Origin of the sequence: Amycolatopsis pretoriensis (assembly GCF_900107925.1) — a bacterium.
GTDB classification, from domain to species: Bacteria; Actinomycetota; Actinomycetes; order Mycobacteriales; family Pseudonocardiaceae; genus Amycolatopsis; species Amycolatopsis pretoriensis.
Map to the genome: position 1 here is coordinate 337,541 of NZ_FNUJ01000004.1, position 55,201 is coordinate 392,741.

59 protein-coding genes and 1 pseudogene (2 of these 60 cut by a window edge) are annotated in these 55,201 nt (G+C 71.1%); 27 read left to right on the forward strand and 33 right to left on the reverse strand.

Annotated features, from left to right (window positions below; genetic code table 11):
- The 3 genes from BLV96_RS19095 to BLV96_RS19105 form a co-directional block, all read left to right on the forward strand.
- Positions 1-980, forward strand: partial view of a phosphoribosylaminoimidazolesuccinocarboxamide synthase gene (locus tag BLV96_RS19095; protein ID WP_086675953.1) — the 3' portion only. 25 nt of this gene lie to the left of the window's left edge; the window shows 980 of its 1,005 coding nt (coding positions 26-1,005); the start codon falls outside the window, past its left edge; it ends in the stop codon at positions 978-980.
- Positions 901-1,365, forward strand: coding sequence for an NADPH-dependent FMN reductase (locus BLV96_RS19100; RefSeq protein ID WP_086675952.1), 465 nt, complete (start codon positions 901-903; stop codon positions 1,363-1,365). Before BLV96_RS19095 ends, BLV96_RS19100 begins: the two co-directional genes overlap by 80 nt.
- Positions 1,366-1,453: 88 nt before the next feature.
- The gene (locus BLV96_RS19105) at positions 1,454-2,149 is read left to right on the forward strand and encodes a DUF2334 domain-containing protein (RefSeq protein ID WP_208608267.1); all 696 of its coding nucleotides are present in this window, start codon (positions 1,454-1,456) and stop codon (positions 2,147-2,149) included.
- On the opposite strand, the gene BLV96_RS19110 is transcribed toward BLV96_RS19105, so the two are convergent.
- Genes BLV96_RS19110 through BLV96_RS19120 form a run of 3 tightly spaced genes read right to left on the reverse strand, consistent with a single transcriptional unit; the run spans position 2,146 to position 4,520 of the window.
- The gene (locus tag BLV96_RS19110) at positions 2,146-2,781 is read right to left on the reverse strand and encodes an MBL fold metallo-hydrolase (RefSeq protein WP_086675950.1); all 636 of its coding nucleotides are present in this window, start codon (positions 2,779-2,781) and stop codon (positions 2,146-2,148) included. The genes BLV96_RS19105 and BLV96_RS19110 overlap by 4 nt on opposite strands.
- A gap of 35 nt (positions 2,782-2,816) precedes the next feature.
- Entirely contained in the window at positions 2,817-3,584 is a 768-nt protein-coding gene (locus BLV96_RS19115) for a tyrosine-protein phosphatase (RefSeq protein ID WP_244180317.1), read from the reverse strand.
- Positions 3,585-3,587: 3 nt separating this feature from the next.
- A complete protein-coding gene (locus BLV96_RS19120; RefSeq protein ID WP_167379650.1) occupies positions 3,588-4,520 on the reverse strand; it encodes an ArsR/SmtB family transcription factor in 933 nt (310 codons plus the stop codon).
- Between the two features lie 61 nt (positions 4,521-4,581).
- Between BLV96_RS19120 and BLV96_RS19125 the strand changes: the two genes are divergently transcribed.
- Together BLV96_RS19125 and BLV96_RS19130 are read left to right on the forward strand one after the other, a co-directional pair.
- A complete protein-coding gene (locus BLV96_RS19125; RefSeq protein ID WP_086675948.1) occupies positions 4,582-5,721 on the forward strand; it encodes an MFS transporter in 1,140 nt (379 codons plus the stop codon).
- A 34-nt stretch (positions 5,722-5,755) separates the two neighbouring features.
- Positions 5,756-7,252: an aldehyde dehydrogenase family protein gene (locus tag BLV96_RS19130; RefSeq protein WP_086675947.1), complete on the forward strand. Its 1,497-nt coding sequence runs from the start codon at positions 5,756-5,758 to the stop codon at positions 7,250-7,252.
- Between the two features lie 91 nt (positions 7,253-7,343).
- On the opposite strand, the gene BLV96_RS19135 is transcribed toward BLV96_RS19130, so the two are convergent.
- Positions 7,344-8,903, reverse strand: coding sequence for a GMC family oxidoreductase (locus BLV96_RS19135; protein WP_086675946.1), 1,560 nt, complete (start codon positions 8,901-8,903; stop codon positions 7,344-7,346).
- Between the two features lie 149 nt (positions 8,904-9,052).
- On the opposite strand from BLV96_RS19135, the gene purS reads away from it, so the two are divergent.
- Complete coding sequence (gene purS, locus BLV96_RS19140) at positions 9,053-9,292, forward strand: phosphoribosylformylglycinamidine synthase subunit PurS (RefSeq protein WP_086675945.1); 240 nt, start codon at positions 9,053-9,055, stop codon at positions 9,290-9,292.
- On the forward strand, positions 9,289-9,966 hold the full coding sequence (gene purQ / locus BLV96_RS19145) for a phosphoribosylformylglycinamidine synthase subunit PurQ (protein WP_086675944.1): 678 nt from the start codon (positions 9,289-9,291) through the stop codon (positions 9,964-9,966). The genes purS and purQ overlap by 4 nt, the downstream gene beginning before the upstream one ends.
- A gap of 110 nt (positions 9,967-10,076) precedes the next feature.
- Here purQ and BLV96_RS19150 read toward each other — a convergent pair whose 3' ends face one another.
- From BLV96_RS19150 to BLV96_RS19160, 3 genes are all read right to left on the reverse strand, one after another.
- Positions 10,077-10,502 (reverse strand): pyridoxamine 5'-phosphate oxidase family protein, encoded by a 426-nt coding sequence (locus BLV96_RS19150; protein WP_086675943.1) that lies wholly within the window; start codon positions 10,500-10,502, stop codon positions 10,077-10,079.
- A gap of 66 nt (positions 10,503-10,568) precedes the next feature.
- Positions 10,569-12,314, reverse strand: coding sequence for an ABC transporter ATP-binding protein (locus BLV96_RS19155; RefSeq protein WP_086675942.1), 1,746 nt, complete (start codon positions 12,312-12,314; stop codon positions 10,569-10,571).
- Positions 12,311-13,945, reverse strand: coding sequence for an ABC transporter ATP-binding protein (locus BLV96_RS19160; protein WP_086675941.1), 1,635 nt, complete (start codon positions 13,943-13,945; stop codon positions 12,311-12,313). The genes BLV96_RS19155 and BLV96_RS19160 overlap by 4 nt, the downstream gene beginning before the upstream one ends.
- 347 nt (positions 13,946-14,292) lie before the next feature.
- Here BLV96_RS19160 and purL point away from each other — a divergent pair, with 347 nt between their 5' ends.
- Entirely contained in the window at positions 14,293-16,599 is a 2,307-nt protein-coding gene (gene purL / locus BLV96_RS19165; protein ID WP_167379651.1) for a phosphoribosylformylglycinamidine synthase subunit PurL, read from the forward strand.
- 73 nt (positions 16,600-16,672) lie between these two features.
- Here the strand turns inward: purL and BLV96_RS19170 are convergent, their stop codons facing one another.
- The 5 genes from BLV96_RS19170 to BLV96_RS19190 form a co-directional block, all read right to left on the reverse strand.
- Positions 16,673-17,734 (reverse strand): pentapeptide repeat-containing protein, encoded by a 1,062-nt coding sequence (locus BLV96_RS19170; protein WP_086675940.1) that lies wholly within the window; start codon positions 17,732-17,734, stop codon positions 16,673-16,675.
- 3 nt (positions 17,735-17,737) lie between these two features.
- On the reverse strand, positions 17,738-18,667 hold the full coding sequence (locus BLV96_RS19175) for a hypothetical protein (protein WP_086675939.1): 930 nt from the start codon (positions 18,665-18,667) through the stop codon (positions 17,738-17,740).
- A 174-nt stretch (positions 18,668-18,841) separates the two neighbouring features.
- Positions 18,842-19,711, reverse strand: coding sequence for a lysozyme (locus tag BLV96_RS19180; RefSeq protein ID WP_086675938.1), 870 nt, complete (start codon positions 19,709-19,711; stop codon positions 18,842-18,844).
- 191 nt (positions 19,712-19,902) lie between these two features.
- On the reverse strand, positions 19,903-20,697 hold the full coding sequence (locus BLV96_RS19185) for a lysozyme (protein WP_086675937.1): 795 nt from the start codon (positions 20,695-20,697) through the stop codon (positions 19,903-19,905).
- A 105-nt stretch (positions 20,698-20,802) separates the two neighbouring features.
- Complete coding sequence (locus BLV96_RS19190; protein ID WP_086675936.1) at positions 20,803-21,507, reverse strand: type VII secretion system-associated protein; 705 nt, start codon at positions 21,505-21,507, stop codon at positions 20,803-20,805.
- Positions 21,508-21,562: 55 nt separating this feature from the next.
- Here BLV96_RS19190 and BLV96_RS19195 point away from each other — a divergent pair, with 55 nt between their 5' ends.
- Positions 21,563-21,943: a sterol carrier family protein gene (locus BLV96_RS19195; protein ID WP_167379652.1), complete on the forward strand. Its 381-nt coding sequence runs from the start codon at positions 21,563-21,565 to the stop codon at positions 21,941-21,943.
- Positions 21,944-21,953: 10 nt separating this feature from the next.
- On the opposite strand, the gene BLV96_RS19200 is transcribed toward BLV96_RS19195, so the two are convergent.
- On the reverse strand, positions 21,954-22,751 hold the full coding sequence (locus tag BLV96_RS19200; RefSeq protein WP_167379676.1) for an SAM-dependent methyltransferase: 798 nt from the start codon (positions 22,749-22,751) through the stop codon (positions 21,954-21,956).
- A 200-nt stretch (positions 22,752-22,951) separates the two neighbouring features.
- On the opposite strand from BLV96_RS19200, the gene BLV96_RS19205 reads away from it, so the two are divergent.
- The 6 genes from BLV96_RS19205 to arfB all read left to right on the forward strand — a co-directional run bounded on the left by BLV96_RS19205 (position 22,952) and on the right by arfB (position 27,932).
- Entirely contained in the window at positions 22,952-23,830 is an 879-nt protein-coding gene (locus BLV96_RS19205; protein WP_086675933.1) for a helix-turn-helix domain-containing protein, read from the forward strand.
- A gap of 359 nt (positions 23,831-24,189) precedes the next feature.
- Positions 24,190-24,429 (forward strand): DUF397 domain-containing protein, encoded by a 240-nt coding sequence (locus BLV96_RS19210; RefSeq protein ID WP_072475608.1) that lies wholly within the window; start codon positions 24,190-24,192, stop codon positions 24,427-24,429.
- Positions 24,416-24,721, forward strand: coding sequence for a hypothetical protein (locus tag BLV96_RS19215; protein WP_086675932.1), 306 nt, complete (start codon positions 24,416-24,418; stop codon positions 24,719-24,721). The genes BLV96_RS19210 and BLV96_RS19215 overlap by 14 nt, the downstream gene beginning before the upstream one ends.
- 118 nt (positions 24,722-24,839) lie before the next feature.
- Positions 24,840-26,366 (forward strand): amidophosphoribosyltransferase, encoded by a 1,527-nt coding sequence (gene purF, locus BLV96_RS19220; protein ID WP_091389345.1) that lies wholly within the window; start codon positions 24,840-24,842, stop codon positions 26,364-26,366.
- Positions 26,367-26,395: 29 nt separating this feature from the next.
- Positions 26,396-27,466, forward strand: a complete 1,071-nt coding sequence (gene purM / locus BLV96_RS19225) for a phosphoribosylformylglycinamidine cyclo-ligase (protein ID WP_086676524.1) — start codon at positions 26,396-26,398, stop codon at positions 27,464-27,466.
- Between the two features lie 49 nt (positions 27,467-27,515).
- The gene (arfB, locus tag BLV96_RS19230; protein ID WP_086676526.1) at positions 27,516-27,932 is read left to right on the forward strand and encodes an alternative ribosome rescue aminoacyl-tRNA hydrolase ArfB; all 417 of its coding nucleotides are present in this window, start codon (positions 27,516-27,518) and stop codon (positions 27,930-27,932) included.
- On the opposite strand, the gene BLV96_RS19235 is transcribed toward arfB, so the two are convergent.
- From BLV96_RS19235 to BLV96_RS19245, 3 genes are all read right to left on the reverse strand, one after another.
- Positions 27,929-28,666 (reverse strand): GNAT family N-acetyltransferase, encoded by a 738-nt coding sequence (locus tag BLV96_RS19235; RefSeq protein ID WP_086676523.1) that lies wholly within the window; start codon positions 28,664-28,666, stop codon positions 27,929-27,931. The two genes, arfB and BLV96_RS19235, sit on opposite strands and share 4 nt — an antisense overlap.
- Before the next feature lie 176 nt (positions 28,667-28,842).
- Positions 28,843-29,496, reverse strand: a complete 654-nt coding sequence (locus BLV96_RS19240) for a VanZ family protein (protein ID WP_086676522.1) — start codon at positions 29,494-29,496, stop codon at positions 28,843-28,845.
- Between the two features lie 240 nt (positions 29,497-29,736).
- Complete coding sequence (locus tag BLV96_RS19245; protein ID WP_086676521.1) at positions 29,737-30,642, reverse strand: Gfo/Idh/MocA family protein; 906 nt, start codon at positions 30,640-30,642, stop codon at positions 29,737-29,739.
- A gap of 66 nt (positions 30,643-30,708) precedes the next feature.
- Here BLV96_RS19245 and BLV96_RS19250 point away from each other — a divergent pair, with 66 nt between their 5' ends.
- The 4 genes from BLV96_RS19250 (at position 30,709) to BLV96_RS19265 (ending at position 35,264) form a co-directional block, all read left to right on the forward strand.
- Positions 30,709-31,341 (forward strand): hypothetical protein, encoded by a 633-nt coding sequence (locus BLV96_RS19250; protein ID WP_086676520.1) that lies wholly within the window; start codon positions 30,709-30,711, stop codon positions 31,339-31,341.
- The gene (locus BLV96_RS19255; RefSeq protein WP_167379653.1) at positions 31,331-32,392 is read left to right on the forward strand and encodes a CbiQ family ECF transporter T component; all 1,062 of its coding nucleotides are present in this window, start codon (positions 31,331-31,333) and stop codon (positions 32,390-32,392) included. Before BLV96_RS19250 ends, BLV96_RS19255 begins: the two co-directional genes overlap by 11 nt.
- Positions 32,389-33,987: an ABC transporter ATP-binding protein gene (locus BLV96_RS19260; protein ID WP_086676519.1), complete on the forward strand. Its 1,599-nt coding sequence runs from the start codon at positions 32,389-32,391 to the stop codon at positions 33,985-33,987. Before BLV96_RS19255 ends, BLV96_RS19260 begins: the two co-directional genes overlap by 4 nt.
- A gap of 455 nt (positions 33,988-34,442) precedes the next feature.
- Positions 34,443-35,264 (forward strand): ECF transporter S component family protein, encoded by an 822-nt coding sequence (locus BLV96_RS19265; RefSeq protein WP_086684212.1) that lies wholly within the window; start codon positions 34,443-34,445, stop codon positions 35,262-35,264.
- On the opposite strand, the gene BLV96_RS19270 is transcribed toward BLV96_RS19265, so the two are convergent.
- On the reverse strand, positions 35,255-36,109 hold the full coding sequence (locus BLV96_RS19270; protein ID WP_279627543.1) for a 3-hydroxybutyryl-CoA dehydrogenase: 855 nt from the start codon (positions 36,107-36,109) through the stop codon (positions 35,255-35,257). The genes BLV96_RS19265 and BLV96_RS19270 overlap by 10 nt on opposite strands.
- 106 nt (positions 36,110-36,215) lie before the next feature.
- Positions 36,216-36,404 carry a DUF3073 domain-containing protein gene (locus tag BLV96_RS19275; RefSeq protein WP_086684206.1) on the reverse strand — a complete coding sequence of 63 codons (189 nt, stop codon included), beginning with the start codon at positions 36,402-36,404 and terminating at the stop codon, positions 36,216-36,218.
- Between the two features lie 207 nt (positions 36,405-36,611).
- Here BLV96_RS19275 and BLV96_RS19280 point away from each other — a divergent pair, with 207 nt between their 5' ends.
- Positions 36,612-37,508 (forward strand): DUF8083 family protein, encoded by an 897-nt coding sequence (locus BLV96_RS19280; protein ID WP_091389348.1) that lies wholly within the window; start codon positions 36,612-36,614, stop codon positions 37,506-37,508.
- Positions 37,509-37,552: 44 nt separating this feature from the next.
- On the opposite strand, the gene BLV96_RS19285 is transcribed toward BLV96_RS19280, so the two are convergent.
- From BLV96_RS19285 to ygfZ, 3 genes are read right to left on the reverse strand one after another with little or no spacing between them, the layout of a single operon-like run.
- Positions 37,553-38,485, reverse strand: a complete 933-nt coding sequence (locus tag BLV96_RS19285; RefSeq protein ID WP_086681248.1) for an asparaginase — start codon at positions 38,483-38,485, stop codon at positions 37,553-37,555.
- Positions 38,482-39,045: an RsiG family protein gene (locus BLV96_RS19290; RefSeq protein WP_086681249.1), complete on the reverse strand. Its 564-nt coding sequence runs from the start codon at positions 39,043-39,045 to the stop codon at positions 38,482-38,484. The genes BLV96_RS19285 and BLV96_RS19290 overlap by 4 nt, the downstream gene beginning before the upstream one ends.
- Before the next feature lie 49 nt (positions 39,046-39,094).
- Entirely contained in the window at positions 39,095-40,225 is a 1,131-nt protein-coding gene (gene ygfZ / locus BLV96_RS19295; protein WP_086681251.1) for a CAF17-like 4Fe-4S cluster assembly/insertion protein YgfZ, read from the reverse strand.
- A gap of 31 nt (positions 40,226-40,256) precedes the next feature.
- On the opposite strand from ygfZ, the gene BLV96_RS19300 reads away from it, so the two are divergent.
- Positions 40,257-41,105 carry an aminodeoxychorismate lyase gene (locus BLV96_RS19300; RefSeq protein WP_086681253.1) on the forward strand — a complete coding sequence of 283 codons (849 nt, stop codon included), beginning with the start codon at positions 40,257-40,259 and terminating at the stop codon, positions 41,103-41,105.
- On the opposite strand, the gene BLV96_RS19305 is transcribed toward BLV96_RS19300, so the two are convergent.
- The 10 genes and pseudogenes from BLV96_RS19305 to BLV96_RS19350 form a co-directional block, all read right to left on the reverse strand.
- Positions 41,084-41,509 (reverse strand): ParB N-terminal domain-containing protein, encoded by a 426-nt coding sequence (locus tag BLV96_RS19305; RefSeq protein WP_208608268.1) that lies wholly within the window; start codon positions 41,507-41,509, stop codon positions 41,084-41,086. The genes BLV96_RS19300 and BLV96_RS19305 overlap by 22 nt on opposite strands.
- 98 nt (positions 41,510-41,607) lie before the next feature.
- Positions 41,608-42,453, reverse strand: a complete 846-nt coding sequence (locus BLV96_RS19310; RefSeq protein ID WP_244180319.1) for a 5-oxoprolinase subunit C family protein — start codon at positions 42,451-42,453, stop codon at positions 41,608-41,610.
- On the reverse strand, positions 42,450-43,046 hold the full coding sequence (gene pxpB / locus BLV96_RS19315) for a 5-oxoprolinase subunit PxpB (RefSeq protein ID WP_086681257.1): 597 nt from the start codon (positions 43,044-43,046) through the stop codon (positions 42,450-42,452). The genes BLV96_RS19310 and pxpB overlap by 4 nt, the downstream gene beginning before the upstream one ends.
- 4 nt (positions 43,047-43,050) lie before the next feature.
- On the reverse strand, positions 43,051-43,665 hold the full coding sequence (locus BLV96_RS19320) for a heme-binding beta-barrel domain-containing protein (RefSeq protein ID WP_086681259.1): 615 nt from the start codon (positions 43,663-43,665) through the stop codon (positions 43,051-43,053).
- 353 nt (positions 43,666-44,018) lie between these two features.
- A pseudogene (locus tag BLV96_RS51440) lies at positions 44,019-44,639 on the reverse strand (MFS transporter); the annotation flags it as partial.
- Between the two features lie 116 nt (positions 44,640-44,755).
- Positions 44,756-45,067, reverse strand: a complete 312-nt coding sequence (locus BLV96_RS19330; RefSeq protein ID WP_167379654.1) for a DUF1416 domain-containing protein — start codon at positions 45,065-45,067, stop codon at positions 44,756-44,758.
- A complete protein-coding gene (locus BLV96_RS19335; protein WP_086681262.1) occupies positions 45,067-45,903 on the reverse strand; it encodes a sulfurtransferase in 837 nt (278 codons plus the stop codon). Before BLV96_RS19335 ends, BLV96_RS19330 begins: the two co-directional genes overlap by 1 nt.
- A 30-nt stretch (positions 45,904-45,933) precedes the next feature.
- Positions 45,934-46,368, reverse strand: a complete 435-nt coding sequence (locus BLV96_RS19340; protein ID WP_086681264.1) for a DUF4395 domain-containing protein — start codon at positions 46,366-46,368, stop codon at positions 45,934-45,936.
- 262 nt (positions 46,369-46,630) lie between these two features.
- The gene (locus tag BLV96_RS19345; RefSeq protein ID WP_086681266.1) at positions 46,631-47,062 is read right to left on the reverse strand and encodes a TlpA family protein disulfide reductase; all 432 of its coding nucleotides are present in this window, start codon (positions 47,060-47,062) and stop codon (positions 46,631-46,633) included.
- Between the two features lie 11 nt (positions 47,063-47,073).
- Positions 47,074-47,970: an LmeA family phospholipid-binding protein gene (locus BLV96_RS19350; RefSeq protein WP_086681269.1), complete on the reverse strand. Its 897-nt coding sequence runs from the start codon at positions 47,968-47,970 to the stop codon at positions 47,074-47,076.
- A gap of 152 nt (positions 47,971-48,122) precedes the next feature.
- On the opposite strand from BLV96_RS19350, the gene BLV96_RS19355 reads away from it, so the two are divergent.
- The 6 genes from BLV96_RS19355 (at position 48,123) to pstB (ending at position 54,022) form a co-directional block, all read left to right on the forward strand.
- Complete coding sequence (locus tag BLV96_RS19355; protein ID WP_167379655.1) at positions 48,123-48,869, forward strand: winged helix-turn-helix transcriptional regulator; 747 nt, start codon at positions 48,123-48,125, stop codon at positions 48,867-48,869.
- Positions 48,870-48,936: 67 nt separating this feature from the next.
- Positions 48,937-49,842 (forward strand): mycothiol synthase, encoded by a 906-nt coding sequence (mshD, locus tag BLV96_RS19360; protein WP_086681271.1) that lies wholly within the window; start codon positions 48,937-48,939, stop codon positions 49,840-49,842.
- A 225-nt stretch (positions 49,843-50,067) separates the two neighbouring features.
- The gene (gene pstS, locus BLV96_RS19365) at positions 50,068-51,198 is read left to right on the forward strand and encodes a phosphate ABC transporter substrate-binding protein PstS (RefSeq protein ID WP_086681274.1); all 1,131 of its coding nucleotides are present in this window, start codon (positions 50,068-50,070) and stop codon (positions 51,196-51,198) included.
- Positions 51,199-51,395: 197 nt separating this feature from the next.
- Positions 51,396-52,316 (forward strand): phosphate ABC transporter permease subunit PstC, encoded by a 921-nt coding sequence (gene pstC / locus BLV96_RS19370; RefSeq protein WP_086681276.1) that lies wholly within the window; start codon positions 51,396-51,398, stop codon positions 52,314-52,316.
- Position 52,317: 1 nt separating this feature from the next.
- Positions 52,318-53,235 (forward strand): phosphate ABC transporter permease PstA, encoded by a 918-nt coding sequence (gene pstA, locus BLV96_RS19375; protein ID WP_086681278.1) that lies wholly within the window; start codon positions 52,318-52,320, stop codon positions 53,233-53,235.
- A gap of 10 nt (positions 53,236-53,245) precedes the next feature.
- The gene (gene pstB / locus BLV96_RS19380; protein ID WP_086681279.1) at positions 53,246-54,022 is read left to right on the forward strand and encodes a phosphate ABC transporter ATP-binding protein PstB; all 777 of its coding nucleotides are present in this window, start codon (positions 53,246-53,248) and stop codon (positions 54,020-54,022) included.
- A gap of 78 nt (positions 54,023-54,100) precedes the next feature.
- On the opposite strand, the gene BLV96_RS19385 is transcribed toward pstB, so the two are convergent.
- Positions 54,101-54,658: a dihydrofolate reductase family protein gene (locus BLV96_RS19385; protein ID WP_086681281.1), complete on the reverse strand. Its 558-nt coding sequence runs from the start codon at positions 54,656-54,658 to the stop codon at positions 54,101-54,103.
- 118 nt (positions 54,659-54,776) lie between these two features.
- Positions 54,777-55,201, reverse strand: partial view of a phosphate signaling complex protein PhoU gene (phoU, locus tag BLV96_RS19390; protein WP_086681283.1) — the 3' portion only. The gene runs 241 nt beyond the window's last position; only the last 425 of its 666 coding nucleotides appear in the window; its start codon lies beyond the right edge, outside the window — the gene reads right to left on this strand; the stop codon is at positions 54,777-54,779.

Below are 55,201 nucleotides of genomic sequence, written 5' to 3' on the forward strand. Positions count from 1 at the left end.
GGCTCGCCTCCGGCAAGGTCCGCGACCTCTACGCCGCGGGCGACGACCACCTCCTGGTCGTCGCCTCCGACCGCATCTCGGCCTTCGAGCGCGTGTTCCCGACCCCCGTCCCGGACAAGGGCCGGGTGCTCACGGCGATGAGCGCGTTCTGGTTCGGCGAGCTGGCCGACGTCGTCCCGAACCACCTGGTCGCCTCCGACGGGCCCCGGATCCCGAAGGCCTTCCGCGGCCGCGCGCTGCTGGTCGAGCGGCTCCGGATGCTGCCGGTGGAGGCCGTCGTCCGGGGCCACCTGGCCGGTCGCGGCTACGCGGAGTACCGCAGGTCCGGGTCGGTGTGCGGGGTCGCGCTGCCGCCGGGGCTCGCCGAGTCCGAGCGGCTGCCGGAGCCGATCTTCACCCCTTCCACCAAGGCGTTCCCCGGCGAGATCGACGAGCACCTCGACTTCGGGACGTTCGCGTCGATCCTCGGCCGCCCGCTCGCCGAGAAGGTCCGCGAAGCCTCGCTCGAGCTGTACCGGCGCGGCGCCGCGCGGGCCCGGGAACAGGGCCTGCTGCTGGCCGACACCAAGTTCGAATTCGGCGTCCGGCGAAACGGCGAGCTCGTGCTCGCCGACGAGCTGCTGACCCCGGATTCGGCGCGCTACTGGCTGGCCGGCGGTCACCCTCCCGGCCGCGCGCGCCCGTCGTTCGACAAGCAGCACGTGCGCGACTGGCTGGTGAACCCGGCGTCGGGCTGGGACTGCGTGTCCCCGCTGCCGCCGCTGCCCCCGGACGTGGTGACGGCCACGCGCGACCGGTACATCGAGGCGTACCACCGCCTCACCGGGCTTTCGCTGGCAGACTGGCCTCGTGATCCTGCTGATCTGCGGCAGCCTGCGAGCAGGCTCGGGCAATGCGGCGGTGCTGGGGACCGTCGCGACCCTCACCGCGAGCAAGACGTACACCGGCCTCGGCGACCTGCCGCACTTCAACCCCGATGACGACCGCGACCCGCTGCACCCGGCCGTCGCGTCGCTGCGGGCGGCGATCAAGGAAGCGGACGCGATCCTGATCTGCACGCCCGAGTACGCGGGCGGCCTGCCGGGCTCGTTCAAGAACCTCCTTGACTGGACGGTGGGCGGCGGCGAGATCTACGGCAAGCCGGTCTCGTGGATCAACGCGTCGTCGGTGGCGGCCCCGACGGGCGGCCGCGACGCGCACGACTCGCTGCGCAAGGTGCTGACGTACGCGGGTGCGAAGATCGTCGACGACGCGTGCGCGCGGATCCCGGTCTCCCGCGCGGACGTCGCCGACGGCCAGGTCGCCGACCCCGACCTGCGCGGCCGGATCGCCGTGGCCGTGCAGCGCCTGCGTGAGGGCGGCTGACGAGAGGGCAGAGTCCCTTCCGGCAACGGTCGTCCGCCCGTTCTGCGCAGTTCACGGCGACGTCAGACGCGTACGTCCCAATGGTCGGGTGGACGCTCGCTTGCTGGTTTCGCTGTCGGGAATCACCCCGCGCACGCTGCACCGGTGCGCCGACCTCGCGGCCGAGCTCGACCGCCGCAAGGTCCCCCTGTCGCTGCTCTACGCCGCTCGCACCGGCGAAGGCCCGGTGACCGAGTGGGTGCGCACGCGCGCCCGCGCCGGCGATTCCGTGCTGCTGCACGGCTACGACCACGCCGTCACGCCCACGCACCGCACGGTGTACCTGGGCAAGAAGGCGGAGTTCGCGACGCTGCCGGCGCACGAGGCGCGGCTGCGGCTGATCGCGGCGAAGGCGGCGCTGGACACCGCGGGCCTGGCTGTCGACGGCTTCGCACCGCCGCGCTGGATCGCCTCCCAGGGCACGCTGCAGGCGCTGGCCGAGCACGGCTTCCGCCTGTGCGCGGACCTCGGCGCGGTCCGCGACCTGGTGACCGGCGAGGTGCGCCGGGCCCGCGTGAGCGAGTTCACGAGCCAGTCGCACCGCACGGAAACGGTGCGCTGCTTCGCGCTGGTGCTGGCGGCGGCGCGCTCGGCCCGCCGGGGCGGGTTGGTCCGGCTGGGGGTGGAAGCCACGGACCTGACCCGCCCCGGCCTCCGCCAGGCGCTGCTGGACGCGGTGGACGTCGCGCTCGAGAACCGCGCGTTCGGCGCGACTTACGGTTCTCTGCGGGCGGTCGCGGCCTAGAACTTCGCGGGCTCGGCCCGGTCGAGGACCTTGATCTCGGTGCCTTCCGGCGCGAGGTTGCCGAAGAGGCCGTAGTGCATGGCCGGGTTGGCGAGCACGGCTTCGTGAATGGGCACGGCCACCCGCGGCGCGACGGCCCGCAGGTAGTCGACGGCTTCGCCGGCCTTGAGCCACGGCGCCCCGGTCGGCAGGCCGAGCACGTCGATCTTCTGCTCGGGCACGAAGAACGAGTCACCGGGGTGGAAGAAGGCACCGTCGTCGAAGACGTACCCGATGTTCGGGATGACGGGGATGTCGGAGTGGATGACGGCGTGCTCCCCGCCGACGGCCTTGATCGAGGTGTCCCCGACGGCGAAGGCATCCCCGACATTGGCGACGTCGAACGGGATGCCGAGCTTTTCGACCTCGGGCGCGGACCCGGGGTCGACGATCAGCTTGGCGTCCGGGTTGGCTTCGATGACCGTCGGCAGCCGCTTGACGTCGAGGTGGTCGAAGTGCTGGTGCGTGACGAGCACGGCGGACAGCTCCCGCTCGCCCTCGAACCCGGTGGAGAACGCCCCGGGGTCGATCAGGATCCGCTCGGAACCGGTCTCCAGCAACAGGCAGGCGTGTCCGAAATGGACGATACGCATGGTTGGTTCTCCTTAACGGGGGGTCGTTTTCCAGCCTAGTCCTGGTTCACCAGCCGCTGCCGGATCGCGGCGAGGTCCTCGTGGGCGACCCCCGCGTCGAGGAGGTACCGCTCGACGTCGAACCCGGCGAGGGTGTCCCGGACGGCGGCCGCGGTCGTCGTGCCCCGCTCGGCGAGGACTGCCGCGATGGCCGGCCCCTGGTCCTCGGCGCCCATCGCGGCGAACAGCGGTTTCACGGCCTCGGCGGACAGGTCGTAGTCCGCGGCGATGACGCCGGGTTCGACGTCCGCCAGCGCCAGCAGCAGGAGTGCGACGAGCCCGGTCCGGTCGCGCCCGGCGCCGCAGTGGAACAGGACACCGCCGGGCGCGGACCGGGCGATCGCGGTCATCACCCCGGCGCAGCGATCGGCCTTCCGGTCGAGGAACCGGCGGTAGTAGAGCGGGGTGCCGTTCAGCCGTTCGCGGTTGACGGACCGCCAGAACTCGAGGTCGGCGATGTCGTCGAGGGGAACCTCCACGCGGTCGAGGCCCAGCGGTGTGGTCGGACCGGCGGCGGTGAACCGCGCGGAACCCGCCAGCGCCGTCGGGGCGTCCGCCGTCGGCCGGATCTCGTCGGCGTTGCGCAGGTCGATGACGGTCCGGACGCCGGCCGCCCGCGCCTGGGCCCAGCCGGTTTCGGTCACGAATCGCAGGTCCGCGGCCCGGAAGAACGCACCGCGGCGAGTCGTGCCGCCCGATCTCGTCGGCAGGTCGCCGAGGTCCCGCGTGTTGTGGAAACCTTCCCAAGCCACGGCTCTGTCCATGCGTCACAGTTTGCCGGTCAGCAACGCGTCGCCCAGCTCCGTGCGTCGGTACAGCACCCGGTGCCCCCGGCGTTCCGAAGCCAGCAACCCCGCCCCCCGCAACGCCGTGAGGTGCGCCGAAACCGTCGCCGGGGCCAAGCCGTGCCGCCTCGCCAGCTCCGTCGTCGCCGCCGGGCGGTCCAGGCTCGTCAGCAACAGCGCTCGCGTGCGGCCCAGCACCTCGGCCAGCGCCTCCGGTGGCTCGGTCGGGGATGTCCACAGCGCGGCCACGCCCCGCGCCGGGTACAGCAGCGAAATCTGCCACGGCGGAACCGTCACCACGCCGACGTTCGGCCACGCGAACACCGCCGGGATCAGCAGCAGCCCGCGCGCGTCCCGCTCCAGCCGCTCGCGCGCCCGGACGTCGACCAGCACCGACGTCTCCGACAGCCGGACCCGCGGGTGCAACCCGGCCAGCATCGCCGCGATCCCGCCGGACCCCAGCTGCCGCGTCCGGTGCGCGATGTCCGCCGCCAGCAGTTCCCGCAGACGCGGCCACTCCGGGGCCAGCAGCGCGTTCCACACGATCTCGAGCTGGTCGGCCAGCAGGTCGCGCGCGGTCGCCGGGTCGGCCGGCAGCAGCGACAGGTCCGCGTCGACCATCCCCAGCTCCAACGCCACCTGCGCCGGCGGCGTCGCCCGCACGGCCTCGAGCTGCGCCGCGGCCGTCGTCTCCGGGCCGTCGGGCGGCGGGCTCAGGAACTCGGTGATGTAGTGCCGCGCGCCCAGGACCGCGGCCAGCTCGGGGACGTCGGGCACGTCCGACAGCCACGGCAGGTGCGCCGGGTGCCGCCGCAGGCCCAGCAACGTCTGGACGGCGCCCAGCACCTCCTCCAACGGCGAGATCGCGAACCGGACGCGTTGCGCGCCCGCCGCCGTCAGCACTAGCTCGATCATCGGTGATTCGCCCTCACCCGAATCAGTGTGCCTCAGATCGGCGCCACGAGAGCGTGCAGACATGTCGTTGTTCACCCATCGCGCCTACTGGCGCTGGTCGGCGGGCGTCCAGTTCGCCCGGCTCCCGGCCACCATGGCGCCGCTCGCGTTCACCTTGCTGACCACCGCGACGACCGGCTCCTACCGGCTCGGCGGCGTGCTGATGTCGGTCTTCGTCGCCGCGGAGATGGCGTGCGCGGTGCCGGTCGGCCGGCTCCTCGACCGCGTCGGCCCTGCGCGCGGCCTGCCCGCGCTGCTCCTGCTGACCGCCGCCGGGTACGTCGTGCTGGCGCTGGCCGCCGACGCTCCCGCGCCCGTCCTGATCGCGCTCGTCCTGCTACCCGGCATCGCGGGCGGCGCGCTTTCGGGCGGCTTCCGGACGCTGCTCGCCGACACCGTCGACGACGAGCTGCTGCCGCGCGCGATCTCCGTCGACGCGATGCTCCTCGAAGGCGTGCTCATCGGCGGTCCGGCGCTGGTCGCGCTGCTCGACCTGGCCGGCACGTTCGTCCCGCTCGCCGCGATGGCGGTCGCGTGCCTGGCGGCGGCGCTGCTCGTCCCCCGTGGTGTCCGTGAGCACGAACGGGTGGAATCCGAGGGCGACGGCGCCCCCGCGCGGCTCGCCACCTACCTGCCGTGGCTGGGCTGCGCGTTCACCGTCGGGCTGCTGCTGTCGACGATCGAGGTGGCGCCGCTCCCGCTGGTCCAGCGGCTCGGCGCGCCCGAGACGGCGGCGCCGGTCGTGATCGCCGTGCTGAGCGGGGCGAGCATCCTGGGCAGCGCGCTCTACGCGTGGCGCGGGAAGACCGGTGACCCGCGGCTGTTCCTCGCCGGGTTCGTCGTCGGCGGGCTCACCCTCGCGGGCGGCCTCGGCTGGGCCGGGCTCCTCGGCTCGGTGGCCCTGATCGGCGCCTGCACGGGTCCGCTGGTGGCCGCGACCTCGGTCAACCTGCAACGCCTGCTGCCGAAGAACCGCAGGTCAGCGGGGTTCTCGCTGAGCTTCACGGTCCAGGCGGCCGGCTTCGGGCTCGGATCGCTGGCGGTGGGCGTGCTGCCGCTGTGGGTCACCCCGTTGTTCGGTGTCTTTGCCGCGGCGATCGCCGGTGGAATGCTGGTGGCGAAGCCCGCACGAGCTATTGGCACGGTGTCAGTAACGTCGTAACCTGGGCTGACCCGCGACCTCCAGGGAGACGCCGATGACTGCCGTCCAGCCGAAGCCGACGTCGGTCGGCGAGACCTTCGACTCGCTCAGCCCGGCGACCGACGAGGTGGTCGGAACCTATCCCGTCCACACCGCCGAGGACGTCCAGGCGACCGTCGAGCGAGCGCGTGTCGCGGCGAAGTGGTGGGAAGAGCTGGGCTTCGCGGGGCGCGCCGAGCGGCTTCGTGCGTGGAAGGGCGTGCTGACGCGGCGGCTGCCGCAGCTGTGCCAGGTGGTCCGGGACGAGACGGGCAAGCCGATCGCGGACGCGCAGCTCGAGAGCGTCCTGGCCATCGAGCACATCGCGTGGGCGGGCAAGCACGCGAAGAAGATCCTCGGCAAGCAGAAGCGTTCGGCCGGCCTGCTGATGTCGAACCAGGCGGCGACGGTCGAGTACCAGCCGCTGGGCGTGGTCGGCGTGATCGGCCCGTGGAACTACCCGGTGTTCACGCCGCTGGGCTCGATCGCGTACGCGCTCGCGGCGGGCAACGCGGTGGTGTTCAAGCCGAGCGAGTACACGCCGGGTGTCGGCAAGTGGCTGGTCGACGCGTTCGCCGAGATCGTCCCGGAGCAGCCGGTGCTGCAGCTGATCACGGGCTTCGGCGAGACGGGCGCGGCGCTGGTCGGCGCGGGTGTCGACAAGATCGCGTTCACCGGCTCGACGGCGACGGGCAAGCGCATCATGGCCGCGGCGGCGGAGACGCTGACCCCGGTGGTCATCGAGGCGGGCGGCAAGGACCCGGTCCTGGTCGACGCGGACGCGGACCTCGACGCGGCGGCCGACGCGACGGTCTGGGGAGCGTTCTCCAACTCGGGTCAGACCTGCATCGGCGTCGAGCGGGTGTACGTCCACGAGAAGGTCCACGACGAGTTCGTCGCGAAGGTGGTCGAGAAGTCGAAGGACGTGCGCGCGGGCTCGGACGAGGCCGCGCAGTACGGCCCGGTGACGATGCCGTCCCAGCTGGGCGTGATCAAGAGGCACATCCAGGACGCCCTGGCCCGAGGCGGCAAGGCGGTCCTGGGCGGCGAGGACGCGGTCGGCGACCGGTACGCGCAGCCGACGGTGCTGGTCGACGTCCCGGAGGATTCGGAAGCGGTCACGGAGGAGACGTTCGGCCCGACGGTGACGATCGCGAAGGTCGCCTCGATGGACGAAGCGGTCGAGAAGGCGAACAGCACGAAGTACGGCTTGGGTTCGACGGTGTTCTCGAAGTCCCGCGGGGTGGAGCTGGCGGAGAAGCTGCGCACGGGGATGACGGCGATCAACGCACCGCTGTCGTTCGCGGGAATCGCGTCGTTGCCGTTCGGCGGCGTGGGCGACTCGGGCTTCGGCCGCATCCACGGCCCGGAGGGGCTGAGGGAGTTCGCCCGCACGAAGGCGATCGCCCGGCAGCGGTTCACGGCCCCGCTGACGTTGACATCGTTCAGCCGCAAGGAGTCCACGGACGCACTGGTGGCGAAGCTGGTGACAATCCTGCACGGCAAGCGCTGACGCGGTTCGGGGCTGTGGACAACTCGCGTCCACAGCTCCGAAATTGTCGGTGGCCCCCGGTAAAATGGTTACCGGGGGGCGCGGCCCGCCCTCACCGCCCGCGAATCAGATCCGCGCCCTTCTCCGCCACCATGATCGTCGGCGCGTTAGTGTTCCCGCGCGGCACCACCGGCATCACCGAAGCGTCCACCACCCGTAGCCCCTCAACGCCCCGAACCCGCAGCTGCGGATCGACCACCGACCCGATCGAGCAAGTCCCGACCGGGTGATAAAGCGTCTGCGTGTTCTCACGGATGTGCTCAGCCAGCTCGGAATCGCTCAAATCGTGCCGCGCCGGCAGGAACGGCTGGTCCAGGAACCGCTTCAACGGCCCGGAGCGTCCGATCTCGATCAGCGCCCGCAACCCGGCCACCATCTTGTCCATATCGGACGATTCCGCGTAGTACGCCGGGTCGATTTCCGGCTTCCACAACGGGTTCGCCGACTTCAGCCGCAGCCGGCCGCGGCTCGCGACGTCCACCAGCGTCGCCGCCGACGTGAACCCGGGGACCGTCGGCTCGCGCATCCCGTTGTCGTAGAACAACGTCGGCGCGACGTGGATCTGCATGTCCGGCGCCGGCAGCCCGTCGGTCGTCGGGAAGAACGCGCCCGCCTCGCCGATGTTCGAAGCCAGCGGCCCGCGCTTCGTCAGCTGGTAGCGGACGAGACCGCCCGGCGTCGCCGCGTCGACGAGGTCGGTGGTGCCGCGCGTCGACCAGATGATCCCGCACGCCGGGTGGTCGTGCAGGTTCTCGCCGACGCCGGGCAGCGCGGCGACGACGTCGATGCCGTGCTCGCGCAGGTGTTCGGCCGGGCCGACGCCGCTCACCATCAGCAGCTGCGGCGAGTTCACCGCCCCACCCGAAAGAATGACTTCGGCCGACGCGCGCGCGGTCGTTTCGACACCGTTGTCCAAATAGGACACGCCGACCGCGCGCGTCCCCTCGAACACGATCCGGGTGGCGGGCGCGCACGTCTTCACCGTGAGGTTCGGCCGCTCCATGGCGGGCCGCAGGTACGCGTCCGCGGTCGACCAGCGACGGCCCTTTTTGCAGGTGACCTGGTAGACGCCGGCGCCCTCCTGGCTCTCACCGTTGAAGTCGTCGGTGCGCTTGAGCCCCCACGCGACGGCGGAGTCGACCCAGGCCGTCGACAGCTCGTGGGTGAAACGGCGGTCCTCGACGTGGAGCGGGCCGTCGGTGCCGTGCAGGGGCCCGTCGAGCCGCTGGTTGCCCTCGGCGCGCTTGAAGTACGGGAGGACGTCGTCCCAGCCCCAACCTTCGGCGCCGTGGGAATCGCGCCAGCCGTCGTAGTCGGCGCGGTTGCCGCGGATGTAGATCATCGCGTTGATCGAGGAGCAGCCGCCGAGCATCTTGCCGCGCGGCCAGTAGGCCGTCTTGCCGGTGTGCTTCTGCTCGACGGTCTCGTAGTTCCAGTCCCACTTGGTCTTGAACAGCGACGGGAACGCGGCCGGGATGTGGATTTCGTCGGCGGTGTCCGCCGCGCCCGCTTCGAGCAGCAGGACCTGGGCCGACGGATCTTCGGTGAGCCGGTTCGCCAGCACGCACCCGGCGCTCCCGGCGCCGACGATCACGTAGTCGTAGGAGTCCACGGTGCCTCCACAGCTGTTGGCGCGATGTCAACGACTCATCATGGCGCAGGTCGGCGCGTACGGCCAGTCTAGGTCCTCGCGGGCGGCCGAACTGGGTGAACTATGCTCGGGAGGTACCCACGACCTGCGTGAATAAGGAGCAGCCTGCCGTGGCCCGAGTCGTCGTCGACGTCATGCCGAAGCCCGAAATCCTCGACCCGCAGGGGCAGGCCGCGCTCGGCGCCGCCGGTCGCCTGGGGTTCACCGGGATCAAGGAGATCCGCCAGGGCAAGCACTTCGAGATCGAGGTCGACGACACGGTCGACGACGCGACGCTCGAAAAGATCGCCGAGGGCTTCCTCGCGAACCCGGTCATCGAGCAGTGGACGATCACGCGGGTGGACGCGTGAGCGCGCGCATCGGCGTCATCACGTTCCCGGGCACGCTCGACGACGGCGACGCGGCCCGCGCGGTCACGTACGCCGGCGCCGAAGCGGTGCCGCTGTGGCACGCGGACGAGAACCTGCACGACGTCGACGCGGTCGTCGTCCCGGGCGGGTTCTCCTACGGCGACTACCTGCGCGCGGGCGTGATCGCCCGGTTCGCGCCGGTGATGACGCCGGTGATCGAGGCGGCGCGCGGCGGCATGCCGGTGCTCGGGATCTGCAACGGGTTCCAGATCCTCTGCGAGGCCGGCCTGCTGCCGGGCGCGATGATCCGCAACCAGGGCCTGCACTTCATCTGCCGCGACCAGTGGCTGCGGGTGGAGAACACGGACACGGCGTGGACCACGCGCTACGACGACGGCGCCGAGATCCTCATCCCGATGAAGAACATCGACGGGTGCTACATGGCCGAGCAGTCCACTTTGGACGAGCTGGAGGCCGAGGGGCGCGTGGTGTTCCGGTACGTCGGGGGGAACCCGAACGGATCGCGCAACGACATCGCCGGGATCCGGTCGGAGAACGGCCGGGTCGTCGGGCTGATGCCGCACCCGGAGCACGCGATCGACGCGTTGACCGGGCCGTCGGACGACGGGCTGGGCATGTTCTTCAGCGCGGTGGACGCGCTGGTCAAGGCCTGACGCCGGGAGCCGGGGGACGGGCCTCGCCCCCCGGTCACCAGTTTACCGGCGACCACCGACAAAACCGGCGCGGTTCCGGGACCGTGGACTCAAGTTGTCCACAGCCCTGTTCAGCCCTTGCTCTGGTCGTTGGACAGCCACTTCTCCGGCCGCACCCGCACGAGTACCGACCGCTCCCCGAGCGCCGAGTCGACGTACGCCGTCGCCTGCTCCTCCGGCCAATACCGCCCCGCGATCCGCAACGCCTGCTCGCGCGTCGGGGGCTTGTCGTTCGCGACCACCGGGCCCTCGACCGTCACGTACTTGTACGGCGGGTTCTCGTCCTGCACCGCCAAGCTCAACCGGCCGGCCACGCTGATCGCGCGGTCCTTCACCGTGTCGCGCTCCATCCAGATCAGCACCTCGCCGCCCGGCGAGTAGTCGTACCAAACCGGGACCGCCAGCGGGGCCCGGCCGGCGCGCTCCACCGCCAGCACCCCCACGTGCACCCCGCTCAGGAACTCTTCACGCTCGGCCGCGGTCATCACGAACGACATGGCACTCCCCAGGTAGACGATCACCTACCTGGGGAGCAACCACCCCAGCACTCCGGACATTCCGGACTACGAAGCCGCCGCCACCAAACGGGCGTACGAGCCGCCCGCGGCCAGCAGCGACGCGTGCGGGCCCAGCTCCGTGATCCGGCCGCCCTCGACCACCGCGACCCGGTCCGCGGCCGCCGCCGTGTGGAGGCGGTGGGCGATCGCGATCACCGTGCGCCCGGACAGCACGCTGTTCAGCGACTTCTCCAGGTCGCGCGCCGAGCCCGTGTCCAGCAGCGACGTCGCCTCGTCCAGCACCAGCGTGTGCGGGTCCGCCAAGACCACGCGGGCCAGCGCCAGCTGCTGCGCGATCGCCGCCGGGACCGGGTGCTCGCCCGAGCCCAGCTTCGTGTCGAGCCCGTCCGGCAAGGAGGAAACCCAGTCGGACGCGCCCGCCGAAGCCAGCGCCGCCAGCAGTTCGTCGTCCGTCCAGTCGCCGCCCGCGCGCCGCGCCGGCAGGGCCAGGTTCTGCCGCAGCGTTCCCGAGAACACGTGGTGCTCCTGGGTCAGCAGCAGGACCTCGCCGCGCAGGACGTCGTCGGCCAGCGAAGACACGTCCTGGCCGCCGATCCGGACCGAGCCCGACGACGGCGCCGCGATGCCCGCCAGCAGCCGGCCGAGCGTCGACTTGCCCGCGCCGGACGGCCCGACGATCGCCAGCCGCTCGCCGCGCGGCACCCGCAGGTCGATGCCGTGCAGCACCTCGCGGTCGGCCGTGTACGCGAACCGGACGCCGTGGACGTCGATGTCACGCCCGCGCGGCACCTCCGTCACCTTCGGCGACTCCTCGACGGCCACCTCGCGGATGCCCAGGATCCGGCGCGCCGCGGCCGCCGCGACCTGCAGGTCCTCCAGCCAGAACAGCGCCTCGTTCAGCGGCGCCGACATCGCCTGGACGTACAGCAGCATCGTGGTGATCTCGCCGAGCCCGGCCCAGCCGCGCGTGTACGCGAGCAGCCCGAGCGGCAGCATGACCGCCAGCGGCAGCACGTAGCTGATCTCCAGCGACGGCAGCCACCGCAGCTGCAGCGCCCGCATCCGCCGCTCACCGAGGATGCTCTGGTCCAGCGCCTCGTACGCCGCGTCGACGCGCCGCTCGGTCAGCCCGAGCGCCTCGACCGTGCGCGCGCCCTCCGCCGTCTCGTGGACGCTCGTCGTCAGGTCCGCCCAGCGGTCGAGCATCCACTGCATCAGCGCCGGGATCCGCCGCTGGTACCAGACGTTCACGCACAGCAGCAGCGGCACCGCGACCAGCAGGCTCAGCGAGAGCAGCGGGGACGTCACCACCATCGCGACGACCGTGAACACGACGGTCACCGCCGCGATCAGGATCTCCGGCGCCGCGAACCGCGCCGCGTGGTCGATCCGGCCGAGGTCGGTGGTGGCGCGGCTGAGCAGGTCGCCGGTGCCGGCCGCCTCGACCGTGCCGAGCGGCAGCTGCAGCGCCGTCCCGACGAACTCCTCGCGCGTCTCGGCCAGCACCAGCTCGCCGAACACCGCGCCGCGCATCCGCGCGATCTTCCGCGCGACCGCCTGCAGCACCAGGATCCCGACGAAGACCGCCGCCAGCACGTCGACGTGACCCGTCGTCGTGCCGGCCGCGACGTCGTCGACGAGCGCGCCGAGCAGCTGCGGCCCGGCCAGGCCGATCAGCGTGGCCACGGCCAGCGCGCCCAGCAGCAGCCCGAACTCGCGCTTGTGGGTCGCCGCCGTTTTCAGCGCCCAGTGCCGGACGTCCCGCCGGGACGCCGTGGGAAGCCGTTTCACACCGTCACCCCCTTCGCGGTGAAGACCTCGTCGGCCACATGTGTCCACAGTGGACTCTGGCTGAACACCACCGTCGTCTTGCCGCGGCGCAGGGCCGCGACGCGCTCGGTGATGCGTGCCTCCGTGTGCGCGTCGACCGCCGACGTCGGCTCGTCGAGCACCAGCACGTCGGCGTCGACCGCCAGCGCGCGGGCCAGGTTCAGCCGCTGCCGCTGGCCGCCGGACACCTCTCGCCCGCGCTCGCCGATCACCTCGTCGACGCCGTCGGGCAGGGCGTCGACGATGTCGTCGGCGTCGGCCGCGTACAGCGCTTCGGTGATCCCGACGCCGCTCGGCCGCGCCGGCGCCAGCTGCTCGCGCAGCACGCCCGAGAACCAGATGTCCTGGTTGTGCGCGTAGACGATCCGGCGCCGCAGCTCCGTGAGCGCGACCTGGTCCGCTCGGACGCCCCCGACCAGCACCTCTTCGCCCTCGGCCGGGTCGGCGAAGCGCGCCAGCCGGTCGGCCACCGCCTCGCCGTCGGCGCCGAAGTCGACGACCGTCAGCCGCCCGGCCGCGACCCGGACGCCGGACTCGGAGTCGAGCAGTTCCAGCGGCCCGTCGGGCAGCCGGACCGGCGTCTCCGGGTCCGCCAGCTTCGGGTGGATCGCCAGCAGCGCGACGACCTTCCGCGCCGCGACCAGGCCGGACGTGATCGCCCCGACCGCCTCGGTCGCGGCGGTGACCGGCCAGATCAGGAACGCCGAAACGCCGTAGAACGCCACGAGCTGCCCGACGCCGATCTCCCCGGCCACGGCCAGCCGCGCGCCCAGCCAGGTGATCACCACGGTGACCAGGCCGGGCATCGCGATCTCCGCCGCGGCCAGCCACGCTTCGGCCTGGCCGACCTCGATGCCGGCCCGCCGGACCCGCTGGCTCGTCTCGCGGAAGCGGCTGAAGAACCGCCGCTCGCCGCCGATGCCACGCAGGATCCGCAGGCCGGACACGATGTCCGCGCCGAGCGCGTTGACGTCGCCGCGCTTCTCGCGCTGCTTTGCCTTGCGCTTCTGCAGCGGGGCCAGGAGCGGCCCGATGCCCAGCACCGCGACCGGCACGCCGACCAGCGCGACCACGCCGAGCAGCGGCGACGTCGAGAGCAGCCACACGGCGACCACGACGAACGCCAGCAGCGAGCCGAACGCCCGGCCGGTCATCTCGACGGTGTTGCCGATGTGGTTGACGTCGGTCGTGGAGATCGCGACGAGGTTGCCGGTGGTCGTCTTCTCGCGCAGGCCGGCGCCGACGCGCGTGGTGTGCGCCGACACCGCGCGCTGGGTCGAGCCGGCGCCGTGCAGCCACAGGCCGTAGTTGAGGAAGTGCAACCAGGTCCCGGTCAGCGTCTGCACCACCCCGAGCAGGGCGGCGGCCAGCGCCCAGCGCCAGACGCCGGGGCCGTCGTGCGCGCTGACGGCGCCGATGCCCTGGCCGATCACCAGTGGCACCAGCGCACCGGGCAACGCCCACACGACACCGAGCGCGGCGGCGCCCAGCACCGTGCCGAGCCGGGCCCGGAACACGGCGAGCAGGAAGCGGCTCGCGCTCGGCCGCGCGGGCAGCCGCAGCGGCGGAAAGGGATACGTGGCGGAAAGCACGATTCCCGACGGTAAGCCGCCGACCAGCGGAAGGCGACCGATTTTCCGGCGCGCGCACCCCGGCTGCCGCACCCGGGCCCTCGGGGGACCCCCGGTTTCAACGCTACTCGCGGGGTCCGACAGTTTCGGGTTCGCGAACCCGGCTTGTCCACAGGCTCGCGCCCGAACCCGCGGGGGGACCCCCGGTTTCAACGTTACTCGCGGGGTCCGACAATTCCCGGCCCGCGGACCCGGGTTGTCCACAGGGCGCGCGCCCGGTGTCGTCTCGCTCACACCCGCCGGCGGCCGCTCGATCCCCGCGGGCCCACCGTCCGGAGGGCCCGGGAGCGCCCCGTATCCTGGCGGCCGTGGCGAACCCTGACACGGACACCGTGACCAGCACCGTTGACACCACCGAGCGCGCCGGGGCGACCCCGGACCACAGCCAGCCCTACCGCGAACTGGGCCTCGCCGACGACGAGTACGCCCGCATCCGGGAGATCCTCGGCCGCCGGCCCACCGACGCCGAGCTGGCCATGTACTCGGTGATGTGGAGCGAGCACTGCTCCTACAAGTCCTCCAAGAAGCACCTGCGGTACTTCGGGGAGACCGCCACCGACGAGATGAAGGCCAAGATGCTGGCCGGCATCGGCGAGAACGCCGGCGTCGTCGACATCGGCGAGGGCTGGGCGGTCACCTTCAAGGTGGAGAGCCACAACCACCCGTCCTATGTGGAGCCCTACCAGGGCGCCGCGACCGGCGTCGGCGGCATCGTCCGCGACATCATGGCCATGGGCGCGCGGCCCCTCGCGGTCTCCGACGCGCTGCGCTTCGGCCCGGCCGACGCCCCCGACACCAAGCGCGTGCTGCCCGGCGTCGTCGCGGGTGTCGGCGGCTACGGCAACTGCCTCGGCCTGCCGAACATCGGCGGCGAGCTCGTCTTCGACCCGTCCTACTCGGGCAACCCGCTGGTGAACGCGCTGTGCGTCGGCGCGATGCGCGTCGAGGACCTGCACTTGGCGTTCGCGTCCGGCACCGGCAACAAGATCATCCTGTTCGGCGCCCGCACCGGCCTCGACGGCATCGGCGGCGTTTCCGTCCTCGCGAGTGACACCTTTTCGGGTGACGAGTCCTCGGGTGGCCGCAAGAAGCTGCCGAGCGTCCAGGTCGGCGACCCGTTCACCGAGAAGGTGCTCATCGAGTGCTGCCTCGAGCTGTTCGCGCAGAAGCTCGTCGTCGGCATCCAGGACCTCGGCGGCGCCGGGCTGTCCTGCGCGACGTCCGAGCTGGCCGCGGCCGGCGACGGCGGCATGCACATCTACCTCGACCGCGTTCCGTTGCGCGCCACGGGAATGACGCCCGCGGAGGTGCTGTCCAGCGAGTCACAGGAGCGCATGTGCGCGGTCGTCTCGCCGGAGAACGTCGAGGCGTTCATGGCGGTCTGCCGCAAGTGGGACGTCATCGCGACCGACATCGGCGAGGTCACCGACGGCGAGCACCTGGTCATCACGTGGAACGACGAGGTCGTCGTCGACGTCCCGGCGCACACGGTCGCTCACCAGGGCCCGGTGTACGACCGGCCGATCGAGCGTCCGTCCACTCAGGACGCGTTGATCGCGGACACCTCCGCGAAGCTGCCGCGTCCGTCCACTCCGGACGAACTGCGCGCGGACGTGCTTCGCCTGATTTCTTCACCCAACCAGGCGTCCAAAGAATGGGTGACGTCGCAGTACGACCGTTACGTGCGCGGCAACTCCGTGCTCTCGCAGCCGTCCGACTCGGGGATGATCCGGATCGACGAGTCGAGTGGCCGCGGTGTCTCGGTCGCGACGGACTGCAACAGCAAGTTCGTCTACCTCGACCCGTACCGCGGCGCGCAGCTGGCGCTGGCGGAGGCGTACCGCAACGTGGCGACGGGCGGCGCGACGCCGGTGGCGGTGTCGGACTGCCTGAACTTCGGCGCGCCGACGGACCCGGGCGTGATGTGGCAGTTCGAGCAGGCCGTGCACGGCCTCGCGGACGGCTGCGTCGAGCTGGGCATCCCGGTGACGGGCGGCAACGTGAGCTTCTTCAACCAGACGGGCTCGACGGCGATCTTGCCGACACCGGTGATCGGCGTCCTCGGCGTGATCGACGACGTGACCCGCCGCATCCCGACGGGCATCGGCGCGGAGGCGGGTGAAACCCTGCTGCTGCTGGGCGAAACGCACGACGAGCTGGACGGTTCGGCGTGGGCTCGCGAGCTCCACGGCCACCTCGGCGGCGTCCCCCCGCGCGTGGACCTCGCGCGCGAGAAGCTGCTGGGCGAGATCCTGGTGGCGGGTTCCCGCGACGGCATGATCTCGGCGGCCCACGACCTGTCCGACGGCGGCCTGATCCAGACCCTGGTCGAGACCGTCCTCATCGGACAGTGCGGCGCGCGCGTCTTCCTCGACGACACCCAGGACCCGTTCGTCCAGCTGTTCTCCGAGTCGGCGGGCCGCGTGCTGGTGGCGGTCCCGCGCACGGAGGAGCTGCGCTTCACGGAGATGTGCACGGCGCGGGGCTTGCCGTGGCGCAAGACGGGCGTGGTGGACCCGGATTCGGGAACGCTGGAACTGCAGGGCATCACGGAGTTCCCGCTGGACGAGCTGCGCACGGCGTGGGAGAGCACGCTCCCGGCCCTGTTCGACTGAGTCCTGTGGACAGCTGACCGGAGGGCACCGGCTTTTGTCGGTGCCCTCCGCTAGCGTGGAAAACGGGGGCTGCTCAGCCGGCCTTGGCGACAATCCGGGAGTCCCCGTCCCGGAGTTCTTCCAGCCGCCAGCCGCCGGGCAGCTCAACTTCCTTCTCCGCCCGAACCCGCGTGTTGTACAGCGAAACCGCCGAAGGCAGCGAAGCGAACCGCAGATCCGTCTGCCCGCCGAACGACGTCCGCCGCAAGTCGAGCTCGCAGGAAGCGACAACCGCCGAGAACACCGCGTCCTTCGCGAACTTCGCGTCTTTGAAGGTCGTCTTCCCGGCGAACGTCGTCTCGGTGAAGTCGGCGTCCTCGCCGAAAGCCGTCCCGCTGAACCAAGCGTGGCTCTCGAACACCGCGCCGCGGCAACGGAAGTAGCCGACCAGCCGCCCCTTCGCCGTGCCCGCGGCGGTGAGGTACACCCGGCCCGTGAACCGGCAGCCGCTGAAGTTGGTGCTGCTGTGCAGCGTCGCGTGCCGCAGCAGCAGGCCGCCGACCAGCTTGCCCGAGAGGTCGAAGTACTCGAGCGTCGCGCCGGTCAGGTCCAGGTCGTACGTCGGGCCTTCGGCGTCACGCGCGGGCAGCAAGTCCGTGACCAGGCGCTGCGCCGTGAGCCGGACCGTCAGTTCGCGTTCCGCTTCCGGATTCGAGTCCTCGGCGCGCGAAAACGGCCGCCGCAAGTACGAACACAGGACGTCCAGCACCGTCTGCGTGTACGCCGGCCGGCTCCGCGCCAGCCCCGCCAACGCGTGCAGCGCCCCGACGCGCACCTGGTCGGCGGTGTGGCCCAGCAGCTCCACGGCCTTCGCGAACCGTTCGTCGGCCACCCGCTCGCGGTCCTGCTCGGCGCGTTGCGCCTCCAGCTCGTGGCGGCGCTGCTCGATCTCCTGGCGCCCTTCTTCGACGCGGCGGCGCCGGTCGTTCAGCCACAGCGCGTACAACGCGACGACCGCGCCACCGGCGAGGCCACCCGTCTTCAGCGCGTCACTGCGGCTGGTGGCGGGGTCGGTCAGCAACCAGCCGCCGACGCCCGCCAGCAGGACCACCGACGCGAGGAACGTCCACGCCAGCGGTGATCGCCACAGCTTCACCGGTCAGGAAACCAGCATCGTGCTGACGCAGAAACCCTTGTCGTCGAAGTTCGTCGCGCTCAGCGTGCCCTTGACGTTCTTGCCCGCGGACGTCCCGGTGACCTGGCCCTCGACGAGGAACTCGTCGTCCGGCACCTCGCCGAGCGTCAGCTGCAGCGGCGGCTTGAGGAACGTCTTGAGCCACGAGTCGAGCAGGTCCTTCGAGTCCGAGCAGCCCAGCGCCAGCGCGCCGGGGGTGTCGCCCGCGTTCAGCTTGTCGATGAAGCCCTGCAGCACGACCTTGGCGTCCGCGCCGCCGCCCGACGACGGCGCCTTGCTGGTCGTCGTCGGGGTCTTCTTCGTGGTGGACTTCGGCGCCGTCGGCTTGGCCGAAGTGCTCGACGCCGGCGGGGCCGCGACGTTGTTGTCGTCCTTCGACAGGAAGAAGCCCGGCGCGACGAAGCCGGTCACGCCCAGGACGGCCAGCACCAGCACCACGACGGCGCCGATGGCGATCCACATCCCGGTCTTGCCCTGCTTCGGCGGCGCCGGCGGCCCGCCGAAGCCCTGGCCGTAGCCGCCGGACTGGTCCCAGCCCGACATCTGGCCACCCTGGTTCGGGTCCCAGGCCTGCTGGCCGTACTGCTGCGCGTTCGGGTCCGCCCACGCCGACTGCTGCTGCGCGTTGGGGTCGGCCCACCCTTGCTGCTGCTGGGCGTTCGGGTCACCCCACTGCGGCTGCGGGCTCTGCGGAAATCCGCCCGACGGGTAGCCCTGCTGCTGCTGGCTCGGGTCCCAGCCCTGCGGGTACTGCTGCGTCGGGTACGGCTGTTGCTGCTGGTTGGGGTCCCACCCACCCTGCTGCGGGTACGGCTGCTGGAAGCCACCGGACTGCGGCTGCTGGCCGTACGGGTCGGGCTGGCCGGGCTGGCCCGGCTGAGGCGGGTACGTCATCTTTCATGCCTTCCGGGCGCTGGGTGTTCGTGCGCTTCCGACGTCCGCAAGGCCTCTGCGGTTCCCCCAGGACGTGGTGAGCAGCATTCTGCAAGCTCGGACGGTACGGCATGAAACCGGCTCCCGGGCTCAGCCGACGCAAAGTCGTCATGATCCGGGAGCCGGCGAAGTGGATCAGCCGTTGGCGAGGGCCTGGAGCCGGTCGTAGGCACCGTTGAAGGTGTCCTGGTCGAGCGGGCTCGAGGTGTACTGCCAGACGGTGTAGAAGCCCCAGTTGTACGGCAGTGTCCCGACCGACGACGCGTACCGCGCGACCCACAGCGGGGCCGTGCTGGAGAAGTCGCCGCTCACGCAGCTGCTCCACCAGCTCGTCGACGTGTAGATCACCGGGTAGCGGCCGGTCAGGGAGTGGTAGGTGTCGTGGAAGTCGAGGATCCACGACGTCATCCCCGCCTTGCTCAGCCCGTAGCAGGTCGCGCCGTACGGGTTGTACTCCATGTCGAGCGCGCCGGGCAGCGTCCGGCCGTCCTTCGACCAGCCGCCGCCGTGGGCGACGAAGTACCGGGCCTGCGCCGCGCCGCTCGCGGTGTTCGGGGTGGCGAAGTGGTAGGCGCCGCGGATGAAGCCCTGGTTGTAGGAGCCGTTGTACTGCTGCGCGAAGTACGGGTTGGTGTAGCTGGTGCTCTCCGTGGCCTTGGTCCAGACGAACCGCTTGCCCTGGTTCCACCAGCTCGCCCAGTCGACGTTGCCCTGGTAACTGGCGACGTCCATGCCGGCGACCGTGGCCAGCACCTGGCCGGGGATCGCCTGACCGGGTTGCGGCTGCTGCGCCGCCTTCTGCGTGTCCGGCGTCGACTTGTCGCCTTCGACGCGCCGGATCTGCGACCCCAGTTCGTGGTCGTGCTGGGCGATGTCCGCGTTGATCGCGGACACGGGGTCGGCCTCGGGGGAGAAGGTCGCCGCCTGGGCCGTGCTGCCGAGCAGGAGCAGCGTGGCCGGGACGACCAGGGCGGCGAACAGCCGTCCTCTTCGGGAAGTGGACATCGTTGAATCCCTTCACAGATACCCTCGCTGAGGGCGGCTTACTGCAGGTAGCCGCCCGTGCACGATTGTTGGGGACGAAGTGGCGTTTGTCACTCAGTTCCGTGAAATTGGGTATACGTGTGGGTGATTTTCCCGGGAAGATGGTCGTCAATCGGTGACCAGTTAACACCTATAATTCGTGACCTGGACGTTCAGCCGAGCGCGAGGGCCCGCAACCGCTCCGTCGAGCCGTTGAACCAGTTCTGGTCGCCGGGCAGGCTCCCGCTGTCCGCGAACTGCCAGATCGTGTGGATGCTCCAGCTCGCCGGCAGCTCGCCGATGAAGGTGTTGTAGCGCGCGATCCACAGCGGGTTGCCGCCGAAGCCGGCGTTGTTCGCGGTGCAGCGCTTCCACCAGCTCGTCGACGTGTAGATCGTCGGGTAGCGCCCGGTGACCGCGCGGTAGGTCTCGGAGAAGTCGCTGATCCACCGGACCATGCCGGCCGCGTCCTTGCCGTAGCAGGTTTCGCCGTACGGGTTGTACTCCGCGTCGAGCGCGCCGGGCAGCGTTTTCCCGTCGGCCGACCAGCCGCCGCCGTGGGCGAGGAAGTAGCGAGCCTGCGACGCGCCGTCGGAGATGTCCGGCCGGGCGAAGTGGTAGGCGCCGCGGATCAGGCCGGCGGTGTAGGAACCGTTGTACTGCTGGGCGAACTGCGGGTTGGTGAACCCGGTGCCCTCGGTCGCCTTGACGTAGACGAACTTCGCGCCCGTCCGCGCCGCGCCGGGCCAGTCGACCGGGCCCTGGTGCCCGCTGACGTCGTGGCCGAGCTGCTGGTCGTCGCCGGCGTACAGCACGTCCGGGACCGGGCCGAGGCCCTCGACCTTGGCTATCTGCGAACCCGCGAAGTGGTCTTCGGCGCCGGCGTAGACGTCCTGGGCCGTCGCCGGCGACTGACCGGCGAGGAGCAGGACGGCGGCGGCGAAGGGAAGCAATGCACGACGTTTCACCCTCTTGCTCCCCACCGTTCTCGTGAGACTTCTCCAGTCTCACGATGCACCCGAGTCGCCGGATCGGCGACTCGGATGGTCACTCGATGGGGTTAAACCCGCAGGTCAGCGCTGTTCGTCGGCCAGTGCCTTCAGCAGGTGCTCGGCCGGCACGACGGCGGTGATCAGGTCGTGCGGGTTGACCGCGACGGGGTGCCCGCCGAGCAGGCCGACGATGTCGCGGCCGAGCACCGCGCGCGCGTGCGGCCATTCGCGCGGCACGAGCGCCTTGCGCGTGTAGGCGGGCACCATGACCCGGCCGTCGGTGTTGTGGAAGCCGATCACCGTGCGTTGCACCGGCGACATCGCGTAGACGAACAGCGTCGAGTCGAGGACGACCTTCGGCAGGTCCGACGCCGGGCGGTGCTCGGTGCGGACGAGCTGCAGCAGCTGCTCGAGGTCGTTCGCCGGCTCCGGGAAGCCGAGTGCCTTGGGCGAGGGGCGGTAGCGGTCGTTCGGGTGGAAGTCCGCGACGACGTCGCCGGCGCCGTTCACCGGGTACGCGCCGACGACCGCCCACGACGGCACCGGGCCGTTCGGGTCGAAGGCCTCGTCGATGACGTAGAGCCAGCTGTTGGGGTTGGCGCGGGCGTTCGCGCGCATCTCGGCGGTGATCTCGGGCGTGCCGTGCCGGCCGGAGCGCCGGGCCTGCTGCCCGCCGCGGCGCGCGGCGCGGTTGGGTTTGCTGTGCTTGCCGGGGCGATCGGCCCCGCTTCCGGTGGGCTGCTGGGAAACCATCCGATCCGCCTCGTCCCGCTGCGCCATCGCCATCCCTGCGTTCTCGGGTGTCCGTGAAAGTCTTGGTGCGCCACTCTACTGTTTGCCCATGGCCTCTTCGCGTTCGGTCGACCCCGGACAGTTACGTGCGGCGGTGCTGGCGATTTCCCCGTGGCTGCAGGGCGACGCGCCCGATCCCGCGCGGCCGGAACTGGCCGCGGCGGTCCGGCTCAGCCTGCGCGCGCTCGCGGCCGACGCGCCGGGCCGCACGGTCGAAGTCCGCGTGCCGCCGTTCGCGGCGGTGCAGTGCGTGGAGGGGCCGCGGCACACGCGCGGCACCCCGCCGAACGTGATCGAGACCGACCCGCGCACGTGGCTCGAACTGGCCACCGGCCGACTGGACTGGACCACCGCGGTGGCGGACGGCCGGGTGTCCGCGTCGGGCACCCGGGCCGACCTCTCCCACTGGCTCCCGATCGTCCGCCTGTGACGGACGCGGTCTACGGCTTGCGGCCGACGCCGCCGGCGATCGTCCGCTGCGCGACGTTGAGCTCCTTGAGCCGCGGGCCGTCCGGCCACCAGTCGGCGCACAGCGTCACCCCGGGGTCGACGAGTTCGAGGCCGGCGAACAGCTCCTCGATCTCCTTCTGCGTCCGGAAGGTGCCGGAGCCCATCGGGCTGTGCACGAAGAAGTCCTCCATGCGGCGGGCGGTCTCGGAGTCTTCGTTCTGCGGGTCGAAGAAGTGGCTGAGCCCGACGAAGGAGCCGGACGGCAACGCGTCGACGTACTCCTTCATGATCGCCTTCGGCCGGTCGGCGTCACCCTTGAAGTGGTGCAGCGTGCCCATCTGCAGCAGCACGAGCGGCTGGGTGAAGTCGATGTGCTCCCGGACGACCTCGTTCTCGAGGATGCGCTGCGGCTCGAAGATGTCTTCGGCGACGAAGTGCGTGTGCTCGTTCTCCTCGAGCAGCGCGCGGCCGTGGGCGAGGACCACGGGGTCGTTGTCGACGTAGACGACGGTGGCCTCGGGGTGGATCCGCTGCACGACCTGGTGGGTGTTCTCCGCGGTCGGCAGGCCGGAGCCGAGGTCGAGGAACTGGGTGATGCCGGTCTGGCTCGCGAGGAAGCGGCAGGCGCGGATGAGGAAACCGCGGTTCTCGAACGCCAGGTCCTGAGCCTCCGGGGCGGCCTTCTGGACCTGAGCCAGGACCTCCCGGTCGATTTCGTAGTTGTCCTTCCCGAGCAGGAAGGCGTCGTACACGCGCGCGATGCTCGCTCGGGTCGGGTCGACCCCCACGGGAACTCGTTCGGTCCGGGTCGCGGCGTCGGGCATCTTGAACCTCGCAAGTTCTGTGTCGAAAGTCTCGTACTCTACGTAGAGTAGGACTACACACGCATGCGGTAAACCGGGTCACCTCTTTGCGCAGGACGGCCCAACGTGTACTTTCGGTAGTCGGGTCAGAACCCCCTGGTGACGTGAGTGCGGAAGGTCCGGGAATGAACGCGGTGAACGCGTCGGCAGCTGAACAGAACATCGGCCCCACGGCGCGCCGCATGATCCTGGGCTCGCAGCTTCGCCGACTCCGCGAAGAGGCCGGCATCACCCGTCAGCAGGCCGGTTACAACATCCGGGGCTCCGAATCCAAGATCAGCCGCCTCGAACTGGGCCGCGTCGGCTTCAAGGAACGCGACGTCACCGACCTGCTCACGATGTACGGCGTCGAGGACGCGACCGAGCGCCAGACGTTCCTCGACATGGTCAAGCAGTCGAACGAGCCGGGCTGGTGGCGCCGCTTCGGCGACACGATGCCGAACTGGTTCACCGACCTCGTCGGCCTCGAAGAGGCGGCGGCGCGAATCCAGATCTGGGAGCCGCTGTACGTCTCGGGCCTGCTCCAGATCGAGCCGTACGCGCGGGCGATCTTCAGCCACGGCCGCCCGGAGATGGCCGACGAGCGCGTCGACCAGCTGGTCGCGCTGCGAATGCGGCGCCAGAAGATGTTCAGCAGGCCGGACGCGCCCCGCGTGTGGATGGTGCTCGACGAGTCGGTGCTCTTCCGCCCGATCGGCGGGATGAAGGTGCTGAAGCAGCAGATCGAGTACCTGCTGGAGATGAGCGCGCTGCCGCACGTGTCGGTGCAGGTCCTGCCGTATTCGCGCAGCGGGCTGTCGGCCGAGCACGCGTTTTCGCTGCTGCGGTTCGGCGAGCCGGAACTGCCGAACATCGCGTACGTCGAGTACCTGACCGGCGCGCACTACATCGAAAAGCGCGAAGAGATCGAGAAGTACAGCCGGTCGCTGGACATGCTGGCGGTCGACGCGGAGACGCCGGAGCGGAGCCGCGCTTTGCTGGCCAAGCGGCGCGCGGAGATCTGAGGCCGCCCTTCAGCCGGCTCCGGCCGTCATGAACGACTCGTTCATCCCGTCCGACGCGCTGAAAGGGTCGTTCATGACATTCCGGCCGCTCGGACCGCTCGGAACCAGTCCCGGTGAACCGCCCCACCCGTGTCCCCACTGACCGGTAACCCCCAGTAGCAGCTAACCCATTCGAGCCGCTATCCATCACCCGATAGGTTAACCGTGGCCTGGTGATTCTTTACCGTCCGAGAACTTTGCACAAAATTCTGCACGTGCATTTACCGCTGCAAGCACACGTGCTAGCCTCCGATACGCGGGCAAATGCACATGCAGATGCAACGGCCCTCGAAAGCTTTTCCACATCGAGAGGTGGGACCATGGCTGAGCGATTCGAGAACGGCATCCCGGCCGACCGGCTGTCCGGTGCCGAGTGGCGCAAGGCGAGCTACAGCGGTGCCGTCGGCAACTGCGTCGAGGTCGCGCCGCTGTCCAGCGGTGAGATCGCGATGCGCAACTCGCGCTTCCCGACCGGCCCGGCGCTCGTCTACACGCGCGCCGAGATGGCGGCCTTCCTGGCCGGTGCCAAGGACGGTGAATTCGACGATGTCCTCGGCTGAGGCCGTCGCCCCCGTCTTCGACATCGACACCGGTCTGCAGGAGCTGGTGGCCCGCGGCTACCAGTTCGTCCACCCCGCCGACGAGCGCGGTGAGGTCCTCGCCGTCGTCGGCGTGCGGGTGCACGACGACGTGGTGGACGTGGTCCGGCTCAACGCCGAAGACGACGTCGTGGCGACCCGGATGCCCGGCACCGAAGAGAACATCTTCGAGCCGGAGCGCTGGTTGTGGCGCCGCCGCGGAGAAGGCGCGCAGGTACTCACGGAGATGCTCTCGCTCCCGGATGCCTGCTAGGGATGAAGACTTCAGGCCCCGTCCGAAGTGGTCAGTACCACGTCGGGCGGGGCCTGACCCATGTCCGCACCGTCTACACTGAAAACCGGCCTGACCACGTCTTCCCAGGAGCTCCTCGGTGGTTTCCGACCCGCAGCTCGTGTCCGACCAGCCCGAACCGGAACCCCGTGAGGAGTGTGGCGTCTTCGGCGTCTGGGCTCCCGGGGAAGAAGTCGCGAAGCTGACCTACTACGGCCTCTACGCCCTGCAGCACCGCGGGCAGGAAGCCGCCGGCATCTCCGTCTCCGACGGCTCGCAGATCGTGGTCTTCAAGGACCTCGGCCTGGTCAGCCAGGTGTTCGACGAGCAGATCCTGCAGTCGCTGCAGGGGCACATCGCCGTCGGGCACTGCCGGTACTCGACCACCGGCGCCACCATCTGGGAGAACGCCCAGCCGATCTTCCGCACCACCGAAACCGGTAGCGGCCTTTCCTTCGCGCACAACGGCAACCTCGTCAACACGGCCGAGCTGCGCGAACGCACCATCGAGGCCGGGCTCAAGCCGCACGCGGGCCTGACCGGCTCGTCCAGCGACTCGGACCTGATCTGCGGACTGCTCGCCGCGAACGCGGCCGACAAGGGCATCGAAGCCGCCGCGATGGACCTGCTGCCCACCCTGAAGGGCGCCTTCTGCCTGGTGTTCTCCGACGAGAACACGCTCTACGCGGCACGTGACCCGCACGGGGTGCACCCGTTGGTGCTCGGCCGGCTCGAGCGCGGCTGGGTCGTCTCCAGCGAGACGGCGGGCCTCGACATCGTCGGCGCGTCCTTCGTCCGCGAGGTCGAGCCGGGCGAGCTCATCGCGATCGACGCCGCGGGCCTGCGCTCCTCGCGGTTCGCGAACCCGGACCCCAAGGGCTGCGTCTTCGAGTACGTCTACCTCGCGCGCCCCGACACCACGATCGCCGGCCGCGGCGTGCACGCCACCCGCGTCGAGATCGGCCGCCGGCTGGCCAAGGAGCAGCCGGTCGAGGCCGACCTCGTCATGCCGGTGCCGGAGTCGGGCACGCCGGCCGCGATCGGGTACGCGCAGGGCTCGGGCATCCCCTACGGCACCGGCCTGGTGAAGAACGCCTACGTCGGGCGCACGTTCATCCAGCCGTCGCAGACCATCCGCCAGCTCGGCATCCGCCTGAAGCTGAACCCGCTGCGCGACGTCATCCGCGGCAAGCGCCTGGTCGTCGTGGACGACTCGATCGTCCGCGGCAACACCCAGCGCGCGCTCGTCCGGATGCTGCGGGAGGCCGGCGCGCTCGAGGTGCACGTCCGGATCGCTTCGCCGCCCGTGCGCTGGCCGTGCTTCTACGGCATCGACTTCGCCTCGCGGGCCGAGCTGGTCGCGAACGGTGTCGACACCGACGGCATCCGGCGCTCGATCGGAGCCGACTCCCTGGGTTACATTTCCCTGGACGGCCTGGTCGCGGCGACGGAACAGCCGAAGTCGCGGCTGTGCACGGCGTGCTTCTCCGGCGAGTACCCGATCCCGCTGCCGGAGGACGCGCTGATCGGGAAGCACCTGCTCGAAAGCCTCGACTCGGTCAATGGCGCGGCGACCCCGGTCAGCCCCGCCGGGTACGGTGCCGAGGACGCCGTCCGGCGTCCCTAGCAGTTCCTTCCAGAGGGAGTCCTTCCACCGTGAGCGAGTCCACGAGCGCCACGTACGCCGCCGCCGGGGTCAGCATCGACGCCGGCGACCAAGCCGTCGAGCTGCTCAAGCCGCACGCCGAGCGGGCCACGCGCCCCGAGGTCATGGGTGGCGTCGGCGGCTTCGCCGGGCTCTTCTCCCTGAAGCTCGACAAGTGGAAGGAGCCGGTGCTCGCGTCGTCGACCGACGGCGTCGGCACCAAGATCGCGGTCGCGCAGGCGCTGGACAAGCACGACACGGTCGGCATCGACCTGGTCGCCATGGTGGTCGACGACCTGGTCGTGACCGGCGCCGAGCCGCTGTTCCTGCAGGACTACATCGCCGTCGGCAAGGTGCACCCGGAGAAGATCGCCGCGCTGGTCGGCGGCATCGCCGAAGGCTGCGTCCAGGCCGGCTGCGCGCTGCTGGGCGGCGAGACCGCCGAGCACCCGGGCCTGATGGGCGAGCACGACTACGACATGTCGGCCACCGGTGTCGGCGTGGTCGAGGCTTCGCAACTGCTTTCGCCGGAAAAGGTCCGTCCGGGTGACGTCGTGCTGGCCCTCGGCTCGTCCGGATTGCACTCGAACGGGTACTCCTTGGCCCGGCACGTGCTGCTCGACATCGCGCGGATGCCGCTCGGGGGACACGTCGAGGAGTTCGGCCGCACCCTCGGCGAGGAGATGCTGGAGCCGACGCGCATCTACGCGAAGGACTGCCTGGCGCTCGCGGCCGAGACCGAGGTCCGGACGTTCGCGCACATCACCGGCGGTGGCCTGGAGGCCAACCTGGCCCGCGTCATGCCGCGCGGCCTGGTCGCCCGGCTCGAGCGCGGTACCTGGACGCCGGCGCCGGTGTTCGCCCTGATCGGCCAGCGCGGCAAGGTCGAGCGGGCCGAGCTGGAGAAGACGTTCAACATGGGCGTGGGCATGGTCGCGATCGTCGGCGCCGAAGACGTCGACCGGGCGCTGGCCATGCTGACCGCGCGGCACGTCCCGGCGTGGATCCTGGGCGACGTCCAGCCGGCCGGCGACGTCGACGGCCCGCGCGCGGTGCTCTCGGGCGACCACCCGCGCTTCTGAAACGTGCTTGATCGCGGCTGTCACACTGGTTGACGTGGCAGCCGAAGACGTGGTGATCGGCTCCCGGTTCACGATCCCGGGAGCCGAGTTGAGCGAGCGCTTTTCGCGCTCGTCCGGCCCCGGCGGCCAGGGCGTCAACACGACGGACTCGCGGGTCGAGCTGTCCTTCGACGTCGCTCTGTCGCCGTCGATCCCGGACCACCTGCGTGACCGCGTGCTGGCCGCGCTCGAAAACCGGCTGGTCGACGGCGTCCTGACGATCGCGGCCAGCGAACACCGCTCGCAGCTGCAGAACCGCGAGGCGGCGCGTGGCCGGCTCGCGAACCTCCTGCTCGACGCGTCGGCGCCGCCGCCCGCCAAGCGGCGCCCCACGAAACCGTCCCGCGGTTCGAAGGAGCGCCGCCTGGCGTCGAAGAAGCGCCGGAGCGACGTGAAGCGAGGCCGCTCCGGCCGCTTCGACGACTAGGCCAGCGACAGGTGCACGCACTCGCCCGCCGGCTGGTAGCCGACGCGGGCGTAGACGTTCCCGATCCCCAGGTCACCGGGGGTGAGGAACGCCGTGTGCGCGCCGGCCTCGTGCGCTTCGCGGGTGAGCCGCGCGGTGAGCGCCGCGGCGATCCCGCGGCCGCGGTACGGCTCGAGCACGGCGATCCCGGCGACCTCGGTCGTGCCGTCGACGACTTCGAGCGCGACCCCGCCGCCGACGACCACGCCGCCGGCTTCCGCGAGGAGGTGCCGTCCGCTGCCGGTCTTCAGCTGCTCGACCTCGGCGTCGCCGATTTCCGGCGATTCGCCGAACGCGATGTTCTGCGCGGCTCTCATACGCCGGAAGTCCTCGTCGGACCCCGGTGCGCGCAGCCGGATCCCCGTCGGCACGGGCCGGTCGATCCGGCCGTCCGGTGCGCACGTCATCAGCGGCACCCGGCGTTCGAGCCCGTACCCCGCCTCGACCAGCAGTTTCTCCAGGTCGGGAGCGACGTCGGTGAAGTACTCCAGCCGCGGGAGCAGGTCCCGTCGCCGGTAGGCCTCGGTCAGCGCGCCGATCTCGGCCGGCGTCGGCCGCGCGCCGTCGTCCGGGATCGCGTAGTTGAGCATCGGGTGCGGGGTGCCCGGCGAGTAGGTGGCCAGGAAGGGGCCGACCCGCTCGGTGTCCCGGCCGCGTGGCGCCGTGGTGCGGACATATGCCTGGATGGCGGACATGTGAGCCTTTCGAAGAGCACGTCAAGGAACCGCAGCCCTCGAAGCGGGCTTGCGGGCGGATCGCCGGGCGTCGGGCCTAGCGGGGGCCGACGCCGTGCGCGGCGCCAGGCATAGGCGGTCATTCCTTGATTCGAAGGCGCTGTCCTGGGCTCATCGTGGCACGGCCCGCAACCGGATTACCGGCGTTCCGGGTGCGCGATGGCCGCGTAGCGCTGGTCCCAGACCGAACGCGGGACGCGCATCCGGAGCGTGGGCGACTCGCAGATCCGCCGGCGCTGCGCCGGGATGGCCACCGGTGGAGGTGGCGGGTCCAGGGCGCGCCACCCGCGCCGGCTCAGCGCGGCACCGAGCGTCGCGCCCGCGGTGTTCAGCAGGACGTCGTCGGCCGAGGTGACCCGGCCGCAGTGGATGAGATATTGCGTACCTTCCACCAGCACGGACGCGAGCAACGCGGCCAGCGCCACCCGCAGCAGCGTCCGCAGCCGGTGCACCCGCAGGGGCAGCAGGGCGCCGAGCGGGCAGAGCAGCAGGACGTTGCCGATCACCTGCCAGAGCGAGCCGTCGTCGGCGAACGCGGCGGTGATGTCGGAGCCGGGAACGAGGTCGAGAGTGCTTTCGGACGAGCCGCTGACCGGCATGATGACCAGGCAGAACACGAGAAAGGCCAGGAGCGTGGCGGCGCAGTCGACGCCGGCCGTCGCGGTCGCGAAGCGGGCCGGGAGTCTCCGCCGCCGCCGGGCCGCGAGCAGCGGCCACCCCAGCAGCGCGTACGGCAACGCGATCGCCGAAATCGGAATCATCCCCCAGAAGGCGCGAAGCAGCGCTTCCATGCGCGTCCTCTCTTGGAACCCCTCCACTCGATTTCACCTTCGCACCGCAAGATCGACTCGGCAGTCCGAGCGCGCCGCACTATTCGGTGATCTTTCCGGTGGCGGTGTTTGTCCGCCCGTGGTTCGGTCAGGAGGTCGCACTGTCCACAGTGGAGGTTGTGGACAACCCTGTGGATGAATTCGGGGATCCCGAGGAGAAGCCTTACTTCACAACGTAAAACCGCGTGCTTGGCCTGTGTACTACTCGGCGAGCGCGCGGGCCTGTTCGAGCAGCTTCTGGAGGTGCAGACCGCGCCGGACGTCGCACGGGTGGGTGGTGGTGCCACTCGCGATCATGGCGGCGAAGTCGTCGAGCAGCGCGGTGTAGGACTCCTGTGCCGAGCCCGGTTTGCGCCCGAGCGTCCGGTAGCCGTGCTCGCCCCAGACGGCGACCTCGACGACGGTCGGCTGCACCGGCAGCCGCAGCGAGAGCGTCGCGGTGCTGATCACGCCGGCCTCGTGGGCGAGCATCAGGTGCCAGAGGTCGCCGGGGCTCTGCCGGGCGGCGACGACCTCGGTGATCGGGCCGAGCGCGGCGTCGAGCATGTCGAGCGCGTGCGGGCCGATGTCGAACAGCGCGCCGCCGTCGTCCTGGCGCCACTCCGAAGCGGCGTACTGGCCGCCGAGCAGGGCACCGGACAGCCAGCGCGCGCCCCCGCCCGCCCAGCCGCCCGCCTGGGCGAGGCCGGCGAGCCAGTCCTGGGTCTGCGCCGAATACCGCAGGGTCAACACCACGAGCGCGGCGACGTCCGCGGCCGCGACGGCGTCCGCCAGCCGCTGGGCGCCGGCGAGGTCGGCGGCGATCGGCTTCTCCAGGATCAGGTGCTTCCCGGCTTCGGCCGCGCGCACGCCCAGTTCGGCCTGGATCGCCGGCGGGACGGCCAGCGCGACCGCGTCCACCTGCTCGAACAGCTCCTCGACGCTGCCGGCGGCCGCCGCGCAGTGCGTGTCCGCAAGCGCTTGCGCGGCCTCGGGCCGCCGGGCCCAGACCGCGGTCAGCGCCGTGCCGGGGTGATCCGCCAGGCCGGGCGCGTGGATCGTCGTCGCCCACGGGCCGGCGCCGATCAGGCCGACGCGCAGCTGTCCGTCCGCGATGAGCTGTCCCACGGTCGGCAGTCTAGGTGTGTTGCTCGTCGCGCCGGAACCGCGTCCACGGCTGGTTAAGGTTCTCGCATGATCGCCGCACGTCTCGCCCGCTTGTCCGCCGTCTGCGCCCTGCTGCTGGGCGCCTCCTTCGCGGGCGCCGCGCCCGCCTCGGCTGCCGATGGGACGTGCGCCGAAGGTGCCGGCGTGACGGTGGTCGTCGACTTCGGCGACCTGGGCCCGCAGCCGCTGATCCGCTGCGCCCCCGGCACCCCCGCGAACGGCATCGCCGCCCTGCAGGAGGCCGGCATCGACGTCGCCGGCTCGCAGAAGTACGGCCTGGCCGTGGCCTGCCGGATCGACGGCAAGCCGGGGCCCGACGTCGAGTCGTGCGCGGGGATGCCGTCGGCGACGGCGTACTGGAGCTACTGGCACGCTGCGGCGGGCGGCAAGTGGGAGTCGAGCCAGGAAGGCGCGCAGACGTCCAAGCCGGTCGCCGGTGGCTTCGAGGGCTGGGCGTTCGCGAAGCCGAAGTCGGCGAACGACCTGCCGGCGCCGCCCAAGGTGGCCCCGGTGCGGCAGACGGCGACGGCCGCCCCAGATGTTTCCCAGGCCGGTGACATCACATTCCCGTGGGGTTTCGTGATCGGTGGCGTCGTGATCTTGCTGCTCGCCGGCGCGGGCGTGTTCGTCGCGTCGCGCCGGCGTCGCCGTGGTCAGTAGGGCGCTGCACCCCGGCGCCTGGTGGGTCTGGGCGCTCGCGCTGGCCGTCGCCGCCAGCCGGACGACGAACCCGCTGCTGCTCGGCCTGATCATCGCCGTCGCGGGGTTGGTCGTCGTGAACCGGCGCGGTGACGCGCCCTGGGCGCTGGCGTTCCGGCTGTACGCGTACGTCGGCGCGCTGATCGTCGCCTCGCGCGTGCTGTTCCGGATCCTGGTCGGCGGCGAGGACGGCGGGCACGTGCTGCTGGCGCTGCCGCGGATCCCGCTGACGGCCGGGTTGTCCCTGCTCGGGCCGACGTCGGCGGAGGCGCTGCTCGGCGGGTTCTACGACGGCCTGCGGCTGGCGACGATGGTCGTCTGCGTCGGCGCGGCGAACGCCCTGGCCAACCCGAAACGCCTGCTCAAGGCCGTTCCGGGAGCGTTGTACGAGGTGGGCACGGCGGTCACGGTGGCCCTGACGGTCGCGCCGCAGCTCGTCGAGAGCGTCCAGCGCGTGCGGCGGGCGCGGCGGCTGCGGGCGGGCCGGACTCGCGGGCTGCGGGCGGTCAAGGGCATCGTGGTGCCGGTGCTGGAAGACGCGATGGACCGGGCGCTGCGGCTGGCGGCCGCGATGGACTCCCGGGGCTACGGGCGCCGGGCGTACCTGAGCCCCGGCGTGCGCGTGCTGATCACGTCGTGTGTCCTGGCTGGGCTGGTCGGCGTGTGCGTCGGCGTCTACGGCGTGCTCGACGGGACGTCGTCATGGCCCGGCGTGCCGCTGCTGGTCCTGGGCCTGGCGGTGGCGGTCGTGGGGTTCGTCGTCGGCGGGCGGCGCGTGCGGCGGACGGCGTACCGGCCGGACCCGTGGCGGTGGCCGGAGACGGTGGTCGCGCTCGCCGGCGTCGGGTCGTGCGTGCTGCTGTTCGTTTCGGCGCGGGTCGATCCGGCGAACCTGTACCCGTCGTTGAGCCCGTTGCGGTGGCCGGAGGTTTCCCTGGTGCACGTGGTGTCCCTGCTCGTCGCGGTGGTGCCGGCGTTCGTGGCGCCCGCTCCGTCGGGGGTGTTCCGGTGATCGAGTTCTCGCGGGTCACGGTGACCTACCCGGACGCGGCGCGGCCGGTGCTTTCGGACGTATCGCTGCAGGTCGAAGAGGGTGAGCTGTGCCTGGTCGCGGGGCCGACCGGGGCCGGCAAGTCGACGTTCCTCGGCGCGATCAACGGGCTCGTCCCGCACTTCACGGGCGGTACTTTGGCCGGTCGGGTGCTGGTCGGCGGGCTCGACACGGCTTCGTTCCCGCCGCGTGAGCTGGCCTCGGTGGTCGGGGTGGTCGGGCAGGACCCGCTCGCGGGGTTCGTCACGGACACCGTCGAGGAGGAACTGGCGTACGCGATGGAGCAGCTCGCGGTGGCGCCGGACGTCATGCGCAAGCGCGTCGAGGAAACCCTTGACCTGCTGGGGATCGCGGACCTGCGCAACCGTCCACTTCGGACTTTGTCGGGCGGCCAGCAGCAGCGCGTGGCGATCGGCTCGGTGCTGACGGCGCACCCGTCGGTCGTGGTGCTCGACGAGCCGACGTCGGCCCTGGACCCGACGGCGGCCGAGGACGTGCTGGCGGCGATCACGAGGCTGGTGCACGACCTCGGGACGACGGTGGTCGTCGCGGAGCACCGGATGGAGCGGGTGGCGCAGTACGCGGACCGGGTGCTGTACCTGCCGGGCGACGGTTCGGTGCGCTCGGGACCGCCGGCGGAGATCCTGGCGACGTCGTCGATCGCCCCGCCGATCGCCGAGCTGGGACGGCTCGCGGGCTGGTCACCGCTGCCGTTGTCGGTCCGGGACGCGCGGCGGGTCGCGGGGCCGTTGCGATCTCGGCTGCAGAAATTGTCGGTGGTGGGTCGTACTCTCTCGGTGACCGGTCAAGCACTGGATGTGAGAGAGGTGGTGGTCCGCTACGGGGATGTCCTGGCGGTGCGCGGGGTGGACCTGCGCGTCGGGCAGGGGGAAGTAGTCGCGCTGATGGGACGCAACGGCTCCGGCAAGTCGTCGCTTCTCTGGGCGGTGCAGGGCAGCGGCCCGAGGTCGGCGGGGAAGGTCGACGTCGGCGGCGAGGACCCGGCATCGCTCAAGCCACGAGCGGCCCGTCAGCGCGTGGGGCTGGTCCCGCAGACCCCGGCCGACCTGCTGTACCTCGATTCGGTCGACGCCGAGTGCGCACAGGCCGACACGGAATCCGAGGTACCGGCGGGAACGGCCCGGGCCCTGCTGGACCGGCTCGCCCCCGGAATCGCCGGTGAAGCGCACCCCGGCGACCTGTCCGAAGGGCAGCGACTGGCGCTGGTGCTGGCGGTCCAGCTGGCGGCGGCCCCGCCGGTCGTGCTCTTGGACGAGCCCACGCGAGGTCTGGACTACCACGCGAAACGGCGCTTCGCGTCGACCCTGCGAGAGCTGGCCTCGCAGGGTCACGCGGTAGTGCTGGCCACGCACGACGTCGAGTTCGTGGCCACGGTGGCAAGCCGCGTGGTGGTCCTGGCCGAGGGCGAAGTGGTAGCGGACGGCCCGACAAAGGAGGTGATCGTCGCCTCGCCGGCGTTCGCGCCCCAGGTGGCGAAGATCCTGGCGCCGGAGAAGTGGTTGACGGTCGACGAGGTAGCCGAGGCGCTGGCATGAGGACGGAGGAGGCGGAGGGGCGGGGGCGGGGGCGGGGCGGGGGGCCCAAGGTCCGCGGCGAGTGGCGGCCTGGTCGGCGCGTGGGCGCGCCCGGCGGTGCTTGGCTGGTTCGGTCGGCCGGAGGCCAAGGCCTGCGGTGTGTGGCGGCCCGGTTGGCAGGTCGGCGCCTGCGCGCGCCCGGCGGTGTCTGGCTGGTTCGGTCGGCCGGGCGAACGCCCGCGGCGTGCGGCGGTCCGGCCGGTGGCTTGGCGTTTGGGGTCGCTCGGTGATGCCTTGGTGGTTCGGTCGGCCGGAGTCCGAGACCCGCAGCAAGCGGCGACCCGGCCGGTTGCTCAGCGCCTCGGCGCACCCCGCGATGCGTGCCCACTCGGCAAGTCGCGCGTCGGCAGGTGTGGGTTCGGGGTGCCCGGCGCCAACGGTCAGGCGTCCGCCGGCCTCAGCCCGGAGGGCCCGGCATGACTGACTTCCTCGGCCCACCGGCCCGCGCGGTCCGCGTCACCCTTCAACCCGCGCTGGTCCTCGGCATCGCGACCGTCCTCGGGCTGGCCATGTTCTGCTGGCCCCTCTTCGCCCACCCGCAACCCGCCGCGGCCGCGCACACCGCCGATGCCCCGTTCGTCTTCATGGCGACCCTGCCGGTGCTGATCCTGGTCGTCCTCGCCGAACTCTCCCGCGGTGGCATCGATGCCAAAGCCCTGGCCCTGCTCGGCGTGCTCTCGGCCGTCAACGCCGGCCTGCGCCCCCTCGGGGCCGGCACCGGTGGGATCGAGCTGGTCTTCTTCCTGCTCGTCCTCGCCGGGCGCGTGTTCGGGCCCGGGTTCGGCTTTGTGCTGGGCTCGACGTCGCTGTTCACCAGCGCGCTGCTCACCGCCGGCGTGGGGCCGTGGCTGCCGTTCCAGATGCTCGCGTCGTCGCTCATCGGGCTCGGGGCCGGGCTGTTGCCGCGAAAACCGCGTGGCAAAGCCGAAGTCGCCATGCTCGTCGCGTACGGCGTCTTCGCGGCCTACTTCTTCGGGCTGCTGATGAGCCTGTGGTCGTGGCCGTTCCTCGCCGGCACCAGCACCCAGCTCGGGTTCGTGCCGGGCGCGCCGCTGCTGGACAACCTGCACCGGTTCGCGGCGTTCACGATCCTCACCTCGACGCTCGGCTGGGACACCGGCCGGGCGATCACGAACGCGGTCGCGATCGTGCTGCTCGGGCCGGCCGTCCTCGCTGTCCTTCGACGCGCCGCCCGGCGGGCCGCCTTCGATGCGCCCGTCCGCTTCGATCAGCCGTAGGAGTAGAAGCCCCGGCCGGTCTTCTTGCCCAGGAGGCCCGCGTCCACCATGCGCAGCAGCAGTGGCGGCGACGAGTACAGCGGCTCCTTGAACTCCGCGTACATCGAGTCCGCGATGGCCTTGATCGTGTCCAGCCCGATCAGGTCGGACAGGCGCAGCGGGCCCATCGGGTGCGCGGTGCCCAGCTCCATGCCGCGGTCGATGTCTTCCGCCGACGCGAAACCCGACTCGATCATGCGGATCGCCGAGAGCAGGTACGGCACCAGCAGTGAGTTCACGATGAAGCCGGCGCGGTCCTGGGAGCGGATGACCGTCTTGCCCAGGGCCGTCGTCGCGTGCTCCTCCGCGCGGCGGGCCGTCTCGTCGCTCGTCAGCAGGGAGGGCACCAGCTCCACCAGCGGCAGCACCGGCACCGGGTTGAAGAAGTGGATGCCGACCACCTGCTGCGGCCGGCTCGTCGCCATGCCCAGCTTCATGATCGGGATCGACGACGTGTTGGACGCGAACAGCGCGTCCTCCGCCTCGACGATCTTGTCCAGCTGGCGGAAGACGTCGACCTTCGCCTGCTCCTGCTCGAGGATCGCCTCGATGACCAGGTCGCGGTCGGCGAACTCGGCGATGTCCGTCGTGAAGCGGAGCCTGTCCAAAGCGGCGTCGGCGTCTTCGGGGGACAGCTTGCCGTTCTTGACGCCGCGCTGCAGCGACTTCTCGATGCGGGCCTTGCCCGCGTCGAGCGCCGGCTGGTTCACCTCGGTGACCACGACGTCCAACCCGGACCGGGCGTGCACCTCGGCGATGCCGGACCCCATGAGGCCCGCCCCGACGACTCCAACCCGACTTACCACCGGCTCACTCCTTCATCGCTTCGCAAGCCCGTTCTTGGGCAGCATGCAGCGCGCGAGGGCGGTCGCCGGATGTGTCCCGGCTACGCCCTCGCGCGGTTACGCGTGCTCAACGACGGTACTCGTCGTACCCGTCGTCGTACGGGTCTTGATCTTCGCTGTCGGACTCCTCGTAATGACTGCTGGAGGAGTTACTCGACAGCTCGCGCTGCAAAGCATCGAAGTCGGTCTCGTGCGAGCTGTACTTGAGCTCGCGCGCCACCTTCGTCTGCTTGGCCTTAGCCCGGCCGCGCCCCATGGCTCGACCCCCTCGCACAGGGGCGGGGCGGCCGGGGGAATCGGCGGCCCCGCATCGTCTCGACAATTCTTTCCTGCTCACACCGTACCGTGTCCGGGGGGTTCGATGCGACGTGGCACGGTGTGCCGGTGGTGACAGTGTCGGCCGGACACCGGTTACCGGCCGGTCGGTGGCGATCGGTGCAGGTAGGCGTGCCACGATCTACTCGTGCTCCGTCCCTTCGCGGCCTACTTGCGGGTGTACGAACCCCTGCTCGCCCTGGGCGAGCCGCCGGACGAACGGCTGCGTGCCGCCGTCACGGCGGCCAAGCTGCGGCGGACGGACGCGGGGGCGCGCGAGCAGGCCATGTGGCTCAAGTCACAGGTCGCGGCGCCGCGGCGGCTGCTGCCCGCCGAGCTCGCCGACGGGCGTCCCGCGCCGAGCCTGCTGACCGACGTCCTGGTGCTCTCGCCCGACGACGTCCCGGACGGCCGGGCCGGCCAGGGGCCGTTCGTCTGCCCGCTGGAGCTGCGGGCCCGCTCGGCCGCGGCACTGGTCACCTTCCTCGGTGACGCGCACCCGGCGCTGAAGAACGTCGTCCTCGACGAAGGCGGCTTCACGCAGGAGACGATCCGCGCGCGGACGAAGTCGGCGATGGCGGACCTGAGCACGACGGCGGCGCACACGCTGTCGACGACCTGGACGGTCCCGCTGCCGTGGTTCGTGCTGGTCGACCCGGACGAACGCCGGCTGGTGCTCGGCGACGGCCGCGACGACCCGAAGCGCGAACTGTCCTGGCGGACCACCCTCGCCGACGCCCAGCACCGGGCGCGCGAGGCGGGCGAGCTGCTGGAGCAGACGTTCGGCGACTCCGGACCCGGCCGGGTGCTGTTCGAGACGCGGCGGTGGCTGGACAACTTCCACGCGGACTCGGTCGTCGAGCTCGACTACGGCGGGCTGGTCCAGCTGTTCGCCGACCCGATCCTGGAGTCCGACAACACCGCGGACGAGGTCCACGACATCCTGGACGCGCTGCGTTCGGGCAACGTCGAGGAGCTGGCCGAGCTGTTCTCGGACCTGCGCGAGTTCTGGGGAGATCTGGCGTCGAAGGAACGCTCGAACTAGCGAAACCGTCGGTGCCCACCGGTAGCGTGGAAAACGGGGGCTGCTCAGCGCAGTTCGGGCACCCGGACCTCGCCGACCGGGCGCCCGCCACCCAGCACCGACCCGCGAGCCAGCTCGGAAAGCCCCGAGACGTCGACACCCAGGTACCGCAGTGCCTCGACCGCCAGGGGTGCGCAGGCCCGCTTGTTGCCGTCGTCGATCTTCATCGCCACCGCGAACCCGTCCGGGAGCGCGAACGCGTGGACGCCTTCCGCGCCGCCCTTGGCGACCAGACCGTCCACGGCGGACATCAGCTCGGTGTCCTCGCGGCCCGTCCCCGCCACCAGCCACGGGTGCGCGCGCATCGCCGCGGCGACCTCGGACGCGGGACCGTCCGGCGCGGACGCGACCCGGCCGAACGAGCGGGCCAGCCCCGTCAGGGAAAACGCGAAGAGCGGCGCGCCGCAGCCGTCGACACCCGTGTGGGCGATCGGCTCACCCGTCAGCTCCGCCACGACCGCCGCGAGCGCCTGCTGCAGCGGGTGGTCCGGGGACTCGTACCCCGACGTCGGCCAGCCGGCGCGGACGCAGGTCGTCAGCATCGCCGTGTGCTTGCCCGAGCAGTTCATCATCACGCGCCGCGGCTCGGCGGCGTCGCGCATGCTCGGGACGTGCAGCGGGAAGTCGGGTGGGCACGCCAGGTCGTCCTCGCGCAGCCCGGCCGCGCCGAGCAGCTCGAGCACGCGCTTCACGTGCCCCGGCTCGCCGGAGTGCGACGCGCACGCCAGGGCCAGCTCTTCGCCGGTGAAGTCCAGCCCGGACCGCAGCATGCCGACGGCCTGCAGCGGCTTGTTCGACGAACGCGGGAAGACCGGCGAAGTCACGTCGCCGAGGGCCAGGCGCGCCTCGCCTTCGGGGCCGGTGATCACGAGCGCGCCGCGGTGGACGCTTTCCACGAAACCGGACCGGACGACTTCCGCGAGGACGGGGTTCGTCACTCGCCGTGCCCGCCTTCGCTCTCCAGCAGCTCGTCCACAGTGGCCGAACCCTGCTGGTAGCGCTTCGCGATTTCGGCGTTGAGCGTGTCCATCACGCCTTGGACCTCACGGCGGAAGGACGAGACCGACAGCTCTTCGCTCGCGTAGGTGTCCAAAGCGGAGGCGAGCTTCTCGTCCGTCAGGGACTCGACGTCGGTCAGGTCGGTGTCGCCGATCAGCGCTTCCGCGTGCCGCCGGTGCTCGCCGGCGCGGGACGGTTCGAGCTGCTGGTGACGTCCGGAGCCCGCGGCCGGGCCCAGCGCGTTGTCGGCGAGGATCGTGGCCAGCTGGTCGACGATGCTCGACTCGCCGCCGGAGCTGCGCCGGGCCTGCTCGGCGCGGACGATGTCGATCCGCGCGTGGAGCAGCCGGCGCAGGTAGGACAGGTCCGTCTCTTCCTGCGCGGCTTCGTCGCGCCGCTCGCGCAGCACCTTCAGCGGCAGTTCACCCAGGCCGCTGAGGTACCCCGGGCCGAGCACGCGGTCGATCCGCCGCCTGCCGCCGGGCCGCACTTCGATCACAGCGCAGTTTATCCCGGTTGAGCGTGATCTCGCCGTCAGGGGCTTTGGTTCAACCACGAAGTTGCGCCGCCGCCGTCCGGCCGGGCGCGGGCTGCTCCGACGGGACGGAATCGGGGTCGATCGCCGCCTGGACGAGGTTGTCCTCCGAGCCGGTCAGCAGCTCGGCGCCCACCGGGGTCGACCGCTTGACCAGCGCCAACGCGATCGGCCCGAGCTCGTGGTGCTGGATCACGGTGCCGATCCGGCCGACGGTCCGGCCGTCGAGCAGCACCGGGTCGCCGGTCTCCGGCGTGACCTCGGGCGAGCCGTCGAGGTGCAGCAGGAGGAGGTTGCGCGGCGGGCGTCCCACGTTGTGGACCTTCGACACCGTTTCCTGGCCGCGGTAGCAGCCCTTGGCGACGTGCGCGGCCGAGCCGACCCAGCCCACCTCGTGCGGGATCGTGCGGTCGTCGGTGTCCACGCCCAGCCGCGGCCGCAGCGATTCGACGCGCAGGGCGTCGAACACCCAGCTGCCGGCCGCGCGGGCACCGGCGTCGGTGAGCTTCTTCCACCAGTCCACCAGCGACGCACGCGGCACCGCCAGGTCGACGCTCCACCGGCCGGGCCACGGCATCCGCCGCGCGAAGCCGCCGCCGGGCAGCGCCGCGACCGCGTACGGCTCCGGGCCGACCTCGGCGCCGACCGCGCTCAGCACGCGCTCGGCGTCCGGGCCGAGCACGGTGAGCAGGGCGAGTTCTTCCGTCGCGTCGCGGATGTCCACCTTGGACCAGAACTTCATCGCCTCGAGGTACTCGAGCAGCGTCTGGGGACCGCCCTTGGGCAGCGCGCTGGTGACGCTCGTGCCGGGGTCGGTGTCGAGGTAGACCGTGCCGTCGAGGTGCGCGACCACCATGTGCGTTTCGACGCGGCCCTGGCTGTCCAGCACCAGCGCCTCGGTGCCCGAGCCTTCGGCGAGTTCGGTCACGTGCTGCGAGATGACCAGGTGTAGCCACGACAGCCGTTCTTCGCCGCTGACGGCGAGGAATTCGCGGTGCGACCGGTCGATCACGACCGCGCTGCGCGAGGCCGTGCGCTGCTCCGCGAAGGGGTCTCCCCAGTGCCAGGGGACGCCGGCTTCGGGGTGGTCGTCAGGAGAAGGGATCGATCCGGGCACGTCCAGCAGCGGCGAGCGGTACGGCATACCGCCCAGCCTAGGTGAGTACGGTGTCGGCATGCGCGTGCTCGTCCTCCTCGACGGAACCCCGGCCGACCCCGAAGCCGCCCAGATCAAGGTCGACGACCTCGGTCTGCTGCGCGGCGACGGCGTCTTCGAGACGATCCTGGTCGTCGACGGCAAGCCCCGTGAACTGCGCCCGCACCTGGAGCGGCTGGCCCGGTCGGCGGCGATGCTGGACCTGCCCGAGCCCGACCTCGCCGCGTGGGAACGTGTGGTCGCGCAGGTGCTCGAGCGGTGGACCGGCGGTCGTGAGATGACGCTGAAACTGGTGTACACCAGGGGATCCGACGGCGATCCCGCAGCCGCCCCGACCGGGTTCGCGCTCGGTTCCGAGGTGCCGGCGTCGATCTTGACGGCGCGTGCCGAGGGCGTCGCCGCGATCACGCTCGAACGCGGCTTCCCGCCGGACCTCGCCGAGCGCGCGCCCTGGCTGCTGCTCGGCGCGAAGCCGTTGTCGTACGCGATGAACATGGCGGCCGTGCGCGAAGCCGGCCGCCGCGGCGCCGACGATGTGATTTTCACCGCCGCCGACGGTTCGGTCTTCGAAGGCCCGACGTCGACCGTGGTGCTCGCGAAGGGGCGGACGCTCTACACGCCGCCGTCGAGCATCGGCATCCTGCCGGGCACGACCCAGGCCGCGCTCTTCCGCGGCGCCGAGAAGGCGGGCTGGGCGATCAAGGTCGAGCCGCTGACCGTGCGCGACCTCGTCGAGGGCGACGGCGTCTTCATGGCGTCGAGCGTGCGCAAGCTGACCCGCGTGCACACGCTGGACGGCGAGCGGCTGCCGGACTCGTCGGCGGGGTACGCCGAGCTCGTGGCGGCCTACGAGGCCGAGTACGCCTGACCGAGGCGGATCCGGACGACGGCGGGGGCGACCTCTTCGGCGCGGTAGGCGGCGATCTTGTGGTGGCCGTCGATGATCAGCTCGCGGTCGCCGTCGGCCAGCACGACCGCGACCGGGCGGTGGCCGGTGCGGATGGCGGTCCGGTAGTAGCCGACGCGGGCCTCGTCGGACGGCGGCCACGTGTCGGTCGGGGTGAGCACCCGTTCTTCGGGCAGCCGTTCCGGGCCGCTGACGCGGTAGTCGCCGTCGACGAGCAGGTCGAGGACCGGGCCGAGCGTGGTGGCGAGCGGGCGGCGCAGCTGACCGGTGGCCAGCGCGATCCGCAGCGATTGCGGGAGCTCCGCCCGCGTCCGCGTGTTCACGTCGAGGAAACCCGTGCCACCGCTGATCGTCACCTGTTCCACGCCTATCAGGACGGGTGACGGCGCGACATGGTTCCAGCACTCACGCGTACGGGTGCACCAGGTGATCCGGGTCTCACCCGCGTAGCGGTACCGGACTTTCAGGACATCCGGAACCGGACGCGGGTGCCGGGCCGCGCCTGGGCGAGCGCGCTCAGCGCGGCGGGCCGGACGACGGCCGCGACGGGGTAGCCGCCGGTCGTCGGGTGGTCGGCGAGGAACACGACCGGCAGGCCGCTCGGCGGCACCTGGATCGCGCCCGTGAGGACACCCTCGCTGGGCAGCTCCCCGTCGCTCGCGCGGCGCAGCGGCGGCCCGTCGAGGCGCAGGCCGACGCGGTTGGACTCCGCCGTGACGGTCCACCACGCGGAGAGGCCGCGCGCCGGGTCGTCGAGCCAGTCGTCGCGCGGGCCGAGCGTCACCGGCACCACCAGCTCGGCCGGCGCCTGCGCCGGGACGACGACGTCCGCGCCCACCGGGATGCCGGGCTCGCCGAGCGGGAGCACGTCACCGGCGGACAGGGGTTCGGGGCCGATGCCGGACAGGACGTCGCGCGAGCGGCTGCCCAGCACCTCCTCGAGGGCGAGCCCGCCGGACACCGCGAGGTAGCTGCGCAGACCGGTCGACGGCGTGCCGACGGTCAGTGTCTGGCCGGCGCGCACCGGCACCGGGACGTGCGAGCCGAACGGGCGGCCGTCGACCCGGACGTCGACCGCCGGGCCCGTCACCGCGACGGTCGCCGACGCCGTGAGCCGCACCGCGAGGCCGCCCAGCAGCGCTTCGATGCCCGCGGCCGCCGGAGCGTTGCCGACCAGCCGGTTCGCCAGCGTCAGCGACGCGGTGTCCAACGCGCCGGACGGTGCTACCCCGAGGTGCGCGTAGCCGGGCCGGCCGAGGTCCTCGACCAGCGCGTACCGCCCGGGGTCGAGCACTTCGAGGGACCTCACCGGACGGCCCGGAAGCGGACGCGGTCACCCGGCGCGAACAGCGCGGGCGGGTCGGCGTGCGGGTCGAACAGCGTCGCCGACGTGTGGCCGAGCAGCCGCCAGCCACCCGGCGACTCGCGCGGGTAGACGCCGGTGAACTCGCCCGCCAGGCCCACAGACCCGGCCGGGACGCGGGTGCGCGGCGACTCCAGCCGCGGCTGTCGCAACTGAGCGGGAAGCCCGGTCAGGTAGCCGAAGCCGGGCGCGAAGCCGGTGAACGCGACCGTGTAGACGGCTTCGGTGTGCAGCTCGACGACGGCGTCTTCGGACATCCCGGCGTCCGACGCGACGAGGGCGAGGTCTTCGCCGTCGTAGCGGACGTCGAGGGTCACTTCGCGCGGCTCGCCGGCGGGCGGGTGCGTCAGATCGGCGTCGTCGAGCAGGGCTTTCACGGCGGCGACCCCGCCGACGACGAGCAGGCTGCGAGCGCCGGGCACGAGGTCGACGACGCCGGCCGGGCGGGCGGCGGCCACGGTCGCGTGGGCCGCCCGCATCTGCTCGAGCGAGTCGCAGTCCAGCAGGGCGGCGTCCGCGCCACACGGCCGCCAGCGCACGGTGTCAGCCGACGACGCGGCGCAGCAGGGCCGAGGAGTGCGGCTGCATCTCCTGGCCCACCATCGCGCGTTCCTCGACGTAGCCGAGGGAGCCCTCGATCAGGCCGTACAGGCGCTGGGCCGCGGTGACGTCCTTGGCCGTGGCCGTGCGGATCACCGCGTCGGTGCCGAGCTCCCAGGACGTCTGGTTGCGCGGCTTGCCGTAGTACAGCTCGACGATGCCGGTGTTGTGGGTGAGCAGCAGCTCGATCGTGTCGTCCTCCTGCGGCCGCCAGAACCCGGACTCGCGGGCGGCCGGGCGGATGACGTTGCCGTCGTCGTCCAGCAGCCACGCGCGGGCCTCGTGGATCAGGAAGGGGCGGCCGTCGTGGGAGATCGTCAGCTGCTGCGCGAACTTGCGAGGGCCCTCGATGGTCGGGTAGTCGACCTCGCCCTCCCCGCGCCAGACGCCGACGAGCGGCAGGAGCGCGAGACAGGCGTCGTTGAGGTTCGGGCCCTCACGCAGGTTCGCGGTGTCGTTCGGGATGGGCAGGTCGTCCCACAGCGGGAGGTTGCGCGTGCGGGTGCTCTCCGCACGGACCTCCGCTGCCGCGATGGCTTCGTCGCCGCTGGCGCTCATGGGTCAGCGCTGGTCCGCGTACAGCCGGTAGACGACGTAGACGGCGAACCACGTGATCGCGACGCCCGCCAGCACCAGGAGGGTCGTAAACAAGGCTTCCACGGCTGGCAGCTTAGTCCGCGTCCGGCCGCGGGGCCCGGCCCAGGGTCGCCGCGGTGAGCACGGTCACCGCGAGCAGGGCGACGCCGGCCGCGCCCATGGCCAGGTGCGGCCCGCTCGACAGCGTCGAACCGCGGGCCAGCAGCGCACCGAGCGCGGCCACGCCGGGCGCGGTGCCGGTCTGGCGGGCGGCGTTGACCGTCGCGGACAGGATCCCGCTGCGGTGGCCCGACAAGCCCGACGATGTTCGACGGCGTCACCGACAGCCCGACCCCGGCGCCGGCCAGCGCGAACGCGATCGCCACCAGCCGCTCCGCGCCGAAGCGCGCGGAAAGCCGGCCGGCGGCGACGTTCGCCAGCACGTACGGCAGCATCTGGACGCCCGCCTCGGTCGCCGTCGCGCCGCGCGCCTGCTGCAGGTAGACGCCGATCAGGAAGACGGCCGGGTAGGTCCCGAAACCGAGGCTCCACGCGGCGAAGATGGCCACCGAGAACCGCGGCCGGGCGAACAGCCGCACCGGCAGCATCGGGTGCTCGACGCGAAGCTCGACGACGACGAACGCGACCAGCGCGGCGAGCCCGAGGGCCCCGGTGACCAGCACGTCCGGGCTCGGTCCGAGCCGGCCGGCTTCGATCACGGCGAACGTGAGCAGACCGATCCACAGCGCACCGAGCAGCTGCCCGGTGAGGTCCGGCGCGCCGTGCCCCGGGTCGCGGGATTCGGTGATCCCGCGGCGGCCGGTGACCACGGCGACGAGCCCGATCGGCACGTTGACCAGGAAGATCGCGGGCCGGCCGAAGGCGTCGGTGAGCGGTCCGCCGGCCAGCGGGCCGAGCACCAGCGCACAGCCCGCGACCGTGCCCCACAGCCCCATCACCCCGCGCCCGCGCGGCCGGCTCCGGGAACGCGTGCGCGACCACACCGACCGGGTCCTGAACGCCGCGAAGGCCTCCCCACCGGAGTGAGGAGGCCTTCGCGGGTGAAGCGGAGTCAGCCGACCGAGATGGCCAGCTGGTGCAGGCCCGGGCCCTCCGCCGTGACCGAAGCCTCGCCGTTGCCCGTGCGGTGCAGCGCGCGGACCGTCCAGTCGCCCGGGGCCGCGTAGAAGCGGAAGTCGCCGTCGGCCGAGGAGACCACCTCGCCGGTGAAGTCGCCGCCGCCGTCCAGCAGCCTCACGAACGCGCCGCCGACCGGGCCGTTCTCGCCCGTCACCTTGCCGGCCAGGACGACCTGGCCCCGGGTGTCGTAGTCCGCCGGCGTGGCCTCCTGGACCGGTGCGCCGCAGCTGTCGTCTACCGCCATCACTTGGCTCCCAACTCGACCGGCACGCCGACCAGCGAGCCGTATTCCGTCCACGAACCGTCGTAGTTCTTGACGTCCTCGTAGCCCAGCAGCTCGTGCAGCGCGAACCAGGCGATGGAGGAGCGCTCACCGATGCGGCAGTAGGCGATGGTGCCCTTGCCCGCGTCGATGCCCTCGTCCTTGTAGAGCTCCTCGATCTCACTCTCGGTCTTGAAGGTGCCGTCCTCGTTGGCGACCTTCGCCCACGGCACGTTCAGTGCGCCGGGGATGTGACCGGGAACCTGGGACTGCTCCTGCGGCAGGTGCGCCGGGGCGAGCAGCTTGCCGGAGAACTCGTCGGGCGAACGCACGTCGACGAAGTTCTTCGCGCCGATGGACTGGACGACCTCGTCGCGGAACGCGCGCAGCGACAGGTCCTGGTCCTGCGCCTTGTACTCGGTGCGGTCGCGCTTGACCTCGTCCGAGTTCAGCTCGCGGCCGTCGAGCTCCCACTTCTTGCGGCCGCCGTCGAGCAGCTTGACGTTGCCGTGGCCGTACAGCTTGAAGTACCAGTACGCGTACGCCGCGAACCAGTTGTTGTTGCCGCCGTAGAGGACGACGAGGTCGTCGTTCGAGATCCCCTTCTCCGACAGGAGCTTCTCGAAGCCCTCCTTGGAGACGAAGTCGCGGCGCACCCCGTCCTGCAGGTCGTTCCGCCAGTCGAACTTCACCGCGCCCCGGATGTGGCCGGCGTCGTAGGCGGTGGTGTCCTCGTCGACCTCGGCGAACACGACGCCGGGGGTGTCCAGGTTCTCCTCGGCCCACTGGGTGGTGACCAGGACGTCTTCACGGCTCATGGGAACTGAACTCTCTTTCTGGGTTGGACTTCAGGACGACGCGCGGGCGGGACTGAAGCGCTTGATGAGCAAGAACATTTCGCAGCCGAGGCAGAAGTCGAAAGCCGCGTTGAGGAAGGCCGCGAACAGCGCGAAGGCCGTCGCGACGATGCCGAGCGGGGTGATCCCCACAGCGAAGCCGACCGTGCCGACGAGCGCGAACACGAACCCGACGGCCTGGGCGAACCGCAGCGGCGCCGCGTCCTCCCGCTCGTCGGTCGGGCCGAGGCGCGGGGCGACGAGCGTGCGGTACACGATCGAGTAGGGCGCCGGCTTGAGCCCGACGAACGCGCCGATGGCGAACACGACGGTCTGGATCGCCAGCAACGGCCACCACTGGGTGACCAGGACGACCGCGAGCACGATCGTCGTCAGGATGGCGGCGAACCGCGGGCCACGCGGGTCGACGGCCGGTCCGGCGGACATGGTTCCTCCAGCTGGAGCAGAGGGGGTGCGTGCGAACGGCACGCTTCAGCGGCTTCGGGCCTGGCTGGTTCCGGGCGTGGTTCAGCGCCGGTCGGCGGAAGCGCGACACAGGCTGCTGCGGACGCGGCAGAGGTCGACTGCGCGTCGCTGCGTCAAGAAGGTGGTCAGCCCGGTCACGGGTGCGAGGGTACCCAGAGCTCCCTCAGAGTGGGAACCACGTTCATACCTTGGGACGATTCCCAGCGGACGGGACAATGCCTGGTCAAGACGTCCGGGTCGTGAGATGCGGCTGCAGCGCGGCCAGCAGTTCGGGGCCCTTGGGGACGCCGCCGACGCGCAGCAGCTCCCGGCCGTCCGGGGTCAGCGCGATCGTGGTCGGCGTCCGCAGCACGGACAGCGACTGCGCGACCTCCGGGGAGTTCGTGACGTCGAGCTCGACGTGGTGCAGGCCGTCGGTCCGCTCGGCCAGCGGCGCGAGCACGGCCTTCGCGTGCCGGCAGGGCGCGCAGAAGGTGGTCGAGATCTGGACCAGCGTCACGGCGGACGCCGGGTCGAGCACGGCGGTGACGGGGCCGGGCAGCTCCCGGGCGGGCGACTTCCGAGCGTCCCGCACCCGGCCGTTGCGCGCCCGCAGCAGCAGGCCGACGGCCGAAGCCGCCACCAGCACCGCCACGAGCACCCACAGCCCCGTCACCGCACCGCTCCTTACTTGCTCAGGTCCGCGAAGGACACGTTCGTCGCTTCGCCCTTGATCGTCACCGATCCGCTCTGCACCCGCACGCCGGTCGGGGTGACCGACAGCGGCAGTTCCTTCGTGCTGATCGACGCCTTGAAGTTCGGCATCAGCGCGTTCTGCACCGCTTGGGGAACGACCGTCGTCTCCTGGTCATTCCCGAACTGCAGCCGCTTGGGGACGAAGTCGATCGTCCCGCCCTTCGCGTCGGCTTCGATCATCGCGAAGCAGAAGATTTCCAGATCCTTGCCCGCGAACTGAAGGTGTCCCGAAATGCGGACACCGGTGCTCGACTCGTCCTGGTCGGCCTGGCCCTCGGTGGTCGTCGTGGTCGGCGTCGGCTCGCTCTGTCCGCTGTCGCCGTTCTGGACGTACTGGGAGGTCGACGGCTCGATCCGCAGGTCCTTGATCTTGTCCAGCGGCGAGAGGCGCGCGAGGTCGGCGGCCTTGATGGTCACCGAGCCGGTCAGCTTGCCGATCGTGATCGCCTTGGTGTTGCCGTTCGTGAGGTCCGACAGCGGCGCGGTGACGTCCTCGAGCTCGGCGTTGACCGCGACGTCCTGGAGCTTGTCGGCGACCGGGACGCCGGCGGCGGAGACGCTGATGTGACTGTAGTCACCGCCCAGGGCCTGCGTGAGGAACGGGAAGCCGTGGATCGTCACCGACGGGTCGTCGGTCAGCTGCAGTTGCGTGCGCGCCTTTTGCGAGATCATGTGCTCGGCGTACGCCGCGGCCCCGAAATCGGCGCCGACCAGCAGCAAGACCAGGACGACGAGCGCGATCACCCACCGCCGGGCCCGGCGCCCGCGGCGCCGCGCGTCCGGCCTCGGTGCGGGTCGGTCGTCCCGGGTCACGGGCCTGCTCACCATCGCGTCCGTACTCCTGTTCGTCGGGGACACCGGGGATTTCTCCAGGTGTGATCGATCCAGCAAGGGTTAGGTGCCCGGCCGTTCAGCCGCTATTCTCACTTAGCACCGACCAACGCCGACGTGCGGCGACGATTGTGGAGGCGGTGCGGCTCATGAGCCTGGACCTTCTGGTACTGACTGCGGAAGCCGATGCCACTTCGGTGCTCCCCGCGCTGGACCTGCTGCCGCACACCGTACGCGTCCGCGCTCCCGAGGTGACCGCCCTGCTCGACGCGGGCCACCGCGACGTCATCCTCCTCGACGCCCGCAGCGACCTGGCCTCGGCGAAGAGCCTCTGCCGGCTGCTCAAGGGCGCGGGCGAGGACGAGGCGTCCACCCCGATCATCGCCGTCGTCGGCGAGGGCGGGCTCGTCGCGGTCAGCGCCGAGTGGCGCACCGACGACATCCTGCTGCCCACCGCGGGCCCGGCCGAGGTCGACGCCCGGTTGCGGCTGGTGACGACCCGCGACGGCGGTTCCCAGCAGGTCGAGGCCGAGCTGCGCGTCGGCGAGCTGGTCATCGACGAGGCGACCTACACCGCCCGCCTGCGCAAGCGCACCCTCGAACTGACCTACAAGGAGTTCGAGCTGCTCAAGTACCTCGCGCAGCACGCCGGCCGGGTGTTCACCCGCGCCCAGCTGCTGCAGGAGGTCTGGGGCTACGACTTCTTCGGCGGCACGCGCACGGTCGACGTCCACGTCCGGCGGCTGCGCGCCAAGCTCGGCCCGGAGCACGAGCAGATGATCGGCACCGTGCGCAACGTCGGCTACAAGTTCGAGCGGCCCGCCAAGGGCGGCGTCCCCCGCCAGGCGACGGTCCCGGCCGAAGCACCGGCGGAGACCCCCGAACTCGCGCTCTGACGTTCCCACCTTCACCAGGACGCGCCGACAGCCGTCGCGTTGCCTGTCCCGCGGGTACGGTCGCAGGGTGAGCGGAGACGGCGAGTGGCGCCAGGAACTGGACGACAAGCAGCTCGAGGACGTCCGCGGGCTGCTGGTGGCCGTCCGCGCCACCGACGGGCGGCCGGAGGTCGAACCCGAAGGGGCGCTGCCGGGTGAGTTCGACGGCGGCGAGCACCTCGTCGCCTGCGTCGAGGGCGAGGTCGTCGGCTACGCCCACCTGGACACCACCGGTGACTCCTTCGGGCACCAGGTCGCCGAGCTGTTCGTGCACCCCGCCCACCGCGGGCGCGGTTACGGCGCGAAGCTCCTGCAAGCGGTCGACGAGCGCGCCGCCGTCGGGTTCCGCATCTGGGCGCACGGCGACCACCCGGCGGCGCGGAAGCTGGCGCTGAAGGTCGGCTTCGAGCGCAAGCGCGAGCTGCTGATCCTGCACACCGACGTCAAGGGCGCGGACTGGCCGGAGCCGCGGCTGCGCGACGGCGTCTCGCTGCGCACCTTCGTCCCGGGAGAGGACGAAGACGCCGTCGTGCGGGTCAACGCGCGGGCCTTCGACTGGCACCCCGAGCAGGGTGCGCTGACCGCCGACGACATCCGCGCCGACGAGGCCCGCTCCTGGTTCGACGCGGACGGGTTCTTCCTCGCCGAAGAGCGGGGGCAGGTCATCGGCTTCCACTGGACCAAGGTCCACGAGGCGACGCCGGGCCGCTTCGACGGCGAGCGCGTCGGCGAGGTCTACGTCGTCGGCGTCGACCCCGCGGCGCAGGGCGGTGGCCTCGGCCGGGCGCTGACGCTCGCCGGGCTGCGGTACCTCGCGAGCCGCGGGCTGCGGCAGATCATCCTGTACGTCGAGGGCGACAACGCCCCGGCGCTCGCGGTCTACACCAAGCTCGGGTTCACCCGTCACGAAACCGACGTCCAGTACGGTCGGTGACCACGATGGACGCCGCGCGAACACCTCGTCACGGTGCGCGAACGCCCAGGTCACGGCCCGGACACGGCACCCTGTCGGGCTAGTAGCACTCCTCACATCCGGAGCCTTGTTCACTTTTCGTTCACCTGGACAGGGCCGACCGTCCACCGGCGCTGCCTAATGTCCGGATCCGTTGCGGCAGCACGCCGCGGCGACCCGGTCAAGCTCCTGATGGAGGAAACAGCAGTGAAGATCATGCGGCCCCTGAGCGCGGTGGGCATCGTCGCGAGCGCCGCCCTCGTGCTCGCCGCCTGTGGTTCCGACCCCGCGGCGTCCAACAGCAGCAGCTCGAACTCGGCGTCGGCGCCCGCTGCCACCGGCACCGCCGACGTGGCCTGCGGTGGCAAGAGCCCGCTGTCCGCGGAAGGTTCGTCGGCCCAGAAGAACGCCATCGACATCTTCACGCAGCAGTTCGGCAAGAAGTGCTCCGGCCAGCAGGTGAACTACAACCCCAGCGGTTCGGGCGCGGGCGTCAAGCAGTTCAACGCCAACCAGATCGACTTCGGCGGCTCGGACTCGCCGATCACCGGTGCGGACCTCGAGGCGGCCAACAAGCGCTGCGCGAGCGACGCCTGGAACATCCCGATGGTCGTCGGCCCGGTGGCCGTCGCCTACAAGCTTTCCGGCGTCGACAAGCTGACGCTGACCCCGTCGGTCATCGCCAAGATCTTCAGCGGTGGCATCACCAAGTGGAACGACCCGGCCATCAAGGCGGTCAAGGGCAACGAGAGCGCCAACCTGCCGGACAAGGCCATCCAGGTCGTCTCGCGCGCCGACGAGTCGGGCACCACCGACAACTTCCAGAAGTACCTGGGCGCGGCGGCGAAGGCCGACTGGACCAAGGGTGCCGGCAAGAAGTTCAACGGTGGCGTCGGCAACGGTGCGCAGGGCTCCAACGGTGTCGCGACCGCGGTGAAGGCCGCCGACGGCGCCATCACCTACGTGGAAGGCGCGTTCGCCAAGGACGGCCTGACCCCGGCCCTCATCGACAGCGGCTCCGGCGGCGTCGAGCTCAACGCGGCGAACGTGGCGAAGTCCCTCGACTCGGCCAAGTTCCTCAAGGACGGCTCGAACGACCTCGCGCTCGACCTCAACGGCATCTACGCCAGCAACACCCCGGGTGCCTACCCGCTGCTGCTGACGACCTACGAGATCGTCTGCTCGAAGTACGCGAACGCCGACGTCTCGAAGGCCGTCAAGGCGTTCCTGACGGTGGCCGCCACCGACGGTCAGCAGCCGCTGTCCGCCAAGGGCTACGTGCCGATCCCGCAGTCGCTGCAGACCAAGGTCCTGGCCGCCGTCAAGGCGATCTCCTGACCCGGCGTTGCGACTGACATCCGAGTGATAGAGGCTGGTCAGAAGTCCTGATGAGCGAGTCATCCTCGACGCGAACGCCCACCGGTGACCCCGGTGGGCGTTCGTCGTCCGCCACGACGCCCCCGGAGGTCCCGATTTCGGAGCAACCAGCCCCGCCGGCGGCGCCCGAGCCGCCCGCGAGCGAGAAACCGAAGAAGGTGCGGCCCGGTGACCGCATCTTCCAGAACCTGACCACCGGGGCCGGGATCTTCGTCGTCGCCCTGATCGGCCTGATCGGGCTCTTCCTGCTCATCCAGGCGATCCCGGCGCTGCAGGCCAACAAGGCCAACTTCCTCACCAACCACGGCTGGTCGACCAACGACCCGGCGAACATGTCGTTCGGCATCCTCGACCTCCTGGAGGTCACGGTGGCGACGTCGCTCGTGGCGCTGATCATCGCGATGCCGATCTCGCTGGGCATCGCGCTGTTCCTGACGCAGTACGCGCCCGCCCGCCTTTCGCGGCCGTTCGCCTACGTCATCGACCTGCTGGCCGCGGTCCCCTCGATCATCTTCGGCCTCTGGGGCATCCTCGTGTTCGCCCCGGCGATCGAGCCGTTCTCCCAGTGGATCAACGACACGTTCTCGTGGTTCCCGCTGCTGGCGCCCGGCAACGTCTCGCCGAGCGTGCGCGGCACGATCTTCACCGCCGGCATCGTGCTGGCCGTGATGATCCTGCCGATCATCACGTCGCTCTCGCGCGAGGTGTTCGAGCGGACGCCGACCCCGCACATCGAGGGCGCGCTCGCCCTCGGCGCGACGCGCTGGGAAGTCATCCGCACGACGGTGCTGCCGTTCGGCAAGGCCGGCTACATCGGCGCGTCGATGCTCGGCCTCGGCCGCGCGCTCGGCGAGACGATCGCGCTCGCGGTCATCCTGCTCATCCCGCAGGGCAAGAACTTCGACTGGAGCCTGTTCGACGGCGGGTCGACGTTCGCGTCGAAGATCGCCGCGAACTACAGCGAGTTCAACAACGAGACGTCGGCGGGCGCGTACATCGCGGCCGGTCTCGTGCTGTTCGTGCTCACGTTCCTCGTCAACTTCGCCGCGCGTTCGGTCATCGGGAAGAAGGTGGACTGACATGACCGCCTCCACACTCGAAGCGCCCGCGAGCACGCCGGCGTTCCAGCAGGTCAGCCTGGGTCGCAAGGTCAAGAACGGCCTCGCGACCACGCTGGTCTGGCTCTCGTTCCTGGTCGCCGTCGTCCCGCTGGTGTGGGTGCTGTACACGGTGGTCGCGAACGGCATCAAGCGCATCCCGTACAGCAACTGGTGGAGCGAGGACTTCGGCAGCGTGCTGTCCGACGAGGTCGGCGGCGGCGTGCTGCACGCGATCATCGGCAGCCTGCTGCAGGGCCTGGTCTGCGCGATCATCGCGGTGCCGATCGGCATGCTCGTCGCGATCTACCTCGTCGAATACGGCCGCGGCAAGCTCGCCAAGGCCACCACGTTCATGGTCGACATCCTCTCCGGGGTGCCGTCGATCGTGGCCGCGCTGTTCATCTACGCGCTGTGGGTCACCACGCTCGGCCTGCCGCGCAGCGGTTTCGCCGTGTCGCTGGCCCTGGTGCTGCTGATGATCCCGGTGGTCGTCCGCTCGTCGGAGGAGATGCTGCGGATCGTCCCGGACGACCTGCGCGAGGCGTCGTACGCGCTGGGCGTGCCGAAATGGAAGACGATCATGAAGATCGTCCTGCCGACGGCCCTGTCCGGCATCGTCGGCGGCATCATGATGGCGCTGGCCCGCGTGATGGGCGAGACGGCACCGCTGCTGGTGCTGGTCGGCTACTCCGCCTACACGCACTGGGACATCTTCAGCGGCGAGCAGGCGGCGCTGCCCCTGCTGATGAACAACGAACGCGTCAGCAACCCGATGGACCCCGGCTCGGTCGGCTTCGATCGGATCTGGGGTGCGGCCCTGACGCTCGTGCTCATCATCGCCGTCATCAACCTCCTCGCCACCGTGTTCGCGCGCCTCGTCGCCCCGAAGAAGAAGTGAGCTGTTCCTGATGGCCAAACGACTCGATGTCAAGGACGTGGACATCTACTACGGCAAGTTCCACGCCGTGGACGGTGTCACCCTCTCGGTGCCGCCGCGCAACGTCACCGCGTTCATCGGCCCGTCGGGCTGCGGCAAGTCGACGGTGCTGCGCACGCTGAACCGCATGCACGAGGTCATCCCCGGCGCCCGTGTCGAGGGCGATGTCCTGCTGGACGGCGAGAACATCTACGCCTCGACCGTCGACCCGGTCCAGGTCCGCCGCACGATCGGCATGGTGTTCCAGCGCCCCAACCCGTTCCCGACGATGTCCATCAAGGACAACGTGGTGGCGGGCCTGAAGCTGGGCGGCACCAAGGGCAAGAAGACCCTCGACGACATCGCCGAGCGCGCCCTGCGCGGCGCGAACCTGTGGAACGAGGTCAAGGACCGCCTCAACAAGCCGGGTGGCGGCCTCTCGGGTGGTCAGCAGCAGCGTCTGTGCATCGCGCGGGCGATCGCGGTCCAGCCGGACGTCCTGTTGATGGACGAGCCGTGCTCGGCCCTGGACCCGATTTCGACGCTCGCGATCGAGGACCTGATCGGTGAGCTGAAGAAGGACTACACGATCGTCATCGTGACGCACAACATGCAGCAGGCGGCGCGGGTTTCCGACCAGACGGCGTTCTTCAACCTGGCCGGCGTGGGGCAGCCGGGGCGTCTGGTGGAGCTCAACGACACGGAGAAGATCTTCTCCAACCCGGACGAAAAGGCCACGGAGGACTACATTTCCGGCCGTTTCGGCTGAGTCGTCGTTGGGAGACAAGGCCTTTCTCGCCGGAGCTCGGGGTCGGCGAGAAAGGCCTTTTCTTTTGTCCTTTGTGGATCACTTCGGTGCGTAGCGCAGCGTCAGGATTCCCGATTCCCACGCTTTGCTGTCCACCAACCGCAATTCCGTCCGCCGCTCGGTGAACATCGGCTGCCCGGCACCGATCGCCGTCGGGTAGAGCTTGATCCAGTACTCGTCCACCAGCCCCGCGCCGACGAACTCCTGGACGACCGACACCCCGCCGAACAGCACCATGTCCTTGCCCGGCAACGCCTTCAGCTCGGCCACCGTGCCGGCGAGGTCGCCGGTCAGCCGGTGCGGAGCGGCCACTTCGGTCAGCGACCGCGAAAAGACCACCTGCGGCGTCGAAATCATCCACGTCGCGAAGTCGGCCAGCTCGGCCGGGCTCGCCGGGTCCGTGGCCTGCGCGCGGAAGTTCTGCTCGATCCCGTGGTGGAAGTTCCGCCCGGTGAGGATCGTGTCGACACGCCCCCGCAGCTCGTCCGACAGCGCGATGTTCAGCTCCGGGTCGGGGAGCATCCAGTCCAGCTCGCCCGCCGGGCCGGCCAGGTGGCCGTCGAGGGTGAGGTTGACGTAGGCGATGACCTTGCGCATGTCCGGCTCCTTCGTGGGTTGTGCTGTCACCCGTTGAGAGACACCGGCCGCGCGAAACTCATCGGTCGCCACGAAAAAGGCCCCTGACCTGCGTCAGGGGCCTTCTCGAAGGGGTTGCTCAGATGTCGTCGTCGGAGCCGTAGCCCGGCATCTTGCCGGTCACCACGAAGATCATCCGCTTCGCGACCGACACCGCGTGGTCGGCGTAGCGCTCGTAGAAGCGGCCCAGCAAGGTCACGTCGACCGCCGCGGCCACGCCGTGCGGCCACTCGCGGTCCATCAGGACCGTGAACAGGTGGCGGTGGATGTCGTCGACCTGGTCGTCGTCGGACTCGATCGTCTTCGCCGCTTCGACGTCCTTCGAGTGGATGACCGCCTCGACCTGGCGGGCCAGCTTGACCGCGACCTCGCCCATCTCGGTGAAGTACGGCTTCACGGCCTCGGGCAGCACCGGGTCGGGGTGCCGGCGGCGCGCGGCCTTCGCCACGTGCAGGGCCAGGTCGCCCATCCGCTCCAGGCTTTCGGCGGCGTGGATCGCCGCCA

Bases quoted from the DNA above. Each gene is read 5' to 3' on its own strand.
- BLV96_RS19250 (WP_086676520.1), top strand. From the start codon at position 30,709: ATGATCGCCGCACGTCTCGCCCGCTTGTCCGCCGTCTGCGCCCTGCTG.
- BLV96_RS19150 (WP_086675943.1), bottom strand. From the start codon at position 10,502: ATGTCGTTCGTGATGACCGCGGCCGAGCGTGAAGAGTTCCTGAGCGGG.
- BLV96_RS19205 (WP_086675933.1), top strand. From the start codon at position 22,952: ATGAACGCGGTGAACGCGTCGGCAGCTGAACAGAACATCGGCCCCACG.
- BLV96_RS19125 (WP_086675948.1), top strand. From the start codon at position 4,582: ATGTCGTTGTTCACCCATCGCGCCTACTGGCGCTGGTCGGCGGGCGTC.
- BLV96_RS19350 (WP_086681269.1), bottom strand. From the start codon at position 47,970: ATGGTGAGCAGGCCCGTGACCCGGGACGACCGACCCGCACCGAGGCCG.
- BLV96_RS19210 (WP_072475608.1), top strand. From the start codon at position 24,190: ATGGCTGAGCGATTCGAGAACGGCATCCCGGCCGACCGGCTGTCCGGT.
- BLV96_RS19385 (WP_086681281.1), bottom strand. From the start codon at position 54,658: ATGCGCAAGGTCATCGCCTACGTCAACCTCACCCTCGACGGCCACCTG.
- BLV96_RS19275 (WP_086684206.1), bottom strand. From the start codon at position 36,404: ATGGGGCGCGGCCGGGCTAAGGCCAAGCAGACGAAGGTGGCGCGCGAG.
- BLV96_RS19115 (WP_244180317.1), bottom strand. From the start codon at position 3,584: ATGGACAGAGCCGTGGCTTGGGAAGGTTTCCACAACACGCGGGACCTC.
- BLV96_RS19215 (WP_086675932.1), top strand. From the start codon at position 24,416: ATGTCCTCGGCTGAGGCCGTCGCCCCCGTCTTCGACATCGACACCGGT.
- BLV96_RS19180 (WP_086675938.1), bottom strand. From the start codon at position 19,711: ATGTCCACTTCCCGAAGAGGACGGCTGTTCGCCGCCCTGGTCGTCCCG.
- BLV96_RS19240 (WP_086676522.1), bottom strand. From the start codon at position 29,496: ATGGAAGCGCTGCTTCGCGCCTTCTGGGGGATGATTCCGATTTCGGCG.
- BLV96_RS19300 (WP_086681253.1), top strand. From the start codon at position 40,257: ATGCGCGTGCTCGTCCTCCTCGACGGAACCCCGGCCGACCCCGAAGCC.
- BLV96_RS19320 (WP_086681259.1), bottom strand. From the start codon at position 43,665: ATGAGCGCCAGCGGCGACGAAGCCATCGCGGCAGCGGAGGTCCGTGCG.
- BLV96_RS19110 (WP_086675950.1), bottom strand. From the start codon at position 2,781: ATGCGTATCGTCCATTTCGGACACGCCTGCCTGTTGCTGGAGACCGGT.
- BLV96_RS19175 (WP_086675939.1), bottom strand. From the start codon at position 18,667: ATGACGTACCCGCCTCAGCCGGGCCAGCCCGGCCAGCCCGACCCGTAC.
- pstB (WP_086681279.1), top strand. From the start codon at position 53,246: ATGGCCAAACGACTCGATGTCAAGGACGTGGACATCTACTACGGCAAG.
- pstA (WP_086681278.1), top strand. From the start codon at position 52,318: ATGACCGCCTCCACACTCGAAGCGCCCGCGAGCACGCCGGCGTTCCAG.
- BLV96_RS19235 (WP_086676523.1), bottom strand. From the start codon at position 28,666: ATGTCCGCCATCCAGGCATATGTCCGCACCACGGCGCCACGCGGCCGG.
- BLV96_RS19130 (WP_086675947.1), top strand. From the start codon at position 5,756: ATGACTGCCGTCCAGCCGAAGCCGACGTCGGTCGGCGAGACCTTCGAC.
- BLV96_RS19120 (WP_167379650.1), bottom strand. From the start codon at position 4,520: ATGATCGAGCTAGTGCTGACGGCGGCGGGCGCGCAACGCGTCCGGTTC.
- BLV96_RS19265 (WP_086684212.1), top strand. From the start codon at position 34,443: ATGACTGACTTCCTCGGCCCACCGGCCCGCGCGGTCCGCGTCACCCTT.
- BLV96_RS19330 (WP_167379654.1), bottom strand. From the start codon at position 45,067: ATGGCGGTAGACGACAGCTGCGGCGCACCGGTCCAGGAGGCCACGCCG.
- BLV96_RS19355 (WP_167379655.1), top strand. From the start codon at position 48,123: ATGAGCCTGGACCTTCTGGTACTGACTGCGGAAGCCGATGCCACTTCG.
- BLV96_RS19190 (WP_086675936.1), bottom strand. From the start codon at position 21,507: ATGGCGATGGCGCAGCGGGACGAGGCGGATCGGATGGTTTCCCAGCAG.
- BLV96_RS19195 (WP_167379652.1), top strand. From the start codon at position 21,563: ATGGCCTCTTCGCGTTCGGTCGACCCCGGACAGTTACGTGCGGCGGTG.
- ygfZ (WP_086681251.1), bottom strand. From the start codon at position 40,225: ATGCCGTACCGCTCGCCGCTGCTGGACGTGCCCGGATCGATCCCTTCT.
- BLV96_RS19335 (WP_086681262.1), bottom strand. From the start codon at position 45,903: ATGAGCCGTGAAGACGTCCTGGTCACCACCCAGTGGGCCGAGGAGAAC.
- BLV96_RS19340 (WP_086681264.1), bottom strand. From the start codon at position 46,368: ATGTCCGCCGGACCGGCCGTCGACCCGCGTGGCCCGCGGTTCGCCGCC.